34 protein-coding genes are annotated in these 44,292 nt (G+C 72.8%); 25 read left to right on the top strand and 9 right to left on the bottom strand.

The window, feature by feature from the left end:
* Window positions 1–122: 122 nt before the first annotated feature.
* From ABZ386_RS41530 to ABZ386_RS41515, 4 genes are all read right to left on the bottom strand, one after another.
* Entirely contained in the window at window positions 123–1,577 is a 1,455-nt protein-coding gene (locus ABZ386_RS41530; RefSeq protein WP_358968678.1) for an NDP-hexose 2,3-dehydratase family protein, read from the bottom strand.
* Window positions 1,574–2,578 (bottom strand): NAD(P)-dependent oxidoreductase, encoded by a 1,005-nt coding sequence (locus ABZ386_RS41525; RefSeq protein WP_351345191.1) that lies wholly within the window; start codon window positions 2,576–2,578, stop codon window positions 1,574–1,576. The genes ABZ386_RS41530 and ABZ386_RS41525 overlap by 4 nt, the downstream gene beginning before the upstream one ends.
* Window positions 2,545–3,171: a dTDP-4-dehydrorhamnose 3,5-epimerase family protein gene (locus ABZ386_RS41520; RefSeq protein WP_351345188.1), complete on the bottom strand. Its 627-nt coding sequence runs from the start codon at window positions 3,169–3,171 to the stop codon at window positions 2,545–2,547. The genes ABZ386_RS41525 and ABZ386_RS41520 overlap by 34 nt, the downstream gene beginning before the upstream one ends.
* A 73-nt stretch (window positions 3,172–3,244) precedes the next feature.
* Window positions 3,245–4,537: an activator-dependent family glycosyltransferase gene (locus tag ABZ386_RS41515; protein WP_351345185.1), complete on the bottom strand. Its 1,293-nt coding sequence runs from the start codon at window positions 4,535–4,537 to the stop codon at window positions 3,245–3,247.
* Between the two features lie 246 nt (window positions 4,538–4,783).
* Here ABZ386_RS41515 and ABZ386_RS41510 point away from each other — a divergent pair, with 246 nt between their 5' ends.
* The 14 genes from ABZ386_RS41510 (at window position 4,784) to ABZ386_RS41445 (ending at window position 20,003) form a co-directional block, all read left to right on the top strand.
* Window positions 4,784–5,347 (top strand): helix-turn-helix transcriptional regulator, encoded by a 564-nt coding sequence (locus tag ABZ386_RS41510; RefSeq protein ID WP_114255094.1) that lies wholly within the window; start codon window positions 4,784–4,786, stop codon window positions 5,345–5,347.
* A 115-nt stretch (window positions 5,348–5,462) separates the two neighbouring features.
* Window positions 5,463–6,374, top strand: coding sequence for a hypothetical protein (locus ABZ386_RS41505; RefSeq protein WP_358968680.1), 912 nt, complete (start codon window positions 5,463–5,465; stop codon window positions 6,372–6,374).
* Between the two features lie 116 nt (window positions 6,375–6,490).
* On the top strand, window positions 6,491–6,826 hold the full coding sequence (locus ABZ386_RS41500) for an antibiotic biosynthesis monooxygenase family protein (RefSeq protein ID WP_351345180.1): 336 nt from the start codon (window positions 6,491–6,493) through the stop codon (window positions 6,824–6,826).
* A complete protein-coding gene (locus ABZ386_RS41495) occupies window positions 6,823–8,091 on the top strand; it encodes a beta-ketoacyl-[acyl-carrier-protein] synthase family protein (protein WP_358968675.1) in 1,269 nt (422 codons plus the stop codon). Before ABZ386_RS41500 ends, ABZ386_RS41495 begins: the two co-directional genes overlap by 4 nt.
* Window positions 8,088–9,332: a ketosynthase chain-length factor gene (locus ABZ386_RS41490; RefSeq protein ID WP_351345174.1), complete on the top strand. Its 1,245-nt coding sequence runs from the start codon at window positions 8,088–8,090 to the stop codon at window positions 9,330–9,332. The genes ABZ386_RS41495 and ABZ386_RS41490 overlap by 4 nt, the downstream gene beginning before the upstream one ends.
* Window positions 9,329–10,363, top strand: coding sequence for a ketoacyl-ACP synthase III family protein (locus tag ABZ386_RS41485; protein ID WP_351345171.1), 1,035 nt, complete (start codon window positions 9,329–9,331; stop codon window positions 10,361–10,363). Before ABZ386_RS41490 ends, ABZ386_RS41485 begins: the two co-directional genes overlap by 4 nt.
* On the top strand, window positions 10,360–11,415 hold the full coding sequence (locus tag ABZ386_RS41480) for an acyltransferase domain-containing protein (RefSeq protein ID WP_358968672.1): 1,056 nt from the start codon (window positions 10,360–10,362) through the stop codon (window positions 11,413–11,415). The genes ABZ386_RS41485 and ABZ386_RS41480 overlap by 4 nt, the downstream gene beginning before the upstream one ends.
* A gap of 145 nt (window positions 11,416–11,560) precedes the next feature.
* Complete coding sequence (locus ABZ386_RS41475; RefSeq protein ID WP_351345165.1) at window positions 11,561–12,811, top strand: P450-derived glycosyltransferase activator; 1,251 nt, start codon at window positions 11,561–11,563, stop codon at window positions 12,809–12,811.
* 34 nt (window positions 12,812–12,845) lie between these two features.
* Window positions 12,846–14,126 (top strand): activator-dependent family glycosyltransferase, encoded by a 1,281-nt coding sequence (locus ABZ386_RS41470; RefSeq protein WP_351345162.1) that lies wholly within the window; start codon window positions 12,846–12,848, stop codon window positions 14,124–14,126.
* Window positions 14,127–14,147: 21 nt separating this feature from the next.
* Window positions 14,148–15,131 (top strand): dTDP-glucose 4,6-dehydratase, encoded by a 984-nt coding sequence (gene rfbB / locus ABZ386_RS41465; RefSeq protein WP_351345159.1) that lies wholly within the window; start codon window positions 14,148–14,150, stop codon window positions 15,129–15,131.
* A gap of 75 nt (window positions 15,132–15,206) precedes the next feature.
* Window positions 15,207–16,196 carry an ATP-binding cassette domain-containing protein gene (locus tag ABZ386_RS41460; RefSeq protein ID WP_351345156.1) on the top strand — a complete coding sequence of 330 codons (990 nt, stop codon included), beginning with the start codon at window positions 15,207–15,209 and terminating at the stop codon, window positions 16,194–16,196.
* Complete coding sequence (locus ABZ386_RS41455) at window positions 16,193–17,023, top strand: ABC transporter permease (protein WP_114255105.1); 831 nt, start codon at window positions 16,193–16,195, stop codon at window positions 17,021–17,023. The genes ABZ386_RS41460 and ABZ386_RS41455 overlap by 4 nt, the downstream gene beginning before the upstream one ends.
* Before the next feature lie 158 nt (window positions 17,024–17,181).
* Complete coding sequence (locus ABZ386_RS41450) at window positions 17,182–17,664, top strand: glutathione peroxidase (RefSeq protein WP_351345152.1); 483 nt, start codon at window positions 17,182–17,184, stop codon at window positions 17,662–17,664.
* A 53-nt stretch (window positions 17,665–17,717) separates the two neighbouring features.
* On the top strand, window positions 17,718–20,003 hold the full coding sequence (locus ABZ386_RS41445; protein ID WP_356618315.1) for an excinuclease ABC subunit UvrA: 2,286 nt from the start codon (window positions 17,718–17,720) through the stop codon (window positions 20,001–20,003).
* 155 nt (window positions 20,004–20,158) lie between these two features.
* Here ABZ386_RS41445 and ABZ386_RS41440 read toward each other — a convergent pair whose 3' ends face one another.
* The gene (locus tag ABZ386_RS41440) at window positions 20,159–21,064 is read right to left on the bottom strand and encodes a LysR family transcriptional regulator (RefSeq protein ID WP_358968668.1); all 906 of its coding nucleotides are present in this window, start codon (window positions 21,062–21,064) and stop codon (window positions 20,159–20,161) included.
* A 92-nt stretch (window positions 21,065–21,156) separates the two neighbouring features.
* Here ABZ386_RS41440 and ABZ386_RS41435 point away from each other — a divergent pair, with 92 nt between their 5' ends.
* From ABZ386_RS41435 to ABZ386_RS41390, 10 genes are all read left to right on the top strand, one after another.
* A complete protein-coding gene (locus ABZ386_RS41435) occupies window positions 21,157–21,987 on the top strand; it encodes an oxidoreductase (RefSeq protein WP_351345146.1) in 831 nt (276 codons plus the stop codon).
* A 182-nt stretch (window positions 21,988–22,169) separates the two neighbouring features.
* Window positions 22,170–23,747, top strand: coding sequence for a S8 family peptidase (locus ABZ386_RS41430; RefSeq protein ID WP_351345143.1), 1,578 nt, complete (start codon window positions 22,170–22,172; stop codon window positions 23,745–23,747).
* 200 nt (window positions 23,748–23,947) lie between these two features.
* Window positions 23,948–28,606, top strand: a complete 4,659-nt coding sequence (locus ABZ386_RS41425) for a hypothetical protein (protein ID WP_358968666.1) — start codon at window positions 23,948–23,950, stop codon at window positions 28,604–28,606.
* A gap of 3 nt (window positions 28,607–28,609) precedes the next feature.
* The gene (locus ABZ386_RS41420; protein WP_358968664.1) at window positions 28,610–29,980 is read left to right on the top strand and encodes a CHAT domain-containing protein; all 1,371 of its coding nucleotides are present in this window, start codon (window positions 28,610–28,612) and stop codon (window positions 29,978–29,980) included.
* Window positions 29,981–30,148: 168 nt separating this feature from the next.
* A complete protein-coding gene (locus ABZ386_RS41415; RefSeq protein ID WP_358968661.1) occupies window positions 30,149–31,297 on the top strand; it encodes a DUF4190 domain-containing protein in 1,149 nt (382 codons plus the stop codon).
* Window positions 31,298–31,444: 147 nt separating this feature from the next.
* Window positions 31,445–32,197 (top strand): GntR family transcriptional regulator, encoded by a 753-nt coding sequence (locus ABZ386_RS41410; protein ID WP_114255113.1) that lies wholly within the window; start codon window positions 31,445–31,447, stop codon window positions 32,195–32,197.
* A 341-nt stretch (window positions 32,198–32,538) separates the two neighbouring features.
* A complete protein-coding gene (locus tag ABZ386_RS41405; protein ID WP_114255114.1) occupies window positions 32,539–32,736 on the top strand; it encodes an SPOR domain-containing protein in 198 nt (65 codons plus the stop codon).
* A 647-nt stretch (window positions 32,737–33,383) separates the two neighbouring features.
* Entirely contained in the window at window positions 33,384–33,815 is a 432-nt protein-coding gene (locus ABZ386_RS41400; RefSeq protein ID WP_358968658.1) for a (deoxy)nucleoside triphosphate pyrophosphohydrolase, read from the top strand.
* A 159-nt stretch (window positions 33,816–33,974) separates the two neighbouring features.
* Window positions 33,975–34,382 (top strand): ATP-binding protein, encoded by a 408-nt coding sequence (locus ABZ386_RS41395; RefSeq protein ID WP_114255116.1) that lies wholly within the window; start codon window positions 33,975–33,977, stop codon window positions 34,380–34,382.
* Between the two features lie 252 nt (window positions 34,383–34,634).
* Window positions 34,635–37,271: a SpoIIE family protein phosphatase gene (locus ABZ386_RS41390; RefSeq protein ID WP_351345125.1), complete on the top strand. Its 2,637-nt coding sequence runs from the start codon at window positions 34,635–34,637 to the stop codon at window positions 37,269–37,271.
* 24 nt (window positions 37,272–37,295) lie between these two features.
* On the opposite strand, the gene ABZ386_RS41385 is transcribed toward ABZ386_RS41390, so the two are convergent.
* On the bottom strand, window positions 37,296–38,978 hold the full coding sequence (locus ABZ386_RS41385) for an immunity 49 family protein (RefSeq protein WP_358968656.1): 1,683 nt from the start codon (window positions 38,976–38,978) through the stop codon (window positions 37,296–37,298).
* A 106-nt stretch (window positions 38,979–39,084) separates the two neighbouring features.
* Here ABZ386_RS41385 and ABZ386_RS41380 point away from each other — a divergent pair, with 106 nt between their 5' ends.
* The gene (locus ABZ386_RS41380) at window positions 39,085–39,522 is read left to right on the top strand and encodes a hypothetical protein (RefSeq protein WP_358968653.1); all 438 of its coding nucleotides are present in this window, start codon (window positions 39,085–39,087) and stop codon (window positions 39,520–39,522) included.
* Window positions 39,523–39,547: 25 nt separating this feature from the next.
* Here the strand turns inward: ABZ386_RS41380 and ABZ386_RS41375 are convergent, their stop codons facing one another.
* From ABZ386_RS41375 to ABZ386_RS41365, 3 genes are all read right to left on the bottom strand, one after another.
* Complete coding sequence (locus ABZ386_RS41375; RefSeq protein WP_358968650.1) at window positions 39,548–40,399, bottom strand: immunity 49 family protein; 852 nt, start codon at window positions 40,397–40,399, stop codon at window positions 39,548–39,550.
* A gap of 657 nt (window positions 40,400–41,056) precedes the next feature.
* The gene (locus tag ABZ386_RS41370; protein ID WP_355719257.1) at window positions 41,057–41,848 is read right to left on the bottom strand and encodes an immunity 49 family protein; all 792 of its coding nucleotides are present in this window, start codon (window positions 41,846–41,848) and stop codon (window positions 41,057–41,059) included.
* Window positions 41,849–41,919: 71 nt separating this feature from the next.
* On the bottom strand, window positions 41,920–44,292 hold a 2,373-nt coding region (locus ABZ386_RS41365; protein ID WP_358968646.1), incomplete at its 5' end, for a hypothetical protein.

Below are 44,292 nucleotides of genomic sequence, written 5' to 3'. Positions count from 1 at the left end.
CCCTGGGCACAGGGGCCGACCGATGAGCACCTTGAACGCCCTGGAGCCGGGAGCCAGCCGGTCGGCCTCCCGGACACCCCGGAGCGCGGGAGCCGGGACACGGCGTTTCGCGCACCCTGCCGTCAGGCCCCGTGGAACAGGCTGTGCAGACAGGCGATCAGGCTGCGGGCCTGGACGTTGACGTAGTGGCTGTGCCGCAGCAGGTCCGACAGCTGGTGCAGCGTCATCCAGCGGTAGTCGGGATGGTCGCGGGGCACGTCCTGGTCGGTCTCCACGATCAGGTAGCGGTTGAGCGCGTGGAAGAAGCGGCCGCCCTCCTCGGAGAGCACCGTGTCGTACCGGACGCGCTCCGCGGGGGCCCGCAGCACCTCGTCGAGGAAGGGCGGCGCGGTCCCGCCGGGCAGCCGCGCATGGCTCTCGGCGACGCACTGCACGGTCGGGCCCAGCTCCACCACGTCCGCGAAACCCGGCTCCACGCGCGCGTGCACGAGGACGTGCAGCACCCCCTCGAACCGCCGGACGAGGAAGGCGATGACGCCCTGCCCCACCGGCTCGATCATCGGCTGGCTCCACCGGTGGACCTCACGGCCGCCGGCGTCCACCCGGACCCCGATGACGTCGAAGAAGGCGCCCGCGTCGTGCCGGATGCGGTCGTCGGTGCGGCTCCAGTCGCGCAGCTCGCCGAGCGCGACCCGGCGGACCGCGATGTCGCTGCTGGTGCGCCGGTCGGTGATCCAGCCGAGGATCTCCCGCGCACTGTGCACACTGAGCGCCCCGGGATCGCCCGAGCGCAGCAGCGCCGACCGGAAGTCGTCGCCGTCCGGCCGGTCGACGCCCGCACCGGTGAACGGCAGGCACGACAGCACCGTCCGGGCGTCCATGTTGACGGTGTCCTTGCGCCCGAGCAGCTCGTGGATCTGGCCCAGCGTCATCCAGCGGTACCCGTCCAGGGCCTCCACCGGCTCGGGCAGCTCGACGACCACGTTGCGGTTGCGCTTGCGGTAGAACCACGACCCCTGCTCGGACTGCCGCACGTCGGCGAGGACGCCCGGGCGGCTGTGGATGTCCAGGAAGTGCTCCAGGTACGGCACCGGGCGCCCCTGGTGGACCCGGGTGTAGTTGCTGCGGGTCGCCTGGACGGTCGGGGAGAGCTGGAGCCCCTCGGCGTTGCCGGGCTCGACCTTCGCCTGCATCAGGCAGTGCAGCACCCCGTCGATGGGGGCGGTGAGGATGCCCAGGATGCCGATCTCGGGCTGGTTGATGATCGGCTGCGTCCACCGCGGCACCGGCGCGCCCGGGTGCTCGACCTCCAGTCCGTGCACGGTGAAGAACCGGCCCGTGTGGTGGCGCAGGTCGCCGGTGTCCGGGTCGGTCTCCCAGCCCTCCAGGGCCTGCAGGGGGACCCGGTCGACATGGGTGTAGGCCCGCCGGCCGTAGTCGGCGAACCAGTCCGTGAAGTCGGAGAGGTCGCCGAGGGGGCCGGTCCGCAGCCGCGCCGAGGCGTCGATCCGCCGCTCGACGGGGTCCCGGGTGGGTGAGTCGGTGGAGTCGGTGGCGAGAGCACGGGAGTTGCTCATGAGACCTCCAGGGAGGTGGTGTCGGCTGCCGCTTCCCACATGGCCCGGACGGAGGCGTCGAGCGGGATCGTGGGCCGCCAGCCGAGCACCTGGGCGGCGAACCGGATGTCCGCGCAGGTCCAGCCGCCGCCCTTGCTGGCGACCTCGGCGGAGTTGAGCCGCGCCGACGAGGCGTCCACGCCGGCCGCGTCGAACAGGGCCTGCACCAGGTCGCGCATCGGCACCGCCTCGCCGCGCCCGATGTTCACGACCAGGCCGGTGACCGGCGCGTGCACCGCGGCGACGGCCGCCCGGGCCAGGTCCCGTACGTCGACGAAGTCCCGCCGGGCGTCGGCGACGTCGAGGCTGAGCACGTCGCCGGGGCCGAGGGCGCGCAGCCGGGCCACGACGGCGCCGAGGAAGCTGGCCGTCGTGGTGTGCGGCCCGCACACGTTGACCGCGCGCAGCACGACCCCGTCCACCCGGCCCGCCCGGGTCTGGGCGAGCAGGTGCTCGGAACCGGTGCGCTTGGTCAGTCCGTAGGGGGTCAGCGGGCCGGGCTCGCGGTGTTCGTCGATGAGGACGCCGTCCGGCACCGGCCCGTACTCGTGGATCGACCCCAACTGGACGACCCGCAGCCGCCGGGAGGTCGCGGCACAGCCGTCGACCAGGCGCTCCAGGAGGTCGATGTGCGCCCGGCGCATCTCCTCGACGGTGGTGCCCCAGCCGCCGGTGGCGTTGATCACCGCGGTGACGCCGTGCCGGTCGAGGAGCGCGGCGAGACGCTCCGGGGCGGTGCCGGCGACGTCGAGGGGGACGAAGGCGTGCGGGCGGGTGTGGGGCGCCGGGTGCCGGGCCACCGCGAGCACCCGGTGCCCGGTGCGCAGCAGTTCGTCACAGACGCTGCGGCCGACGCACCCCGTGGCACCGAGCACGGCCACGGTGCCGGGGGCCGCCCCGCCCTGCGTGGTGGGGGACATCGCCGTGCTCAGTTCGGGGCGCCGATGCCGGAGGGCTGCCACAGGCGCTCCTCGACCGCCGCGGACTCGGCGTAGTCGGGCAGCAGCCCCTGGGCCCGGGCCGCGGCGAAGGACAGCGCCGCCCGGTCCCGGTCCGACTGCACCGCGTCCAGCCCGGCGGGCAGCCGCACGCCCAGCTCCCGGTCGAAGATGTCGACGGCCAGCTCGTTCTCGGCCACGTACGGCCCCGTGAGCAGGTAGGACATGACGGTGTCGTCCTCCAGCGCGACGAAGGCGTGGCCGACGCCGACCGGGAAGTACGAGGCGCGGAAGTGGACCTGGTCCATCTCGACCGCGTCCCACTGCATGAAGGTGGGCGAGCCGACCCGCAGGTCGACCACGATGTCGAGGGCCCGGCCGCGCGCGCAGTACACGTACTTGGCGGTACCGGGCGGGGTGACGGTGAAGTGGATGCCGCGGACCGTGCCGCGCCGGGAGATGCTGTGGTTGGTCTGCGCGACCGGGAAGTGCGGCCGGCCCAGCGCCTGCTGGAACGCCTCCAGCTGGAAGGGCGAGACGAACAGCCCGCGGTGGTCGCGGAACTGACGGGGGGTGAACTCGAAGGCACCCTCGACCTTGAGCTTACGGATCTGCATCGCTTGGTTCACCGTCCGGGAAGTAGGGGGTACGGCAGGGCCGGTGGCGGCCCGGGTGCGGGTCTCGCGCCGGTCATCGGCGGCGGTGCTCGGCGGCCAGGCGCTCGAGCGTGGGGACGACCTGCGCGGGGGCGGGAGCGGCGAGCGCCTCGCGCCGCAGGGTCTCGGCGTTGCGCTTGAAGACCGGTTCCTCGAGCAGGCGGACGAGCAGCTCGCGCAGTCCCTTCGCGCTGAGCTTGCCGGGCACGTAGAGCCCGGCCTGGCGCCGTTCCAGATAGCGGGCCTTGTTGATGGTGTCCCAGACACCGTCGACGACGATGAGCTGGGGCACGGCGTGGATCATCGCCGTGCCGAAGCTGCCCGAGCCGCCGTGGTGGATCACCGCGTCGCAGGTGGGCAGCAGCGCGTCGAGGGGGACGAAGTCGACGGCCCGCACGTTGTCCGGCAGGGTGTCGAAGTCCTTGAGCTGGTTCTCGTTGAGCGTGGCGACGACCTCGACGTCGTCGAGTCCCGCGACGGCCTCCAGCAGGTCGCCGATGGACGCCCGGTCGGAGCCCAGCACCTCGCGGTGCGCCACGCCCAGGGTGATGCACACCCGGCGGCCCCGCTTCGGCGGCTCCTGGAGCCACTGCGGCACGGTGGACTGGCCGTTGTACGGCACGTACCGCATCGGCACGTAGTGCAGGTCCAGCGGGAACCGCATGGACGCCGGCAGCGGGCAGACGGTGAAGTCGCCCGTCACCGCGGCCTCCTCGAAGGAGGCGCCGTGCCGCTCCAGGCTCCAGGTGAGCCACTCGCGCAGCGGGTCGTCCCGCAGCTCCGGCGGGCGCGCGGCGAGCTGCTCCAGGAAGGTCGCGCGCATCTTGCCCGCGAGGTCCAGCCCGAAGAGGAGCCGGCCGTGCGCCGTCCCCGTGGCGATGGCGGCGATCGCGCCGGCGAAGGTCATGGTGTCCCACAGGACCAGGTCGGGCTTCCAGGAGCGGCAGTGCTCCACCAGTTCGTCGACCATCTGGTCGGAGCAGCAGTTCTGGAAGACGACCGAGGTCATGGCCGTGAACACACCGAGTGTGTAGTCCCAGGTCAGCCGCTCCGGGCGGGTCTCGCTCATGTCGAGACCGACCTGTGCCTGGCTCTCCAGCTGGTCGACGTCCTGGCCGATGTTCTCCTGGGTCTCCTGCATCTGCTCGTCGAGATGCAGCTCCTCCCCGACCCCGACGGCGGTCAGCCCGGTACGGGTGATCTCGTCGGCGAGATCGGGGTGACTGGCGATCCTGACGTCGTGCCCCGCCGCCTTCAGGGCCCAGGCGAGTGTCACCTGGGCGTGCATGTGCGACTTGGCGGCGAAGGTGGTGAAGAGTACCCGCATCCCAACCCCTGTTCCGGCGAACGACCCGTATGCGATGGGCCTCCACCCTCGGGCCGTGACCTCGTGCGGGAGTCGAGAGTCGTTGCAGCGGCGCTCGACGCGGGGCGCTCGAACGCGGTCGGTGCCTCCCGCCCTCGCGGAGAACAGCAGGTCGTGTACTACCGTGGGATCAGCCGGCGGGGTCCGGCCGATGCGCGGAGCACCGGGTACCGGTCCGTGCCGTGAGGGAGATTCAGCAGGGAGACGATGTCCGCCACGCGATTGCTCGTCCTGGGGGTCGTGCGGATGCACGGCCGGGCGCACGGCTATCTGGTCCGCTCCGAGCTGTTGTCCTGGGGTGCCGACGAATGGGCGCACATCAAGTTCGGCTCGATCTACCACGCGCTCCGGCAGCTGGCCAAGGACGGCCTGCTGAAGTCGACCGACATCCCCGACTGGCCCGGCCGGGTCGACTACGAGATCGCGCCCCCGGGCGAGGAGGAGTTCTTCCGGCTGCTGCGTGACGCGCTGCGCCAGGGGAACAACCGGCCGGACATGCTGGGGGCGGCGCTCGTGCTGCTGCCGGCGCTCAGCCGCGAGGAGGCGATCGCCCTGTTGCGGGAGCGCATCGCGTCGCTCTCGGCGGAGCAGAGCGAGCTGATCGCGAAGGTCGACGAGACGGCGGGGGAGCGGCCGCAGCGGGCCCACATCCGCGAACTCCTCGGCCTCTGGGAGCACAGCGCCGCGAGCCAGGCCGCCTGGACCGAGGCGCTGATCGAGCGCCTGGAGGCGGGCGCCTACGTCATGGCCGGGGAGGAGAAGGGCGCCTGACGGGGAGCCCTTCCGGCCGTTGACACGGGTTCGGTGGATGACCGGGCGCGTCCCGTGATACTCAAGTTTGTATACCCATCGTGCCCGTCCCGAGAGGACGACCGCTGTGCCGATCATGCTGTCCTCGGAAGACGTGGACGACGCCTTCGACGACGAGGCCTTCATGGAGGAGCGGTTCTCCGACGTCCAGCGGCTGCTCCTGGGCCGCGGGCCGGCGCTCGGCCCCGTGACCCCGGTCCTGCTCCCCGCGACCCACTGCCGGCTGACCGTGGGACCCCACGCCTCCGGCCCCTTCGGCCGCTGCTTCGCCGTCCGCCTCGACCCCGGCACCGACCAGTCCGCCCCCCGTGTGGAACTGCTGCTCGCCGACGACGGATCACTCCTCGGCCTGGTCGACGCCGGCGCCCTGGACGGCTGGCGCAGCGCCATCCCCTCCGGGCTCGCCGCGCGCTACCTCGCCCCGCCGGCCCCCTCCCTGCTCGGCCTCTTCGGCTCGGGCGAACCCGCCTGGTCCTGCCTGCTCGTGCTGCACCACGCGCTGCCCTCGCTCTCCGAGGTGCACGTCGTCGGCCGGGACCCCGCCCAGGCCCGGGAGCTCGCCTCCGCCGCCGCCCTGCGCACCGGCCTGAGGGTGCGCATGTCCGAGGACGCCCGCGCCACCGCCGCGGGCGCCGACGTCGTCGCCACCACCGGCGGCCACCCGCGCGTCCGCGCCGAATGGCTCGCGGCCGGGGCGCTCCTCATCGACCAGACCGCCACGGCCGTGCCGGCCGCCGCCGGCCCCGCCGTCCGGCACGTCAGCCTCGTCCCCCCGCCCGGCCCCGCCGCCGGCACCCGGCACGGACCCCTGCCGCTCGCCGAGATCGTCGCGGGCCGGGCCCTGCCCCGGGGCAGCGGCTCCGACATCGTCCACTACCAGGGCGGCGAGCTGGCCGGCTGGAGCACCATCGCCGCCGCCGCCGGACTCGGCCACGCCTGGCAGCGGGACGTCGGCACCCCTGTGCGGCTGGGGCGCGGCAGCCCCTGACCCGGGGCGCGGGATCCAGCCGTCTTCTAGGGCGCCGCGAGGCACGCCACCGAGGGTTTCAGTCTGACCTCGGCGACGCGTCGCCGGACGCCCGGACGATGAGGAGCACCGATCCCATGTCAGCCGATCAGCCCGGCCCCGCCTCCGGCGGCCCGGCCACCTTCGTCAACAGCTTCACCCTCCGCACCACCCCGGAGGAGTTCGAGGACGTCTTCGCCCGCACGGCACACTTCATGGAGCGCCAGCCCGGCTTCCTCGGCTACACCCTCGTACGCCACCTGGAACAGCCGCACAGCTACGTCAACATCGCCCGCTGGGCCGACGTCGCCTCCTTCCGCGCCGCCGTCGGCCAGAGCGACTTCCGGCCGCACGCCGAGGCGCTGCGGGCGATCAGCACCAGCAGCTCCAACCTCTACCTGGAGCGGCGCAGCGCCACCGGGGAGGCGCGATGACCCGGCGGGTCGCGATCACCGGCATCGGGGTGGTGGCCCCCGGCGGCATCGGCACCAAGCAGTTCTGGCAGACCGTCACCGGCGGCCGCACCGCCACCCGGACCATCAGCCTCTTCGACCCCGCTCCCTTCCGCTCCCGGATCGCGGCCGAGTGCGACTTCGACGCCGCGGAGCAGGGCCTGACCCCCGAGGACGCCGAACGGCTCGACCGGGCGGCGCAGTTCGCCCTGGTCGCGCTGCGCGAGGCGATGACCGACAGCGGCCTGGAGCCCGACCCCGACACCGCCCACCGCACCGGCGTCAGCCTCGGCAGCGCGGTCGGCTGCACGCAGAAACTCGAAGAGGAGTACGTGGCCCTGAGCGGCGGCGGACAGGAGTGGCTGGTCGACCACACCGCCGCCAGCGCCCACCTGTACGACCACTTCGTGCCCAGCTCCATGGCCGCGGAACTGGCCTGGGAGGCCGGCGCCGAAGGCCCCTGCACCGTCGTCTCGGCCGGCTGCACCTCCGGCCTCGACTCGGTCGGCCACGCGGCGGCCCTCATCCGCGAGGGCACCGCCGACGTGATGATCGCCGGGGCCACCGACGCCCCCATCTCCCCGATCACCGTGGCCTGCTTCGACGCCATCCGGGCCACCTCACCCCGCAACGACGACCCGGCGACCGCGCTGCGCCCCTTCGACCGCACCCGCAACGGCTTCGTCCTCGGCGAGGGCGCCGCCGTCCTGGTCCTCGAGGACCTCACGGCGGCCCGGCGCCGCGGCGCCCACGTGTACGCCGAGATCGCCGGCTACGCCTCCCGGGGCAACGCGTACCACATGACCGGACTGCGCACCGACGGGCGGGAGCTCGCCGCCGCCGTCGACGCCGCCCTCGACGAGGCCCGGCTCGGCCCCGAGGCGCTCGGCTACGTCAACGCCCACGGCACCGCCACCAAGCAGAACGACGTGCACGAGACGGCGGCCCTCAAGCGCAGCCTCGGCGCCCACGCCCACCGGGTCCCGGTCAGCTCCATCAAGTCGATGATCGGGCACTCGCTCGGCGCCATCGGCTCCATCGAGGTCGCCGCCACCGCCCTCGCCCTGGAACACGGCGTCATCCCGCCCACCGCCAACCTGACCGACCCCGATCCCGACCTCGACCTGGACTACGTCCCCCTGCACGCCAGGGAGCGGACCATGTCGGCCGCGCTCACCGTGGGCAGCGGATTCGGCGGCTTCCAGAGCGCCATGGTGCTGCGCCGGCCCGAGGGGCGGGCCGCATGACCCCCGTCGTGGTCACCGGCATCGGCGTCGTCGCCCCCACCGGCATCGGGCTCGACGCCTACTGGGCGGCGACCCTGCGCGGCGACGACGGCATCCGGCGCGTCCAGGCCTTCGACCCCAGCCGCTATCCGACCCGCCGGGCCGGCGAGGTGACCGGGTTCGAGGCGGGCGACCACCTGCCGAGCCGGCTGATCCCGCAGACCGACCGCATGACCCAGTTCGCCCTGGCCGCCGCCGACTGGGCCGTCGCCGACGCCGGCCTCGACCTCGACGCGGTGCCGTCGCTGGAACGCGGCGTCGTCACCGCCGGCGCCTCCGGCGGCTTCGGCTTCGGCCAGCGCGAACTCCAGCACCTGTGGGGCGAGTCCCCCAAGAAGGTCAGCGCCTATATGTCCTTCGCCTGGTTCTACGCCGTCAACACCGGCCAGATCTCCATCCGGCACGGCATGAACGGGCCGACCGGCGTCTTCGTCGGCGAGCAGGCCGGCGGTCTGGACGCCCTCGCCCACGCCCGGCGCCAGATCCGCGCGGGCACCCGGCTGATGATCTCCGGCGGCATGGACTGCTCCCTGTGCCCGTACGGCATGGCCGCCCAGCTGGCCGGCGGACGGCTCACCGCCGACGCCTACCTGCCCTTCGACGACCGGGCCTCCGGTCATCTGCCCGGCGAGGGCGGCGCGCTGCTCACGCTGGAGAGCGGCGAAGGGGCCCGGGCGCGCGGGCGCGGTCACTACGGCGAGATCGCCGGGTTCGGCGCCACCTTCGACCCGCGCCCCGGATCCGGGCGGCCCCCGGCCCTGCGCCGGGCCGTCGAGCAGGCGCTCGCCGACGCCGGGGCCGCGCCGGAGGACATCGCCGTCGTCTTCGCCGACGGTGCCGGCGTGCCCGAACTCGACGCGGCCGAGGCCGCGGCGCTGACCGAGGTCTTCGGCCCGGGAGGAGTCCCGGTCACCGTGCCCAAGACCGCCACCGGCCGGCTCTACTCCGGCGCCGGACCCCTCGACGTGGTCACCGCCCTGCTGACCTTGCGCGACCGGCTCGCCCCGCCCACGGTCAACGTCTCGCGGGTCCCCGACCGCTACGGCCTCGACCTCGTCCTCGGGCGGCCCCGGCCGGTCTCCGGCACGGCGGCCCTGGTCCTGGCCCGCGGCCACCACGGCTTCAACAGCGCCATGGTCGTACGGGCCCCCGCGCCCGCCGACGCGGTCGCGCAGCGGTCCGGGGGGAGGGCCGCGGCATGAACGGCGGCGCGTTGTACATCCGGGCCACCGGGACCTGGCTGCCCCCCGTCGAACGGGTCGCGGACGCGGTCGCGGACGGCCGCTGCGACGCCGCCGTCGCCCGCTCCACCCGGATGGAGTCGGTGACGGTCTCCGCGGGCGACCCGGCCCCCGAGATGGCGGCCCGGGCCGCCCGGACCGCACTTCAGCGGGCCGCCGCCGAGCCCGGCGACATCGACCTGGTGCTGCACGCCAGCTTCTACTACCAGGGCTTCGACCTGTGGGCCCCCGCCTCGTACGTGCAGCGGGCCGCCGTCGGCAACCAGTGCCCCGCGATGGAGATCCGGCAGGTCTCCAACGGCGGCATGGCGGCACTCGACCTGGCCTGGGCCTACCTGGCCGCCGACCCGGCCCGGGTGGCGGCCCTGGTGACCACCGGCGACCGGTTCTGCCCGCCGGGGTTCGACCGGTGGCGCAGCGACCCGGGCACCGTCTACGGCGACGGCGGCACCGCCCTCGTGGTCTCGCGGCACTCCGGGTTCGCCCGGGTCCGCAGCATCGCGACCGTCTCCGCGCCCGACCTGGAGGGCATGCACCGCGGCGACGACCCGTTCGGGCCCGCCCCGTTCAGCCACCGCGAGGTCGTCGATCTCGACGCGCACAAGCGGGACTTCCTGGCCCGCCACGGCGTGGCCCCGACCGTCGCCCGGGTCGCCTCCGCGCAGGAGGCCGTCGTCAAGCAGGCGCTCGCCGACGCCGGGCTGGGCCTCGCGGACATCGACCGGTTCGTGCTGCCGCACCTCGGTCACCGCCGCCTGCACGTCGCCTACTTCGCGAAGTTCGGCATCGACCCCGCGCGCAGCACCTGGTCCTGGAGCCGGACCATCGGGCACCTGGGCGCCGGAGACCCCTTCGCCGGGCTCGACCACCTGGTCACCGGCGGGGCGCTCGGGCCCGGTGACACGTGCCTGCTCTTCGGCGTCGGCGCCGGCTTCAGCTGGTCCTGCGCCGTGGTCGAGATCCTCGACGCACCCCCCTGGAGGGACCGATGAACCACGTGCGACCGGCAGCGGACGGGCGGGACGGCGGCACGCCCCGCCCGGTCGCCCTGCTGCTGCCCGGCCAGGGAGCGCAGCACCCGCGCATGGCCGCGGGCCTCCTGGCCGCCGAGCCCGTCTTCGCCGAGGCGATGGAGGAGGCCCTGACCGCGCTGGCGGACGCCGCCGGGCCGGGCGCCCACGGCACCGGCCTGCGCGCGGACTGGCTCGGATCCCTCGACACCGCGCTGACGGACCACGTCACGCGCTCCCAGCCCCTGCTGTTCGCGGTGGACTACGCCCTCGGGCGGCTCGTCCTCGGCTGGGGCGTGCGCCCCGTCGCCCTGCTCGGCCACAGCATCGGCGAGGTGGCCGCCGCGGTCCTCTCCGGCGTCTTCACGCTGCCGGACGCCGCCGCCATGGTGCACGACCGCGTCGCCCGGCTGGCGGACGCGCCGCCCGGCGGGATGGTCGCCGTCGCCGCCACCCGGGAGGAGGTGGCGCCCTTCCTCACCGACGGTGTGGTCGTCGGCGCCGTCAACGCCCTGCGGCAGACGGTCCTGGCCGGCCCCGACGACCCGCTGCGCACCGTCATGGCGGCCCTGGCCGGCGCCGGTTTCGTGCTCCAGCGCGTACCGGCCTCCACGGCGTTCCACAGCCCGGCCCTCGCCCCGGCCATGAGCGGTGCCGACGAGCGGATCGCCACGCTGCCCGTCGGCGAGCCCCGGATCCCGGTCATGTCCGGGTACACGGCCCGGTTCCTGACGCCCGCGGAGGCGAAGGACCCGGCGTTCTGGACGCGGCAGCCGGTGGCGCCGGTGCTGTTCTGGCCCGCCCTCGACGCCCTCCTCGCCCAGGGCGGCGACCTGGTGCTGGTCGAGGCCGGGCCCGGGCAGGGGCTGTCGCAACTGGCCCGCCGCCACCCGGCGGTGCGCTCCGGCCGCTGTGCCGTCGTCCCGCTGCTGCCGGCCCGGCCGGGAACCGCCGAGGACGACGTGCGCGCCGTACGGGCCGCCGCCGCGGCGCTGCGGGACCTCGCCGGCGCACCGCAGGCGCGGCCCGTGTAGCGCGTGTCGAGTGCCTTTGTAGGCACGCGGCCTAGCGTCGCCCGTGGCGCTTCGCCCCTTTCCCCGTCCGCCGGACCCACGGCCTCCCGGCCGGATCCGCGGGCCTTCCTCACCTTGCCAGGACTCTTCTCCCAAGGACGGTGTCATGCTGACCGATCAGACCAACAGCGAGTTGGGCCGGCATCTGCTGACCATCCGAGGCGTCCAGTTCATCTTCGGCGCCCAGGGCGACCCCTTCGCCATGATCCTGCGCGCCGGCGACGACGACCCCCTCGGCCACGGGGCGCGCGCCCGCGAACAGGGCCTGCACGAGAGCAGCATCGGCGCGTGGGTCACCGCGCGGCGCGAACTCGGCGCCCGGATCCTCGGCGACGAGCGGTTCTCCCCGCGCCACGCCGAGGAGGGGCCGCAGGCCCACCCGGGCGTCGACGTCTGGGACAACCCCCTGCTGTGCCACGTCGTGCCCCTCGACGACGCCCAGCTCAACCGCGATCCGGCCGCCTACCGCGCGCTGGCGCGGGCCGCGGCCCCGCTGCTGTCGGCCGAGGCGCTCGCCGCGCGGCTGCCGGAGATCGAGGCGGCCTACCGCGAGGCGCTGGCCGCGACCGGCGAACGGTTCGACCTGTACCGGGACGTCGCCGTCCCCGCCGCCTTGCGCGTGGTGGCCGACGTGCTCGGCCTGCCCGAGGAGACGCGGCAGCGCCTGCCCGAACTGCACGCGGGTCTCGCCACCGCCCTGGACGCCGGCCACTGCCCGCAGCAACTGGTCGCCGCGCGGGCGCTGTTCACGGCCATGGCGGACCTCTCCGCCGAGCTGACCGGCCTGGTCGACAGCGGCCGTGCCACCGGCCTCGCCGCGCTCGGCGGTGTGTCGCCCGAGGACGCGGTCGCCGTCGGGACGCTCGCCGTCGTGGTGGGCGTCGAGGTCACCGCGACCGCCGTGTGCAACGCGGTCGAGGTCCTGCTGGACCACCGCGAGGAGTGGGAGCGGATCGGGCGGGAGCCCGAACGGGCCGGGGCCGCGGTCCGCGAGGCCCTGCGGCTCGCCCCGCCGCTGCGGTTCGAGAGCCGTATCGCGCGCGAACAGGCCGAGTTCGACGGCAAGACCGTCGAGGAGGGCCGGCGCGTCGTGGTGCTCGTCGACGCGGCCAACCGCGACCCGGAGGCCTTCGCCGACCCGGACGCCTTCGTCCCCGGCCGCGCCGACGCCGACCGGTCGCTGACCCTGCTCGGCGGTCCCGCGGCCCCGGTCACCGAGGCACTGGTCCGGCTCCAGACGGAAGCCGCGGTGCGCGTCCTCGCCGAGCTGCGGCCCGGCCTGCGCACGGGCGCCGAGGTGCTGCACCGCATGCGCTCGGCGGTGCTGCGCGGCGTCCTGCGCTTCCCGGTCGCATGACCGGGCCGACCATCACCAGGGGAGGAGCACCTCGGTGCGTGTACTGCTGACAGCCTTCGCACAGGACGCCCATCTCAACGGCGTCGTCCCGCTCGCCTGGGCGCTCAGGACCGCCGGGCACGAGGTCCGGGTGGCCAGCCAGCCGGCCGCGGTCGAGAGCATCACCCGGGCCGGTCTGACGGCCGTGCCGGTCGGCGACGACCACCGCATGGACGCCGTCATCCCCACCGTCGGCCCGGGGATGCTCATGCACCACCTGGACCGCGACTACCTGGAGAACCGCCCGGAGCGGCTGAGCCTCGACTTCCTGCGGGCGTCGAACGCGATGCTGACGGCGACCTTCTACGCGCAGATCAACAACGACTCGATGATCGACGCGCTCGTCGACTACGCCCGGTTCTGGCAGCCGGACCTGGTGCTCTGGGAGCCCTTCACCTTCGCCGGCGCCGTCGCCGCCAAGGCGACCGGGGCCGCCCACGCCCGGCTCCTGGCCTTCCCCGACCTGTTCGCGAACACCCACCTGACGCTGCGCCGGCGGCAGGCGGAACTGCCCGCGGAACTGCGCGACGACCCGCTGGAGGAGTGGCTGGCGTACACCCTCGACCGGCACGGCGCCGCCTTCGACCCGGACGTGGTCACGGGGCAGTGGTCGGTCGACCAGATGCCTCCCGGCGTGCGGATGGAGCTGGGGCTGCCGACGGTGCCCACGCGCTACGTGCCGTACAACGGGCCCGGCCCGGCCGTCGTGCCCGACTGGCTGCGCCGGCCGCCGGAGCGCCGCCGGGTCTGCCTCACCCTCGGGCTCACCATCCGGGACACGGAGTTCCCCAACGCCGTCGATGTCGACGAGGTCTTCGCCTCGCTGGCCGACCTGGACGTCGAGGTGGTGGCGACGCTGAGCGAGAAGGAACTCGCCCAGGTGTCGCGGGTGCCGGACAACACGCGGGTCGTCGACCACGTGGCGCTGCTCGCGCTGCTGCCCACGTGTTCGGCGATCGTCCACCACGGCGGGGCCGGCACCTGGGCGACCGCCGCCGCGCACGGGGTGCCGCAGGTGGCGCTCGGCTGGATGTGGGACGCGATCTACCGGGCTCAGCGGGTGGAGGAGCTGGGCGCGGGGCTGCACCTGCACTCCGAGGGCCTGACCGTGGAGGTCCTGCGCGACAAGCTCGTGCGGGTGCTCGACGACCCCTCGTTCACGGAAGGCGCCCGACGGCTGCGCCTGGCCATGCTGTCGGCGCCGAGCCCCAACGAAGTGGTGCCCACACTCGAAAAACTGACGGCTCGTCACCGCCCGGTGGCCGCGGCCCGCTGACGCGACGAGGACGGGAGAAGCGTGAACATCCTGGTGACCGGTGCGGCCGGCTTCATCGGCTCGCACTTCGTCAGAACGCTGCTGAGCGGCGGATACCCCGGGCACGAGGACGACCGGGTGACCGTCCTGGACAAGCTCACCTACGCGGGGACGCTGAAGAACCTGCCCGCACACCACCCGCGGCTGACCTTCGTGCACGGCGACATCTGCGACACCCCCCTGCTGGACAAGGTGTTCCCGGGCCACGAGGCGGTGGTGCACTTCGCCGCGGAGTCGCACGTGGACCGCTCGGTGGCGGGCGCCGAGGCCTTCGTCCGCACCAACGTGCTCGGCACGCAGGCCCTGCTCGAAGCGGCGCTGCGGCACGGCACGGGCGTCTTCGTCCAGGTCTCCACGGACGAGACGTACGGCTCCATCGCCGAAGGGCGCTGGACGGAGGACGAGCCGCTGCTGCCCAACTCGCCGTACGCGGCGTCGAAGGCGTCGGCCGACCTCATCGCCCGCTCGTACTGGCGCACCCACGGCCTCGACGTGCGCATCACCCGGTGCGCCAACAACTACGGCCCCGGCCAGCACCCCGAGAAGCTGGTCCCGCTGTTCGTCACCCGGCTCCTCGACGGGCAGCCGGTCCCGCTGTACGGGGACGGCTCGAACCTGCGGGAGTGGCTGCACGTGGACGACCACTGCCACGCGGTGCGGCTGGTGCTGGACCGGGGCCGGCCGGGGGAGATCTACAACGTCGGCGGCGGCACCCATCTGACCAACAAGGAGATGACCGGCCGCCTCCTCGCGCTCTGCGGACGCGACTGGGACCTCGTGCGGCGGGTGGCGGACCGCAAGGGGCACGACTTCCGGTACGCCGTGGACGACTCGAAGATCCGCCGCGAACTGGGCTACGCACCCCGCTGGTCGCTCGACGACGGGCTGCGCGAGACGGTCGAGTGGTACGCCGCCCACCGTGACCACTGGGACGCCCGGGAGGAAGGCGCCGACGGGGGGTACTAAAACTTGAATATCCGGGTCGCCCTCCTCTATGCTCGCCGGGTACCCAAATTTGAGCACCCGAAAGAAGGGGCGGGCATGGGCGGCGCCGACCTGGCGATCCAGACCGAAGCTCTGAAGAAGAAATACGGCGACAAGGAGGCCCTCGCGGGACTCGACCTGGAGGTACCCCGAGGCGTCGTCTACGGCCTTCTCGGCCCGAACGGCGCCGGAAAGACCACCGCGGTCCGCATCCTCTCCACCCTGCTGAAGTACGACGAGGGAACAGCCCGGGTCGCCGGCTACGACGTCGCCACCCAGTCGGCCCAGGTCCGCTACAGCATCGGACTCCTCGGCCAGCACGCCGCGGTGGACGAGGACCTGAGCGGCCGTCAGAACCTCGTGATGTTCGGGCGCTTATACCACATCGGCAAACGCAACGCCCAGGCCAGGGCCGACGAACTGCTGGAGCGCTTCGGCCTGACCGAGGCCGCCGGCAAGCCGGCCAAGCAGTACTCCGGCGGTATGCGCCGGCGGCTCGACCTCGCCGCCAGCCTCATCCTGGCCCCGTCCGTGCTGTTCCTCGACGAGCCCACCACCGGGCTCGACCCGCGGGGCCGCAACGACGTCTGGGAGTCCGTCCGCGGCCTGATCGCCGAGGGCCGCACGGTCCTGCTGACCACCCAGTACCTCGAGGAGGCCGACCAGCTGGCCGACCGCATCGCCCTGATCGACAACGGCAGGGTCGTCGAGTCCGGCACCCCGGACCAGCTCAAGAACAAGATCGGCGGCGACCGGATCGACGTCGTCCTCCGCCGCGCCCACGACCTCGACCGCGCCACCCGCACCATCGGCGCCCTGCTGCGCGCCGAACCCGAGACGGACGCCGACAACCGGCGCATCAGCGTCGTCGTCGACAACCGCGTCGCCGCCCTCACCGCCGTCGCCCGCGAACTCGACGACGCCGGCATCGAGGCCGAGGACATCGCCCTGCGCAGGCCCACACTCGACGAGGTGTTCCTGAACCTGACCGGCAACGGGGCGGCCACGTCCGCCGAGCAGAGCCTCAAGGAGGTCGCCCAGTCATGACCGCGATCATCGCGCCCGAACTGCCCAGGAACCCGCTGGCCAAACTGGGCTGGGTCCTCGCGGACTCCTGGACGCTCACCCTCCGCGGACTGTCCCACTGGGCCCGCAACCCCACCCAGATCCTCGCCGGCCTCGCCTTCCCGATCCTGATGGTGCTGCTCTTCGGCGGCATCTTCGGCAGCGGCATGCAGGTCGAGGGCGGCGGGGACTACATGGAGTTCCTGATGCCCGGCATGTTCGTCATGTCGATGGCCTTCGGCATCGGCGAGACCATGGCCGGCGTCACCGCCGACGCCTCCAAGGGCGTCACCGACCGGTTCCGCTCCATGCCCATGTCCGCCGCCTCCGTGGTGATCGGGCAGAGCATCGTCAACATGCTCTACAGCACCGTCGTCCTGATGATCCTCATGGGCTGCGGGGTCATCGCCGGATGGAGCTGGAGCGACGGGTTCATGCAGGCGCTCGGCGCCTTCGCGCTCCTGCTCCTGCTGCGCTTCGCCCTGCTCTGGGTCGGCATCTACCTCGGTCTGATCATCAAGACCCCGGAGGCGGCCTCCGCCGTCTACACCCTGCTGTTCCCGCTCGGCATCGTCGCCAACACCTTCGCCTCCCCGGAGATGATGCCGGGCTGGCTGGCGACCATCGCCGAGTGGAACCCGCTGTCGTCCACCGCCCACGCCACCCGTGAGCTGTTCGGCAACCCCGGGGTGGGCGGCACCTCCTGGATCGCCGAGCACGCGATGCTCATGTCCTTCGTCTGGCCGCTCGCGATCTTCGCGGTGTTCTTCCCGCTGGCCGTCCGCAAGTACCGGGCCCTGAGCAGGTAAGGGCCCCTGTACCGGGGTGTGAGCCGGCTGATCCCCCGGGCCGGCTCACACCCCCTCAGCCTGCCCGCCTCCCGGCGGGCGGTCCGTCGAGCCGAGCGCGAGGGGCCCACGATGCGACGTCGACCGCGTCCGGAGCGGACGAACCTAGCGTGCACGGCATGACCGTCTTCGACATCGCCATCGCGGACCTGAACGGCAAGCCCGACCTGCTGTCCCGGCACCGCGGCCGGACCCTGCTCATCGTCAACGTCGCCTCCCGCTGCGCCCTGGCCGGCCAGTACGCCGGACTGGAGGCGCTCGCCCGCCGCCACCACGAGGACGGGCTCAGCGTCATCGGGGTGCCCTGCAACCAGTTCGGCGAGCAGGAGCCGGGCACCCCCGAGGAGATCGCCGACTTCTGCTCCGCCCGGCAGATCTCCTTCCCGCTCACCGAGAAGACCGACGTCAACGGAGCGGACCGCCACCCCCTCTACGCCGCCCTGACCCCCTTCGCCGACGCGGAGGGCCACACCGGGGACGTGCGCTGGAACTTCGAGAAGTTCCTCGTCTCGTCCGCCGGCGCATGCGTGGGGCGCTTCGGCCCCACCGTCGAACCGCAGGACCCCGAACTCCTGCGCGCCGTCCGCGCGCAGGTGCAGTGAGCTCGACGCGTCACACCGCCTCGACGACTCACCCGATGCAGAGAGGATGATTTGTGAACCAGACGCCGGTTACCGCAACCGACGAGGGCATTCAGGTCGTCGGTGCCCGAGAGAACAACCTGAAGGACGTCTCCCTCGTCATCCCCAAGAACCGCATCACCGTCTTCGTCGGCGTCTCCGGCTCCGGAAAGTCCTCCCTGGTCTTCGACACCGTCGCCGTGGAGGCCCAGCGGCAGCTCAACGCCACCTTCCCCTGGAACATCCGGCACGACCTGCCCAAGTTCGAACGGCCGCACGTCGACGCGGTCACCAGGCTGACCACCCCGGTCGTCGTCGACCAGCGGCCCCTCGGCGGCAACGCCCGCTCCACCGTCGGCACGGTCACCGACGTCTACACCGTGATGCGCGTGCTCTTCGCCAACCACGGCAACGACGGCCTCGGCCAGACCTGGCTCTACTCCTTCAACGACCCCAAGGGCATGTGCCCCGAGTGCGAGGGCCTCGGCCGCGCCCGGCGCGCCAGCCCCGAGCTGATGATCGACCGCGGGAAGTCGATCGCCGAGGGCGCCATCCTCCTGCCCGGCTACACCGTCGGCAGCGCGAACTGGCAGTTCTACGCCAACTACGAGCGCCTGGACGCCGACAAGAAGCTCGCGGACTACACCGACGAGGAGATGCACACCCTGCTGCACGGCAGCAACGGCACGGTCGAGGTGACCTACCCCAACGGCAACGTGCTGGCCCTGCGCTACGAGGGCCTGGTGGACAGCTTCGTCCGCCGCCATCTGAAGCGGGACACGGGCGGCATGAGCAAGGCCGCGCGCGACAAGGCGGCCGAGTTCTTCACCGAGGGCGTCTGCCCCACCTGCGAGGGCGCCCGGCTCAACCAGAAGGCGCTCGCCACCCGCATCGACGGCCACAACATCGCCGACTGGTCCCAGATGCAGGTCAGCGACCTCATCGGGGTCGTCGCCACGCTCCGGGAGCGGCTCGACACACCGCTCGTCACCACCATCATCGAGACCCTGGAGCAGATCCAGGCCATCGGCCTCGGCTACCTCACTCTGGACCGCTCCACCTCCACGCTCTCCGGCGGCGAGGGCCAGCGGCTCAAGCTCGTCAACCACCTCGGCAGCGAACTGACCGGGCTGACCTACATCTTCGACGAACCCAGCGTCGGCCTGCACCCCCGCGACGTCAGCCGCCTCAACGACCTGCTGCGCGCCCTGCGCGACAAGGGCAACACGGTCCTCGTCGTGGAGCACGACCCGGACGTCATGGCGGTCGCCGACCACGTCGTCGAGATCGGCCCGCGGGCGGGCGTGCACGGCGGCACCATCGTCTTCGAGGGCTCCTACGAGGAACTGCGCGTCGCGGACACGCTGACCGGGCAGGGGCTGCGGCGCACGGGCGGGATCAAGGAGAACCCCCGCCCGTGGGGCCGGACCCTGCCGATCGTGAACGCGACGGCGAACAACCTGAAGAACGTCTCCACCGAGATCCCCACCGGTGTCCTGACCGCCGTCACCGGAGTGGCCGGCGCGGGCAAGAGCTCCCTGATCGCCCACGCCTTCCGAGCCCAGTTCCCGGGGGCCGTCTTCGTCGACCAGTCGCCCATCCCGCGCTCCTCGCGGTCCACCCCGGCGAGCTACCTCAAGCTGATGGACCCGATCCGCAAGCTCTTCGCCAAGGCCAGCGGCGAGGACGCCAGCCTCTTCAGCTTCAACTCCAAGGGCGCCTGCGAGGAGTGCGAGGGGCGCGGCCTGCTCATCACCGAGGTCGCCTACATGGACCCGGTCACCACGCACTGCGAGGTCTGCGAGGGCCGCCGCTTCAAGGAGTCGGTGCTCCAGCACCGGGTGCGCGGCAAGAACATCGCGGACGTCCTGGAGATGTCCGCCGAGGAGGCGGGGGAGTTCTTCCTCTCGGGACCGCTGCGGGCCAAGGCCAACGCCCTCATCGAGACCGGCATCGGCTACCTCGGCCTCGGCCAGTCGCTGGCCACCCTGTCCGGCGGTGAGCGCCAGCGGCTCAAGCTCGCCGACCGGCTCTCCGGCTCCGGCACCGTCTACATCCTCGACGAGCCGACCACCGGCCTCCACCTGTCCGACATCGACAACCTCGTCGGCCTGCTCGACCGGATCGTCGAGCGGGGCAACACCGTCATCGTCATCGAGCACGACCTGGCCGTGATCTCCCAGGCCGACTGGGTCATCGACCTCGGCCCCGAGGGCGGCAACACCGGCGGCGAGATCGTCTTCACCGGCACCCCCGCCGAACTGGCACAGGCCACGCACTCCCACACCGGGCAGCACCTGAGCCTCTACCTGGCGCAGTAGGGCGCCCCACGCGGCGGACGGCGGGACCGGCCCGAACGGGCCGTCCGGCTGTCCGCCGCCGTCGCGCGCCGCTCGGCGTTCGAACCGGCGCAGGCCGAGGCAGCCCGGCCCGGACACCGCCGCCGCGTGCCACCGCCCCCTGCCCGCGCGGCCGGCTACACCCCTCCCGTCACCCGCCGGCACGCCTCCGCGTACGCCCGTACCAGGGGCCGCCGGGCGTCCTCGCGGCGCCAGGCCAGGACGTAGCGGCTGGGTGTGACGCCGCGCACCGGGCGGGCCGTCACGCCGCCCAGGCTGAGCAGGGGGACGTTGCCCGCGGCCACGAGGCACACCCCGAGGCCCGCCGTCAGGGCCTCGTACGTCTCCTCCGTGCTCGCGATCTCGGCGCCGATCCGGGGCGGGCGGCCGGCGCGGGCGTCCAGGGCGAGCCAGTAGTCGCGCAGTGGGCCCGTGCTCTCGGGCAGGGCGAGGAACGGCTCGTCGAGCAGGTCCAGGAAGTCGATCTCGGTGCGGTCGGCGAGGGGGTGCGTGTCCGGCAGGGCGACCATGAGCGGTTCCTCGGCGACGACCGTCCAGGCGTAGCGGTCCTGGCCGGGCAGCGGGAGCCAGACGAACGCGACGTCCGCGGTGCCGTCGGCGAGACCGGCGGTGGGGTCCTCCCAGTTGACCTGCCGCAGCCGGAGGGCGGTCTCCGGGTGCGCCGCCGTGAAGCGGGAGCGGATCGCGGGCAGCAGCCCCCCGCGGACCGGGCTGGTGCTCATGCCCACGACCAGCGTGCCGCGCCGCGCGGCCCGGACGGATTCCATCGCGGCCGCGCCCTCCTCCCACGCGCCCAGAACCCCGCGCGCGTGCGGCAGCAGTGCCGTACCGGCGTCGGTGAGGGCCACGCCGTGCCGGTCGCGCCGGAACAGTTCGACGCCCAACTGCCGCTCCAGGGCCCGGATCTGCTTGCTCAGCGCGGGCTGGGAGACGTACAGCCGCTCGGCGGCGCGGGTGAAGTGCAGTTCCTCGGCCACCGCCACGAAGTAGCGCAGGTCCCGCACGTGAACGTCCATCGTCATAACCATCGGCTATCACCGAAAGTCTTGGACGGGCAACTGGCCGAAGAGGAAGGGTGGTTGGTGCAACGGAGGAGACGAGACGAGGAGCGGTCATGCACAAGGTCTGGCTGATCACGGGCGCGAGCAGCGGTTTCGGGCGGGCGATCGCCGAGGCCGCCCTCGCCGCGGGCGATGTCGTGGTGGGCGCGGCCCGGCGCCCCGAGGCGCTGGACGACCTGGTCGCCGCCCACCCCGACCGGGTCGAGGCGCTGCGCCTGGACGTCACCGACACGGGCGCCGCCGAGGCCGCCGTACGGGACGTCGTGGCGCGGCACGGGCGGATCGACGTCCTGGTCAACAACGCGGGCCGGACGCACGTCGGGGCGTTCGAGGAGACCACCGAGGAGGAGCTGCGGGCGCTGTTCGAGGTGCATGTCTTCGGCCCGGCCGCCCTCACCAGAGCCGTGCTGCCGCACATGCGCGAGCGGCGTTCGGGCGCGATCGTGCAGCTGAGCAGCATGGGCGGGCAGCTGTCCTTCGCGGGCTTCTCGGCGTACAGCGCCACGAAGTTCGCCCTGGAGGGCCTGTCCGAGGGGCTCGCGGACGAGGTCGCCGAGTTCGGTGTCAAGGTGCTGATCGTCGAACCGGGCGCCTTCCGTACCGGCCTGTTCGAGACCGGACGGGCCGGCGCCAGCCAGGACAGCGGCGTGTACGCCAAGGTGCGCGAGACCCGCGGCCTCGTCGCGGGCGGCGACGGCACCCAGCCCGGCGACCCGGCCAAGGCCGCGGCCCTCATCTTGGCCGCGCTGGAGGCCGACCCCACGCCGCTGCGGCTGCCCCTGGGCGACGACGGCGTCAGCGCGGTCCTCGGCCACCTCGACCAGGTGCGGGACGAGGTCCTGGCGTGGGAGAAGCGCAGCCGGAACACGGCGTTCGACGACTGACGTCACCCGGCGAGGGCCCTGCTCGTCCGTGCAGGGCCCTTGTGCAATTCCTGTGGAGGCCTCAATCTTTCGGCTGACGCACAGGAGTCACCCCTTGATTGACATGACCATGACCTAAGGGGTGCTCCGACGGGCGTGCACCACACCCCACAGCGCACCACCGATCGAGGAGGACCCCTCAGATGGCAGTGATGCGTACTCCCCACAGACCCACCCGGCGAAGACTGGCCGCGCTCGGCGCGACGGCCACCGCGGCGCTCGTCGCGAGCCTCGTCTCCGCCCTCCCCGCCGGCGCGGCCCCGGCCGCCGAAGGGCGCGTCCAGTACCAAGGCGCCGCGAACGCCGTCGCCGACAGCTACATCGTCACCCTGAAGACCGAGAAGGCCGGTTCCGCCGCGGGCCGCGCCCTCGCGCACAAGTACGGCGCCGCCATCGAGCGCACGTACACCAAGGCCCTCAACGGCTACGAGGTCGAGGCCTCCGCCTCCGAGGCGAAACGTCTCGCCGCCGACCCGGGCATCGCCTCCGTCGTGCAGAACCGGACGTTCTCCATCACGGCGACGCAGCCCAGCCCGCCCTCCTGGGGCCTGGACCGCATCGACCAGAAGAACCTGCCGCTGAACAGCTCCTACACCTACCCGGACGCGGCGGGCGAGGGCGTCACCGCGTACGTCATCGACACCGGCGTCCGCATCACGCACGGCGACTTCGGCGGCCGCGCCTCCTACGGCTACGACGCCGTCGACAACGACAACACCGCCCAGGACGGCCACGGCCACGGCACGCACGTCGCCGGCACGGTCGCCGGCAGCGCCTACGGCGTCGCCAAGAAGGCCAAGGTCGTCGGCGTCCGCGTGCTGAACAACTCCGGCCAGGGCACCACCGCCCAGGTCGTCGCCGGCATCGACTGGGTCGCCCGCAACGCGGTCAAGCCCGCCGTCGCCAACATGTCCCTCGGCGGCCCCGGCGACACGGCCATCGACACGGCCGTCCGCAACGCCATCACCTCCGGCGTCACCTTCGTCGTCGCGGCCGGCAACGAGTCCACCAACGCCTCCACCCGGTCCCCGGCCCGCGTCACCGAGGCCGTCACGGTCGGCGCGACGACCTCGGGCGACGCGAAGGCGAGCTACTCCAACTACGGCTCCGTCCTGGACCTGTTCGCGCCCGGTTCGTCCATCACCTCGGCCTGGAGCACGGGCGACTCGGCGACCAACACCATCTCCGGCACGTCGATGGCGAGCCCGCACGTCGCCGGCGCCGCCGCGCTGTACCTGGCGGACAACCCCGCGGCCACCCCCGCGCAGGTCTCCTCCGCACTGACCTCCGCCGCCACCACCGGCGTCGTCACCAGCCCCGGCACCGGATCGCCCAACCGGCTCCTGAACGTCGGCGGCGGTACCACCACCCCGCCCGGCCCGCGCTTCGAGAACACCACCGACCAGGCCATCGCCGACAACGCCACCGCCGAGTCCCCGGTGACCGTCTCCGGCGTCTCCGGCAACGCCCCGTCGGCCCTGGCCGTCGAGGTGCACATCGTCCACACCTACATCGGCGACCTCCAGGTCCAGCTGATCGCCCCCGACGGCACGGCGTACACGCTGAAGTCGTACGGCACCGGCGGCAGCGCCGACAACATCGACACCACCTACACCGTGAACGCCTCCTCGGAGGCCGCGAACGGCACGTGGAAGCTCCGGGTGAGCGACAACGCCCGCATGGACACCGGGCGGATCGACGCCTGGGCACTCCAGTTCTGAGCTTGAACTCCTCCTGACAACGACCGGCAGTCAGGCGTCCCTCGCCCTCGCGGCAGGCTCCGGGTCCCCGACCCGGCCCGCCCCGAGGGCGAGTTCGTCTCCCCGGGGGTTCTCGCGCATCCGGGTCCACTACGGGGTGGTTGTGCTTCTATGGGTGCGGAATGAGCAGAGGGAGACGCGCGATGGACGGGATGCGCTGAATGCTGGACGACGCCTCCCTGTCCGTGACCGCGGCGGCCGGCACGGCCGTGACCGAAGCCGTCGGCACCGAGGCATGGCCCGCCGTGCGCGCCGCGGCGGCGCGGTTGCTGAGCCTGGGCACCCCGGGTGACGTCCGGACGCATCTGGCGCGCCTGGACCGCGACATGACCGCCCTGCTGGAGCAGCACGACGAACGGCTGCGCATCCGCCTGGAGTCCGCCTGGCAGACGCGGTTCGAGGTACTGCTGGACGGGACGGCGGACAGCGAGCGTACGGAACTCCTCGCGCGGCTCCAGGACTTGGCCCTGCTCGGACAGGGCCGGTACGCCCTCGCCGCGCGGCCCGGGCTGTCGCCGGCGGCACCGGCCGCGCCCGTGCCGCCGTCACCGGCTCCGTCCTGCCCGCCCCCCTCTTCGCCCCTTTCAACCGAGGCGCCCGACCCCGACGGCACGGTCCACGCCCCCGTGCTCGTCGGGAGACTCCCCACCGCGGCGGGGCCGTTCCGTGACCGGCCCGACGCGGGCCTGCCGGACGGCCTGTGGGACGGACCCTCGCCCACCTGGGCCCTCGTCGGGCCCCCCGGAGTGGGCAAGACGCGGCTCGCCGCGCATCTGGCCCGTCGCGTGCTGCGGGACGGGGCGGCCGATCTCGTCGTGTGGATGACCGCCACCAGTGAGGACGCGGTCGTCTGCGGCTACGCCGAGGCCGCCGAGGCCGTCACCGGGCACGGCAGCGCCCAGCCCGAGCATGCCGCGGAGGCGTTCCGTTCCTGGCTGAGCTGGACCGACCGGCGCTGGCTCGTGGTGCTCGACGGGCTGCCCGGCACCGCCGAACTGCACCATCTGTGGCCGCCGGAACGCCCCAACGGCCGCGTCCTGGTCACCACCGGCCACGCCGGGTCCCTGCCGGACGGCAGCAGCCGCCTGGACCTCGGGCCGTGGGACGAGCGGGCCGCGGCCGAGCAGTTGACGCGCGAACTCGCCGAACTCGGACGGACGGACGACCCCGCGCACATCGCCGCCCTGGCGGCCGACCTCCGGCAGCACCCGCTGGCGCTGTCCACGGCGGCCGCCGACCTGGCCTTCACGGGCCGGAGTTGCGCCGCCTACCGCACGGCCCTTCGCGAGGTACGGCAGGAGCCGGCCCCGAGCAGCACGGACGCGGCCCGCGCCGAAGCCGGTGGCGGAGCGGGCCCCGACCTGGTCACGGCCTGCTGGTGGCTGTCCATCGGGACGGCCGACCGGCACGCCGCCGGCCTCGCCCGCCCCCTGCTCGAACTGGCCGCCGTGCTCGACCCGCACGGCGCGCCCGTCGCCGTCCTCACCAGCGCACCCGCCCTCCAGCACCTCGCACGCCGCCGGTCCCCGTCGCCCGGCGACTCCCCGCAGATCGCCTCCCCGGACGCCCCGACCGCCCTCGACGCCCTGACCGCCCTCGACGTGCTGCACCGCCTGCGGCTGGTCGAACGCGGCGGCGACGCGGAGCACCCGACGGTACGGCTGAGCACCCTGGTGCAGAGCACCGTCCGCGCGGCGGTGCCGGCCGAGGACCGGGACGCGCTCGCCCTGAGCGCGGCCGACGCGTTGCGCGCGGTGTGGCGTACGGCGTCGGGCGCGCCCCGGTCCCCGCTGTGCCGGGCGTTACGGTCCTGCACCGACGTCCTGGCCGGGCACGCGCGCGAGGCCCTCTGGCAGCCGCAGTGCCACCCCGTGCTGTTCCAGGCCGGCCGGAACCTCATCGCCGCCGGGATGGTCCGCGCGGCCCGGGTGCGCTGGGAGTGGCTGCACGCCGCCCTCCACCACCGCTTCGGCCCGGACCATCCCGACACCCTCGCCGCCCGCGGCCATCGCGCCCGGGTGCGCGGCGCCTCCCAGGACGCGCCCGGAGCGGTGACGGCCTACCGCGAACTCCTCGACGACCTCGTCCGGGTCCTCGGCCCCGACCATCCCGACGTGTTCACCGTCCGGGACAACCTGGCGCTCTGGCAGGGCGTCGCGGGCGACCCGGCGCGCGCGGCGGCGGCCTACACCGACCTGCTGGCCGACCGGCTGCGCGTGCTCGGGCCCGATCACCGCGACACGCTCCTCACCCGCCACAACATCGCGCTGTGGCGCGGCACGGCGGGTGACGCGGCGGGCGCGGCGGCCGCCTACGCCGAACTCCTCGACGACATGGGCCGGGTCTTCGGCGTGAACGACCCGGCCGTGCTCGACACCCGCGACCGGCTGACCGAGTGGCGCAACCGCGCGGCCGACGCGGCGGCCGCCGCCCGGGCCCCGATGAGCCCGGTGCGCGAGCCGGCGCACCCGGAGCCGCCGGACCCGGGATTCTGGGCACCGCCCGCGCACTCCACCGCGCCCGGCCCGGACGGAGCCGGGCCGGTCGCGGTGCCCGCCCTCTCCGCCGAGCGGCTGCTGCTCGAACCGTCGTGGGCCCGGCGGCTGCGCCTGCGGCTGACCAGGCGCGGACCCGAGACCCGGGGGCGGCGGTCCGGGGCGGACGTGCTGCGCGCGCCCCTGGCCGGCTGCCACCGCATCGCGGTGATCAGCCTGAAGGGCGGCACGGGCAAGACCACCACGGCGGCCGCGCTGGGCGCCACGCTGGCGGGCCTGCGCGACGACCCGGTCATCGCGGTGGACGCGTCGCCGGAGGGCGGCACCCTCGGCCACCGGGTGGGCCGGGAGAGCGGCTCGACCGTCCTCGACCTGCTCGCCGCGCTGCCGGATCTCCAGGACCCCGAGGACGTCCGCGCCTTCACCGCCCGCGGCCCGGAGGGCCTGGAGGTCCTCGCGCAGGACGTCGCCCCGGGGCTGTCCGCGCCGTTCGGCATCCAGCAGTACCAGCGCCTCGTGGACGCGCTGAGCCGCGCCTACCCGATCATCGTCACCGACTCCGGCACCGGTCTGCTGCACGAGGCCGTGCGGGGTGTCCTGGCCCTCGCCGACCAGGTGGTCGTCGTCGCCACCGCGAGTGTCGACGGCGCCGAGGTCGCCTCCGTGACCCTGGACTGGCTCTCCGCCCACGGCCACGCCGAACTGGCCCGCCGCGCGCTGGTCGTGCTCTCCGGGGTGCACGCCGGGTCCTCCCTGGTCCGGACGGACCGCATCGTCGAGCACTTCGCCCAGCGCTGCCGGGGCGTCGTCCGCGTGCCCTTCGACGAACACCTCGCCACCGGCGCCGGCCTCGACCTGACCCACCTCCGCCCCGAAACCCGCCGCGCATACCTCGACCTCGCCATCCAGGTCGCCGAGTGCTTCCGAGGCCCTCATCCCATCGCCGCCAACGCCCTGGATCCGCCTGCCCCTTCACCGGTGTCCGGTCCTTCGCGGGTGTCTGGCCGTTCGTCGGTGTCTGGGTCTGAGCCGGTGTCTGGCCCTTCGTCGGTGTCTGGGTCTGGGCCGGTGTCTGGCCGTTCGTCGGTGTCTGGGTCTGGGCCGGTGTCTGGCCGTTCGTCGGTGTCTGGGTCTGGGCCGGTGTCTGGCCGTTCGTCGGTGTCTGGGTCTGGGCCGGTGTCTGGCCGTTCGTCGGTGTCTGGGTCTGAGCCGGTGTCTGGCCCTTCGTCGGTGTCCGGTCCTTTGCCGTCGACTGGTACTTCGTCTGTGTCCGGTCCCTCGGCGTCGAGCGCTCCCTCGGCGTCGAGTGGTCCCTCGGCGTCGAGTGGTCCCTCGGCGTCGAGTGGTCCTTTGCCGTCGACTGCTCCTTCACCGGTGTCCGGGCCTTCGCCGTCGGCCGGGCCCCTGCCGGTGTCCGGGCCCTTGCGGGTATCCGGGCCTTGGGCAGCGCCCGGGCCTTCGCCATTGTCCGGGCCGTTGCCGGTGCCCGGGCCGTTGCCGGTGTCCGGGCCTTGGACGGCGCCCACCCCTTCGCCTTTGCCCGGGCCGTCGCCGTCGACCGGGCCTCGGCCGGCGTCCGACGCTTCGCCGGCGTCCGACTCCCCGGCGCTGCCCGACTCCCCGGCAGCCCCCGCTCCCGCGACACCGAGCCACCCGGTTCCCTCGGCACCAGCGCGCCCGGTTCCCTCGGCACCAGCGCGCCCGGTTCCCTCGGCACCAGCGCGCCCGGTTCCCTCGGCACCAGCGCGCCCGGTTCCCTCTGCCTCACAAGACCCGGCTCCCGCCCCCTCACCCGACCCGGCCCCCTCGACCCCGGTCGCCCCACCTCCCCCCTCCCCAAGCGCCCCGGACATCCCGCCGCCGGCTGCCCCTGTCCCTGTCCCCCCGCCGCCGTCCGCCTTTGTCCCCCCACCCTCGGCCGCCAAGGACCCCTCCGGCCGCGGCCGCCCAGCCGCCCCCAAACCCCCTGGCCGGCCCCGCCGTCGCCCCCGGCTGGTCCTGGTGGACGACGCCGTGCGGGTCGGCGTGCCCACCACGATCGAGTTCCGGCTGACCACCGTCGACCCGTCCGAGGCACCCCCGCCAGGCCCGCCGGAGAACGTCCTGGTGATCGCCACCACCCGGTCCGCCGCGACCCTGGAGCCCTCCGCCGCCGACTGCGTGACGGACGCCGAGCCCGCCCGGTTCGTCTTCACCGCCCGGGACCCGGGCGAACACCGCCTGCGCTTCACGGTGTACGACCCGGACTACGGCAGGGCACTGCAAGTCCTGGAGACCACCCTCCCGGTCCCCGACCCGGCCCCGGAACCCCTCGGAAGGTCGTGACCCATGGCCGTCGAGCTGCACGCCGACATCGTCCACGACCCCTCGGGGGAGTACACCCGCTGGCCCGCCGACCACGGGCACCGGCCGCTGGACCTGACGGTCACGCTCAGCGTCTGCACCGACGACAGGGTGCTGATCCACGCCTACCCGAGCGGCCGGCGCGCGCCCCGCACCCGTGTCCACCGCGCCTGGCTCCACACTTCGGCCTCCGCCATCCGGGCCGAGGCCGACCGGCTGCGGCAGTTCTGGTCGGAGAACGTCGTCCACCACCGGCCGGTCGACGCCCACGGCATGCCCCGCGGGCCGTACACCTTCGCCGACGCCTGCGACCTGCGACCGCACCGCGACACCGTCGACCCGCTGCTCGAGGAACTGGCCGTGCAGGGCAAGCGGGTGCTGGACAAGGTGCTCGCGGGCGCGGGGAACGAGCTGGAGCCGTTCCGGGCCTTCCTGCTCGGCGAGTTGGGACGCGAGGGCCTGCGGGTCAGCTTCGATTCCGAGCTGTACCTGCCCTGGCCGATGCTGGCCGTCCGCCCCGACGGCTCCGGCGCGCCGCCCTCCTTCCTGGGCCACCGGCACCAGATCGAGCAGACCGGCGCGCCCTACGCCCCGTACCAGGCACCGCCCGCCACCCGCTCCACCCCCGCCACGAGTCTCAACACCGACACCACCCTCGACGGCGTCGGCCGTTCCGACGCTGTGTACGACCTGCTGCGGGTGGCGTCCGACGTGACCGTCCGCACCACCGCCGAGGAACTCTTCAAGTCGCTGCGCAGCCCGCACTTCGACGAGGACCTCATGTACTTCTGGTGCCACGGCATGTTCGTCGAGCGCGGCGCCCACCGCACGGTCGGGATCCGGCTCTCCGACGGCAGGCTCATCGACGCGGACGCGGTGCACCGCTACCGCGAGGAGTGCCGCGACTCACCCGGGGCCGTCTTCCGCCCCTTCGTGCTGCTCAACGCGTGCCACGCGGGCGAGGCGGCGGCCACGGCCGAGCTGGAGTACCTCGGGAACGCGTTCATCGAGAACGGCGCGGACGGGGTGCTGGGCCCGCAGATCGAGATCCCGCAGGTCTTCGCGGCCGAGTACGCGCACGCGTTCATCGAGCGGTACCTGTACGGCGACGCGACCGCGGGCGAGATCTGCCACCGGCTGGTCCGTCACTTCCTCGACGACCTGCGCAACCCGCTCGCGCTGGCCTACTCGCTGCACTGCGGCATCGACAGCCGCCTGGAGACCCGGCCGGCCACCACCCGACCGCTGCTCGCGACGCCCGAGGACGGCTCCGCCCGCCCGGCGGCAGCCATACCGTCCCAGGCCGTCGCGTCCCCGAGCATTCCGCCCGGTCCGTCCGCGTCCCCGGCCAGGTGACGGACGCTCCCTGTCCGCGGTCCTGCCGCCGAGAACACCTGCCCGCACGGGCCTCGCCCGGCCTGCCGTGTGTTCCGCCCCCGTCCCTCCGCCGCTTACGATGCGGCCAGCCGTACGACGGCTCCCCACGCGCCCCCGCCCACCGCCCCAGCCAGGAGCACCGTACCCGTGTCGATACCCCCGCCCCCCGGGAACCAGCCGCCCCAGGACCCGTACGGCCCGCCGCCGGCGAACTGGACCCAGGGACCGCAGGGTTACGGCCCGTACGGCCCCACGGGCCGCCCGTACGGCACCCCGGTCTCCGTCAACGCGCTCGCCGTCGCCGCCCTCGTGCTCGGCGTGCTCTGCTTCCTGCCCGCCGCGGGGCTCGTCCTGGGCCTGATCGCGCTGCGGCAGATCAGGCGGTCCGGCCAGAGCGGCCGGGGCATGGCGATCGCCGGGGCCGTGCTGTCGTCCGTCGGGATCGCGCTGTGGACGGCGGTCCTGGCCACGGGCGCCGCGTCCGACGCCTGGGAGGGCCTCAAGGACAGCACGCAGGGCAACGAGAGCCTGTCGCTGGAGAAGGGCGACTGCTTCGACGCGCCCGACGGCCTGGAGGGCGACACCTACGACGTCGACCGGGTGCCCTGCGAAGGCAGGCACGACGGCGAGGTCTTCGCCTCCGTCACGCTGCCGGGCGGTGCCTTCCCGGGCGATTCCGAGATCACCGACATCGCCGACGAGAAGTGCTACGCGCTGCAGGACCAGTACGCCATGGACACCTGGGCGATGCCCGCCGACGTCGACGTGTACTACCTCATGCCGTCCCGGGACAGCTGGCGCTACGGCGACCGCGTGATCACCTGCGTCTTCGGCCACACCGACGCCAAGGCCAAGCTGACCGGATCGCTGCGCGGCGACCCCACGACCCTCGACACCGACCAGGTCGCCTTCCTCTCCACGGCCAACGCCCTCGACACGGCCCTGTACGAGGAGCCCGAGGACACCGCCGAGGACGACCTCGCCGCCCACCGCGCCTGGGCCACCCAGGTGCACGACGTGCTCGGCGAGAACATCGAGGCCCTGCGCGGCCACTCCTGGCCGTCCGACGCCCGCGGGCCCGTCGCCGCCCTGGTCGAGGACCTGGAGAAGGCCCGGGCGCAGTGGGCGAAGGCGAGCGAGGCCACCGACGCGGACACCTACCACGCGCACTACGACAAGGCGTACACGTACGTCGACGGCCCGGCGACCGTCACGGCGCGCAAGGCCCTCGGACTGGCCACGACCCCGCCGGCGTACGAGGAGGACGACAGCGGCAGCTCCGAAGCCGAGGTGTGACGGCGTCCATAGCGGGGAGAAAGTGCCTGCGTAAAGCCCTCAGGGCCACCATGTCATCACATCGAGTGATTCTCTGGCCTTTGCTTGCACGGCACAACCTACGGTTGCCACGCTGTTGCTGTCTGTACAACCTGATGGGAGCGGCCAGTGACATTCGGTGAGCAGCCGGCGTACTTGCGTGTCGCGGGTGATCTCCGCAAGAAGATCGTCGACGGTCAGCTGCCACCGCACACCCGCCTCCCCTCGCAGGCCAGAATCCGCCAGGAGTACGGCGTCTCGGACACCGTCGCCCTGGAGGCCCGCAAGGTGCTCATGGCGGAGGGCCTGGTCGAGGGCCGCTCCGGCTCGGGGACGTATGTGCGCGAGCGGCCCGTGCCCCGGCGCATCTCCCGCTCCGGCTACCGCCCGACCGGCGGGGCGACGCCGTTCCGGCAGGAGCAGGCCGACGGCGAGGGGCGCGGCACCTGGGAGTCCAGCAGCGAGCAGTCCGAGGCGAGTGTCGCGGTCGCCGAGCGGCTGGGCATCGACCCGGGCGACCGGGTGATGTGCACGAAGTACCTCTACCGCGAGAGCGGCGAGGCGATGATGCTCTCCACGTCCTGGGAGCCGCTCGCCGTCACGGGCCGTACGCCCGTGATGCTGCCCGAGGAGGGCCCGCTCGGCGGCATGGGCGTCGTCGAGCGCATGCGCGCCATCGACGTCATCGTGGACAACGTCACGGAGGAGGTCGGCGCCCGCCCCGGCCTCGCCGAGGAGCTGCTCGTCCTGGGCGGTGTCCCGGGCCATGTCGTCCTGGTCATCCAGCGCACCTTCTACGCCTCGGGCCGCCCGGTCGAGACGGCTGACGTGGTCATCCCGGCCGATCGGTACCGGGTCGCCTACCACCTTCCGGTCAAGTAGCGAACGCTCACATCCGTCTCGCGGCGCGCCCCCCGCGCGCCCCGCTCACACGCTCGCCATGCCCACTGTCGGCGACCGGTGCGGTCCGCGCTCTCTCCTCGGCCCGCGTTCGCGCAGGTCGCCGTCGGTGTATGCGGTATGCCCCCGACCGGATGCGTCGGGGTGCGCGGACGGCGCGTTTTTGGGCGTGCGCCCCCTGCGTTCTGGCTGGTTGCGTACCTCTTTGTGAAATCCCGTATTCGCTGCGTGAAGGTTAGGCGTAGGCTCAGGCATATGCGCATTGCGGTTTCCTTATCGGGTGGGGCACGGCACAGGCCGCGGGTGGGAAGTGGAGGGGCGCGATGAACGACAGCACGGTCACTCTTCCCTGGCTCGTGATACGAGAGGACGACAACGGCAACCGGTACCGCGTGGGCCGGTACGCGACCCGGGCCGAGGCCCAGAAGATCGCGGACAGCCTCGACGGCCGCGGCCACAAGCAGCTGTACTGGGTCGAACGACTCGGCCAGAACGGCCCGGCCACGGCGACGCACGACTGACGCACACGGGTGCGCGGGGGCGGGCCTCCGGGTCCGGCGTGCCCACGAACCGAATCATGCCCACGGACCGCCATCGTGCCGGCGAACGAGCGTCGCGCCCACGGACCGGTTGTGCCCCCGGACCGGCGTGGTACCCACGGACCGGCATCGTGCCCGCGAACGCATCACGTGCTCGCGGACGGCATCAGGCGTTCGCGGACCGCATCACGTGCTCGCGGCACCGCATCAGGCGTTCGCGGACCGCATCACGTGCTCGCGGCACCGCATCAGGCGTTCGCGGACCGCATCACGTGCTCGCGGCACCGCATCAGGCGTTCGCGGACCGCATCACGTGCTCGCGGCACCGCATCAGGCGTTCGCGGACCGCATCACGTGCTCGCGGCACCGCATCAGGCGTTCGCGGACCACGTCACGTGCTCGCGGCACCGCATCAGGCGTTCGCGGACCGCATCACGTGCTCGCGGCACCGCATCAGGCGTTCGCGGACCGCATCACGTGCTCGCGGCACCGCATCAGGCGTTCGCGGACCACGTCACGTGCTCGCGGACCGCATCAGGCGTTCGCGGACCACGTCACGTGCTCGCGGACCGCATCACGCGTTCGCGGACCGCGTCAGGTGTTCGCCCGGCCTCCCGTAGGCTCCCCGCATGAGTGAGCGGATCGTCGTAGGGGCCGCGCTGGTCGACGGCGGGCGGCTGCTGGCCGCCCGGCGCAGCGCGCCCGTCGAGCTGGCCGGGCGCTGGGAGTTGCCCGGCGGCAAGGTCGAGCCGGGCGAGACGGCCGAAGCGGCGCTCGTGCGGGAGTTGCGCGAGGAACTGGGCGTCGACGCCGAGGCGTGCGGGCGCGTCCCGGGGGAGTGGCCCCTGAAGCCGCCGTACGTGCTGCACGTGTGGACCGCGCGGCTGCGGCCCGGCTCCCCGGCCCCCGAGGCCCTGGAGGACCACGACGACCTGCGCTGGCTCGGCCCCGGCGAGATCTGGGACGTGGACTGGCTCGACCAGGACGTGCCGGCCGTGCGGCAGACCCTCGCGCACCTGGGAAGCCTCGGCGCCGACGCGGGGGAAGTGCCCGGCGCCTGAGGCCGGCCGGGGGCGTGCGGAGCGAGGCGACTGCGGTACGCGCGTCCCGTACGCCTTTTGTGCCACCGCGCGCCGCGCCGCGCGGTACTCCGCCCCGGATATCGGGTATGTGCCCATTAACCCCATGAAACCGGACATGGGTGGGCTCGCTGCTGGGAAGTGATCGGCGTGATCGACACCGAAGGCGACCGCGCCGAATGGACCTTTCCCGCCGACCCGGGCGCCGTGCGCACCGCCCGCCAGGCCGTCCGCGGCCAACTCCGCGGCTGGGACCTCGACCGTCTCGCAGACCTCGCGGCGCTCCTGGTCAGCGAGTTGGTCACCAACGCGCTGCGGCACGCCACGGGCCCCATCGGCGTCCGCCTGGTCCGCCCCGCCGGCCTGGACGGCGTCCTGCGGGTCGAAGTCTCCGACCCGCTCCCGGACCCGCCCCGCGAACGCACCGCCCGGCCCGAGGACGAAAGCGGCCGCGGCCTGCAACTCGTGGCGTCCTCCGCCCGCCGCTGGGGCACCCGGCCCGGCGACGCGGGCAAGACGGTGTGGTTCGAACTCACCGTCCGGGAGTGAAAAATCGGTGTACGTACGCCCTGCCGCTGTCGAGCGATTGGTTCAGGCCAGTGGCGGTTGCCGACGGACGTGATTCGACGACGTGTCCCCTGGTTAGAAGACTGGAAGTGTTCTCACGGTCCGGACCGAAAACCATCGGGACCGTGCTGTGATCGTGAACACCGTGTTGTGCGGCACCGTAGTGCTGGATACTGCGGGCAGCCGCCCCCGGTGACCGGTGCCGGACGCGGTGAGCTGGAGGGGACGGTTCGCGTGAGCGAGATACCAGCGAAGGCCACGGAGTCCGAGGACCCGTCGGACGGCGCGAGGGCGAGGGCCGCGGACGGCCTGGCCTCCGCGGTGGGAGGTGCGCTCGCGGCCGACGGGGTGCAGCCCGGGGACGCCATGTGGCAGAGCAGTCCCCCGGGATCCATCTACGACTACATCAAGGTCGCCTCCTTCTCCATCGGCCCCGACGGGCTCGTCGACCAGTGGAGCCTGCGCGCCGAGCACCTCTTCGGCATCTCCGCCGAACGCGCCGTCGGCATGGACCCCATCGAGACCTTCATCGACCCGCGCCATCACGAGCGGGGCATGCGGAAGATGGCGGAGATCCTCGACGGCCGCGAGTGGACCGGCGTGGTGCCCTTCCGAATGCCGAAGGGCGTCGAGGGGGAGTGCGGCAACGAGGGGCTCGCCGAGGTGTACGTCATGCCGACGCGCACCGAGGACGGCGAGAAGGCCGCCGTCTGCATCGTCGTCGACGTGCGCACCCTGCGCAGCATCGAGACCGACCTCGCCGCCTCGCAGGCCATTTTCGGTCAATCCCCGTTCGGTTTCCTGCTGATCGACCCCGATCTGCGGGTCCGCCGCGTCAACCACCGGTTCGCGTCCATCTTCGGCGGCGCGCCCGACGACCACCGCGGCAAGGGCGTCCACGACTACCTCCAGCGCGGCGAGGCCGAGCGGGTCGCCGCCACGCTGCGCCGGGTGCTGGAAACCGGCAGCTCCATCACCGACATGCACGTCACGGGCTTCGTCCCCGGCTCCGACGAGCGCCGCCACTGGTCCGTCAACCTCTACCGCGTGCACAGCGGTTCGGGCCGCCCCATCGGCGTCGCCTGGCTCGGCATCGACATCACCGCCCGCCGTGCCGCCGCCCGCGAGGCCGCCGCCGCCCGGCGCAACCTCGCCCTGCTGAACGAGGCCGGCGCCCGCATCGGCAACTCCCTCGACCTGGAGACCACGGCCCGTCAGCTCCTCGACGTCGTCGTGCCCGGCTTCTGCGACCTGGCCACCGTCGACCTCTACCAGGGTCTGCTGGTCGGCGACGAAACCCCGCCCGGGCTCGCCGACGGCAGCGCCGAGCTGCGCCGCGTGGCCTTCGCCAGCGCCGTCTCCGACGCGCCCTTCGCCGGCACCGGCGTGCCCGTCGCGGTCGGCGCCGTCCACCACTACCCGTTCAACTCGCCCTGCGCGGACGCCCTGCGCACGGCCCGCCCGCAGACGGTCCCGGGCGAGGACGGCGGCCTGGTGCAGTCCACGCTGGCCGTGCCGATGGTCGCCCACGACACGGTCGTGGGCCTGGTCCAGTTCGCCCGGACGAAGGGCAGCGAACCGTTCGGCGACCGGGACCGCGACCTCGCCGTGGAGCTGGCGGCCCGCGCCGCGGTCTGCATCGACAACGCCCGCCTCTACCGGCGCGAGCACGAACGCGCGTTGATACTGCAACGGTCCCTGCTCCCGCCCGGCGACCCGGAGGCATCCGGCCTCGACATCGCCTGCCGCTACCTGCCCGGCAACGCCAACACCGGCCGGCCCAGCGAGGTCGGCGGCGACTGGTTCGACGTCATCGAACTGCCCGGGCACCGCACGGCGCTGGTCGTCGGCGACGTCATGGGCCGCGGTCTGCGCGCCGCCGTCGCCATGGGCGAACTCCGCACGGCGGTCCGGACGCTGGCCCAGCTCGACCTCGAACCGGCCGAGGTGCTCTCCCAGTTGGACGAGATCGCCCGCGGCCTCGGCGCCCCCGGGGGCGTCCAGCAGGCGACCAGGGCGGCCCGCCGCCCCCGGGAGGCCGACCTCTCGGAGGTCTACCTGGCCACCTGCGTGTACGCGGTCTACGACTCGGTCACCCGGCGCTGCACCTTCGCCAACGCGGGCCACCTGCCCCCCGTCCTCGTCGAACCCGGCGAACAGGCCCTGATGCTCGACGTGCCGCCGGGCATGCCGCTCGGCGTCGGCGGCGAGCCCTTCGAGGAGGTCGAGGTCGAACTGCCCGAGGGCGCCCTGCTCGCGCTCTACACGGACGGACTGGTCGAAAGCCGCGACCACCCCCTCGACGAGGGCCTCCAGGCCTTCGTCAGCGCGCTCGCCGACCCCACCCAGCCCCTGGAGGACGTCTGCGACCACGTCCTCAACACCCTGGACACCCACCACGGCGAGGACGACATCGCGTTGCTGATGGCACGTGTACAGGGCCTGCCCACCGAGTCCGTCGGCGACTGGACCCTGCCGCGCGAGCCGCGCAGCGTGGGCCGGGCCCGCGAGTACGCCCGCGCCCAGCTGCTCAGCTGGGACCTGGAGCCCTTGGTCGACACCACCGAACTCCTGGTCAGCGAACTGGTCACCAACGCCCTGCGCTACGGCGAGGGCGAGATCCGCCTCCGCCTCCTCCTCGACCGCACCCTGGTCTGCGAGGTCTGGGACTCCGGCCTGGTCCAGCCGCGCCGCCGCCGGGCCCGCGACACGGACGAGGGCGGCCGCGGCCTCCAGCTCGTCGGCCTCCTCAGCGCGGCCTGGGGCTCCCGCCGCACGCCGCGCGGCAAGACGGTCTGGTTCGAACTCCCCCTCCCGGACGGCGGAACCGGCCTGCCGGATCCGGCGGAGGCGCTGTTGAGCTTGTTCTAGCGGGGTCTGCTGCGACCCCGGTCGTCAGGAGATCTCCTCCAGCCGCTGCCGGTTGAGCAGGTGCGCGGGCAGACAGGGCTGCGCGGGATCCACGGGAAACCCGTAGTCGTAGGCGAGGCTCGCCATCGCGAGCGGCCCGAGTGCCACCCGGGCGCGCGGGGCCGCCGATCCGCCCCAGTAACCGCCGTGCTCCGCGACGGCCTCGGCGAGCGTCTTGGCGAAGGTGTCGTGGTCACGTGCGATGAGCCGGTGGAAGAGGGCGGTGGGCTGGTAGTCGATCGCGTTCACGAACTCCGTCGGCGCGTGGGTCACGCCGTCCCGCCCCGACGTCTCGATGGTGGCGACGAGCTTCTCGACGACGTCATCCATGCTGGGGCCGTCCGAGAAGTAGGCCCGCAGGGTGTCGATCCAGTGCAGGACGTACTCGTCCACGGAATCGTCCTGGCGCAGCGTCTCCGACGGCACCCGGCACAGCCTGCCGATCCGGTCCGTCTGGCGGCACACGATCGCGAGGTAGAGGGCGTCGAGCCAGCCCCGGGCGTCCGCGGGCGGTTCGGCGGGGAAAGCGGGCAACTGCCAGACGAGGTCCTCGCCCAGGCGGCACTCCTGCGCGGGCGCGCCGGTGAACAGTGCGGAGCCGAGCCGGGTCGCGGTGGCCCACGCGTCCCACGTGTCGATGTGCGCGACGTCCGGGTCGTAGGCGCAGCGCGCGTGGGCGAGCGTCACGATGGAGCGGAACGCGTCGGCCAGGGTCGCCGGGTCCTGCACGAGGCGGTCCATCGACTCCGCGGCACCCCGCATGAGTTCGCCGAGCCCGGCGGGCTCAGCGGCGCCGCGGGTGGCGAGACGGCCGGCCCGGTCGAGACGGACCAGGCCCTTCATCAGGCCCAGGAGATGCGGCGGCGGCTGCAGGGAGAAGGTGAGGGTCTCGTGATCGATGACCGTGAGCGAGGTCAGGGAGCCGCGGTGCCACCAGTAGACCCGCGGTGACAGCGCGCCCGGACCGTCCTCGTGGGCGCCCAGGGCGTACGCGGCAAGGCTGTTGACGGCCTCCACGACGGAACCGTCGGCGATCGGGTGGTACACCAGGTTGTGCCGCGTGGGCACCACGACCAGGGCACCGGCATCCGGAAGCCTCTCGCCGACGACCTTCCAGGCGACTTCCGCGAGGAACAGCGCCTGGCCGGCGACGAACGGGGAGTCCCCGTAGACGGAACGCAGTCTCGCCCCGCCCTCGACGCCCACCTCCTCGTGCCGCACGGGCACGCGCATCAGGTTCGCGCGCGCCGCCTCCCCGAGGGCCTGGAGCCCGGCACGCTCCACGTCCCGGTCGGTGAGGAGCCGCACGCTGGTGGGCCCGTCCAGGGCGTAGGCGAAGACCAGGCCGTCGGCCACGACGCGCGTGTAGCGCAGGGAACCGAGGAGTTCTGAAGGAATCGAGTCGATGGGCAGCAGCCGGGCGTGCACACCCCGGAGCAGTTCCTCCGCGCTCTCATCCCCCTGGCTCGCCTGTCGCAGGCGGTCGAAGTGCGCGGCGACGAGGTCGGGCCAGTGCTCCTCCGGCGCCCTGCTGCACGTGTGCGCCAAGGACTCGAGGGAGTACTGGTGCCCCTCCCGGTAGTGCGGGGCGGCCAGTGCGCGCAAGTGCGTGGCCTGTGCGGCAGAGAGCATGGGCAGTTCGGAATCGGCGACGTCGTGCGGTGTCATGCCTGCGACCCTACGAGGCGTGTGCCCCGTGCCTGCGCCCGGCTTCCGCCCACCCCTCGAGAGGCCCTGGGCCGGTCGAGGAGACAGGGTCCTAGACTCACCACACATGAGTGACGTGTTCGCCGTTGACCTGGCCCTCGACCTGTCGCCGAACCTGCCGGACGCCGTACTCGCGCACCTCCGCCGGCACCTGGAGGCCGACAGCGCGGACGACGACAGCGACGAGGTGGACTGGCCGGACTTCGTCCCCCTGCTCGCGGACCGGGGCCCGGCGGCACACATCGGCGGCCTGCTGACCGGCGACCTCCACCGCGGCCCCCACCACTGGTCCCTGACGGCCCGCCAGGAAATCCACGCGGAACTCCTGCCCGAACTGGTCGCCCTGGCGGAGATGCTCGCCTTCAACGCGAGGACCGACGGAGTGATCGGCCAAGTGCGGTTCTACGAGGACGAGATCCCCGAACTCTTGGTCAACAGGTCGGGAACGCTGGTCAAGGTGCCACTGCGGGAGGCAGAACAGAATGCTTCCCGGCACCTGCCGTAGGGCACCAGCCGGAACTGGCGGCGAGTCAGGTGGGAAACTCACCACACCAGTTGCGGCTGATCAGCACAGCTGGCAGGTACTCGGACTCGACCTCGATGGGGATGCCTGCGTCGTGGGCGAGGCATGTCATGGCGAGAGGGGCCAAGGCGACAAGCCCTGAGATATTGACGGCCCGCTCTTCCTCGCTCCAATACTGCTTGTGCAGTTCAAGTGCCCTGATCAGCGCGCGGTTGAAGCCCTCGTGATCCTTGCGGATGAAGCGGTGGAACATTTCCATCGGCGGATACACGAGTTTGCCCACCGTTTCAGGGTCGGCGACACTCTCCGGATCGGTGCCATCGACTGCGGAGACCAGCTTGGGGACGAGGTCCTGACCGCCGAGCCAGTAGGTCTGGAGGGTCTCGATCCAGGCATAGTCGTATTCCTCGAAGCGTGAGCCGTTCTCACGCAGGAGGGAGACCGGAACTCGGCACAGGGCCGTGATCCTGTCCTTCTCCCTGCACACCACTGCCAGGTAAAAGGCCGTGATCCAAGCCCCCGGGTGCACGTACCACTCCTGGCCTGTGGCCTGCAGGGTGCGGTCCTTGTGCGCGATGCGGCACAGCACGTGCTCCTCGGTCGCTGTCGCGGCAGCGAACACAGCGGAACCGACCTGCATCGCGGTGACCCAGGCATCCCACGTGGGGAAGATCGCTGCCCGCGGATCCATGAGGCAATGCGCTTCAGCCAGGGTCAGAGTCGTGCCCAGGGCATCACCCAGACTCGTCGAGCCCGCCTCCAGTCCGTCGATCATCTCCTGCGCATTCTGCTGAAGGACCGCGAGGCCCTCTTCCGCGTTCTCAGTGGGGAAGGGGTGGCGGGGGATGATGGAGGCCAACGTTCTCCTCAGTGCTGCTACTTCGGGTTGCCGAGACTGTTGTCAGGTGTCGTACTCACCCACCCATGAGCGCTTCACGAGGTGCTTCGGCAGAAATTCCGTGTATTGGCGCCCGAAGCGCTGCCCGGAAGACAATTTGCCGTGCCACCGGGCAAATGGTCACCCCAAGCGCTGCTTGATTGCGCACTCCCGGCGTGGGCCGGCTGGGCAGCTTCGTCGTCACCGGCCCGTCCGACGTCTCCGAGGCCGTCGTCGAGGCTGTTGCCAAGGCGGATGTGCTGGCCGGCCTGTTCCGCGGTGTGGGTGCCGGCGCCGACCAGGGCCGGCTGCTGGGCGGGGGAGTCCACGCGTGGGGTGTCCGTCCCGGAGACGGCGTGTGCCGCTGTCGGATAGGTGGGGCTGGTCGACGACGTCGCCGGGGACGTCGGCGGATTTCTGCAGGACGTTGCCGTGTTCGTCGAGGATGTTGCCCTCGGGGCCGTGGTACCGGGCCGGGGCGCCGTCCTCGGTGGTGCCCCGGCCCGGGGTCCACGTGCTCGGGTAGAGCGAGGACGCCGACGTTGCCGACGCCCTTGAGCCTCTTGGTGGTACGGCTGCGGCGACGAGGGATGCACAAAGCTCGTTCCCCTGTCGGCGCGTCCGATCACCCCACTCAAATCAGGTGGGGAACTCGCCGCACCAGTTGCGGCTGATCAGCACGGCCGGCAGGTACTCGGACTCCACCTCGACGGGCAGGCCCGCGTCGTGGGCGAAGCAGGCCATGGCGAGCGGGGCCAGGGCGACGAGACCCGAGGCCTGGAAAACGCGGTTCTCCTCGCTCCAGTACTGCTTGTGGAGTTCGAGCGCCCGGGCCAGCGCCTGGTTGAAGGTCTCGGGGTCCTTGCGGATGAAGCGGTGGAAGACCTCCATCGGCGGATACAGCAGCTTGCTCACTGTTTCCGGGTCCGCGACAGCCTCCGGCTCGGTGCCGTCGACCGCGGCGACGAGCTTCGGCCCCAGGTCCGGGCCACCGCGCCAGTACGTCTGGAGGGTGTCGATCCAGGCGTAGTGATACTCCTCGAACTGCCCACCGTTCTCCCGCAGAAGGGACAGCGGGACCTGGCACAGAGCGGTGATCCTGTCCCTCTCACGGCAGATCACGGCCAGGTAGAACGCGGAAAGCCAGCTGCCGGGATTCACGTACCACTGCGGACCGGTGGCCTGCAGAGTGAGGTCCTTGTGCGCGATGCGGCACTGCACCTGGTCGTCCGTCGTGGTCGCCGCCGCGAAGACCGCGGAGCCGACCTGCATGGCCGTGACCCAGGCGTCCCACGAGGGGAACTCCGCCGCCCGAGGATCGATCAGGCAACGTGACTGAGCCAGGGTGAGCGTGACGCGCTGGGCGTCGCCCAGCCTCGTGGAGCGTTCCTCCAGCCCGGCGATCAGCTGCCGAGCGTTCTCCTGGAGCACAGCGAGACCCTCTTCCGCGTTCCCCGTGGGCAACGGAGGGCGGGAAATGATCGAGACCAACGCGTCTCTCCTTAGAAGATCTTGAAGTGCTTGAGCTCGGCCCCAGCATACTTACCGGTGTTCTCACTGGCCTGGACGAGGACGTACCGCAGGGACTTGTCCTCGATCGCCGTCCGAATCTGCGCGGCGTACTTCGCATCGTTCGGCGAGAAGATCGCACGCTCTTCCATATCGGCCAAAATGGTACGGACGTACTCGATGGTCCCCTGCTTCACCATCGTGCCGCTGTCCTGCAGCCCGTTGCCCTGGCGCCAGTCCAGCCTCGCGTTGGGGGCCTTGGCCTCCACGATGATGAGGTTGCCGTCCTTGTCCTGCCACAGCTGGTCGAATCTCTTCGAGCCGTTGGGCGTCTCGGGAAGATCGGTGATCTCCCTCGCTCCCTCGAACTCCTTCTGGACGAGCATGTGTCGGCGGGCCGCCTCCTCACCGAGCGCCTCCCCGAGCTTGCTGTTGTTGGAAACGCCTTCACCGACGGTGCTCCTGAAGTGCTCCTGCGCTTCGAGAAGTGCTTTCGCCGTCTCATCGGTCGGGTCGGCCTTGTATGCCTTCTCGGCGTTCGTCAGGTCCGTGCCCGCCATGCGCCGGGCCGAGACCTCGTCGAGATGACTCAGGTTCTCGGGCGGCACCGTGTCCCGACCCCTTTCCATGGGAGTCAGGTGGAACCGCTCGGGGTTCGCGTACGGCATCGCATCGGCGGCCATCCAGCCGCCACCCGGCTTCTCGACCAGCTTGGGCAGCAGCTGACCGTCGACCATCTCCTCGGCGTTGTTGCGCTTGCCGGGGCCCCACTTGTCGTAATGCTCGGCGCGCCAGACCGGGTCCTCGTTGGCCAGCCGGACGTGTTCACGGGTGATCGCCGCCCGCTCCTGGGGCGTGCGGTCGTCGGCGGGCTTCTCACGGGCCGCCTCGTACTCCGCGCGGTGCCGCGCCGCCTCGTCCGCGTGCTGAGCCGCTCCGCCCGTGGCGTCGTCCGTGCCGGGGGCCGCGTCGTCCGCACCCCGGCCCAGGTCGTCCAGACCTCCGGGCAGGCCGCTGCCCGTCGTCGGCGGCTCGTGGTGGCCGCCTCCCGTGGCAGGGCCGTCGCCGTGCGTGCCGTTCGTGCCCGGACCGTCCGTGTGACCGGCGGTGGCGGGCGTGTCCGAGCGGCCGGAGCCCGTCGCCGGGGTGCCGTCAGCGCTGCCGTGGCGCCCGTTGTCCAGCTCGTTCGTGGGTATGTGGTCGCCCACACGGCCGCCCGGCGTGTGGCCTGCCGTGCCGCCGGGCAGGTGATCGCCAACTGTGCCGCCGGGGAGGCCGTCGCCTCCGGCATGGACAGCCGGGGTGGTTGTCGGCGTGTCCGCGGTCCGTCCGATGTCTCCGAGGCCGTCGTCGAGGCTGTTGCCCAGGCGGATGTGCTGGCCGGCCTGTTCGGCGGTGTGGGGGCCGGCGCCGACCAGGGCCGGTTGCTGGGCGGGGGAGTCGACGCGTGGGGTGTCCGCGCCCGAGGCCGGGCCGGCCGGGGTGTCGGGCATGTGGGGCTGGTCGACGACGTCGCCGGGGCCGTCGGCGGATTTCTGCAGGACGTTGCCGTGTTCGTCGAGGATGTTGCCGTCGGGGTCGTAGTAGCGGGCGGGGGCGCCGTCCTCGGTGGGGAGTTTCGTGGTGCCCTCGGGCAGGACCGGAACGTCGTCGGGCAGCCGCACGTTGCCGTCGGGCAGCTTCGTCGCCCCTTCGGGAACGGAAGCTCCGTCGGGCAGACGCACCGTGCCGTCGGGGAGTATGGCTGTGCCTTCGGGCAGGGTGACGGCGTTCTCGGGCAGGGCGGGGATGTCGATGTTGCCGACGCCCTTCAGGCCCTTGGTGATGTCGCCGATCTTCGACAAACCGGCGCCCGCGCCCTTGGCGATGTAGGTCATCGGGTCGATGACCCGGCCGGCCTTGCCCGCCACCGACAACGCCTTGGCGACCGCGCCCGCCTTGCCCGCACCCGAGGCGGCCGCACCCGCGCCGCCGGTGAAGACCGTGGTCAGGACGTTGAAGGTGACCGCACCGGCCGCGCGGGCGGGGTTCTTGCCCCACTGGTCCCACGCCACCAGTGCCTTGCCGGTCTCCTTCATCGCCGTGCGCGAGTCACGCAGCCAGGACGGCATGTCCTTGTCCGACGCCGTCCAGAACCACGCCTGCGCCCCAGGGATCGCCGTGATCACCAGGCCGGTGGCGAGCTGGGCCAGGCCCTTCCACGCCTGGCCCATCGCCTCCCAGCCGCCGAAGCCGACCAGGGTGCCCAGACCCTTGATCGTGCCCCAGATGCCGTCGACGATCAGCCCGTCCCACACGAACGACTTCACCCAGTGGCCGACCTCGTACCACTTGTGCTTCTCCTCCACCGGGTCACCCCAGGGGAG

The sequence above is a fragment of the Streptomyces sp. NPDC006140 genome, from assembly GCF_040628815.1.
Lineage (GTDB): Bacteria > Actinomycetota > Actinomycetes > Streptomycetales > Streptomycetaceae > Streptomyces.
Note: the sequence above shows the minus strand (reverse complement) of the source record. Positions and strands in the feature narration are given on the sequence as shown.

What these genes read in the sequence shown, in the direction of transcription:
- ABZ386_RS41530 (WP_358968678.1), bottom strand. Translation starts at nt 1,577, where the DNA reads ATGAGCAACTCCCGTGCTCTCGCCACCGACTCCACCGACTCACCCACC.
- ABZ386_RS41520 (WP_351345188.1), bottom strand. Translation starts at nt 3,171, where the DNA reads ATGCAGATCCGTAAGCTCAAGGTCGAGGGTGCCTTCGAGTTCACCCCC.
- ABZ386_RS41515 (WP_351345185.1), bottom strand. Translation starts at nt 4,537, where the DNA reads ATGCGGGTACTCTTCACCACCTTCGCCGCCAAGTCGCACATGCACGCC.
- ABZ386_RS41510 (WP_114255094.1), top strand. Translation starts at nt 4,784, where the DNA reads ATGTCCGCCACGCGATTGCTCGTCCTGGGGGTCGTGCGGATGCACGGC.
- ABZ386_RS41505 (WP_358968680.1), top strand. Translation starts at nt 5,463, where the DNA reads ATGCTGTCCTCGGAAGACGTGGACGACGCCTTCGACGACGAGGCCTTC.
- ABZ386_RS41500 (WP_351345180.1), top strand. Translation starts at nt 6,491, where the DNA reads ATGTCAGCCGATCAGCCCGGCCCCGCCTCCGGCGGCCCGGCCACCTTC.
- ABZ386_RS41495 (WP_358968675.1), top strand. Translation starts at nt 6,823, where the DNA reads ATGACCCGGCGGGTCGCGATCACCGGCATCGGGGTGGTGGCCCCCGGC.
- ABZ386_RS41490 (WP_351345174.1), top strand. Translation starts at nt 8,088, where the DNA reads ATGACCCCCGTCGTGGTCACCGGCATCGGCGTCGTCGCCCCCACCGGC.
- ABZ386_RS41485 (WP_351345171.1), top strand. Translation starts at nt 9,329, where the DNA reads ATGAACGGCGGCGCGTTGTACATCCGGGCCACCGGGACCTGGCTGCCC.
- ABZ386_RS41480 (WP_358968672.1), top strand. Translation starts at nt 10,360, where the DNA reads ATGAACCACGTGCGACCGGCAGCGGACGGGCGGGACGGCGGCACGCCC.
- ABZ386_RS41475 (WP_351345165.1), top strand. Translation starts at nt 11,561, where the DNA reads ATGCTGACCGATCAGACCAACAGCGAGTTGGGCCGGCATCTGCTGACC.
- ABZ386_RS41460 (WP_351345156.1), top strand. Translation starts at nt 15,207, where the DNA reads ATGGGCGGCGCCGACCTGGCGATCCAGACCGAAGCTCTGAAGAAGAAA.
- ABZ386_RS41455 (WP_114255105.1), top strand. Translation starts at nt 16,193, where the DNA reads ATGACCGCGATCATCGCGCCCGAACTGCCCAGGAACCCGCTGGCCAAA.
- ABZ386_RS41450 (WP_351345152.1), top strand. Translation starts at nt 17,182, where the DNA reads ATGACCGTCTTCGACATCGCCATCGCGGACCTGAACGGCAAGCCCGAC.
- ABZ386_RS41440 (WP_358968668.1), bottom strand. Translation starts at nt 21,064, where the DNA reads ATGACGATGGACGTTCACGTGCGGGACCTGCGCTACTTCGTGGCGGTG.
- ABZ386_RS41435 (WP_351345146.1), top strand. Translation starts at nt 21,157, where the DNA reads ATGCACAAGGTCTGGCTGATCACGGGCGCGAGCAGCGGTTTCGGGCGG.
- ABZ386_RS41430 (WP_351345143.1), top strand. Translation starts at nt 22,170, where the DNA reads ATGGCAGTGATGCGTACTCCCCACAGACCCACCCGGCGAAGACTGGCC.
- ABZ386_RS41425 (WP_358968666.1), top strand. Translation starts at nt 23,948, where the DNA reads ATGCTGGACGACGCCTCCCTGTCCGTGACCGCGGCGGCCGGCACGGCC.
- ABZ386_RS41420 (WP_358968664.1), top strand. Translation starts at nt 28,610, where the DNA reads ATGGCCGTCGAGCTGCACGCCGACATCGTCCACGACCCCTCGGGGGAG.
- ABZ386_RS41405 (WP_114255114.1), top strand. Translation starts at nt 32,539, where the DNA reads ATGAACGACAGCACGGTCACTCTTCCCTGGCTCGTGATACGAGAGGAC.
- ABZ386_RS41400 (WP_358968658.1), top strand. Translation starts at nt 33,384, where the DNA reads ATGAGTGAGCGGATCGTCGTAGGGGCCGCGCTGGTCGACGGCGGGCGG.
- ABZ386_RS41385 (WP_358968656.1), bottom strand. Translation starts at nt 38,978, where the DNA reads ATGACACCGCACGACGTCGCCGATTCCGAACTGCCCATGCTCTCTGCC.
- ABZ386_RS41380 (WP_358968653.1), top strand. Translation starts at nt 39,085, where the DNA reads ATGAGTGACGTGTTCGCCGTTGACCTGGCCCTCGACCTGTCGCCGAAC.